Below are 57,671 nucleotides of genomic sequence, written 5' to 3'. Positions count from 1 at the left end.
TATACAAGAGGGTATGATGCTGTTTACAATCATCCTAAAGAGACAGCAAGATTCGTGAACACTATGAAAGCAAAATTTGGTGATAGTGAAGTGGTCGAGCGTGAGCCTTCCATGGGAGGAGAGGACTTCGGCTACTTTTCAAAAGTCAGACCAGGAACCTTTTTTAATGTTGGAGGCGGTAATCCTGACATAGAAGCCACTTATCCACATCACCACAAGCGATTCAATATTGATGAAGTCGCGATGCTTCGAGCGGGGAAAGCATTTTTAGCCATTGCTGAGGATTATTTGGTGAACAATCCTGCTGATTGAGAGAATAACGACTTGGAAAGATCCGCAGAAGCTGTTACTAAGCTTAGTGGATCTTTTTTGGAGAATGACAACACTTTACTATACGGTTTGATTGTCTAGCTATTTTAATTGAATAGGTTGTATATCGAGAGAATAGTAGATTATTTATCCAAATAATGTATAAATAATCTGGAATATAATTTTTTTATTGACACAGGTGATAATTTTATTGTATTATATTCTTGTTGCTGAAATTCAGCACTTAATTCATGGAGGGGTAGCGAAGTGGCTAAACGCGGCGGACTGTAAATCCGCTCCTTCGGGTTCGGCAGTTCGAATCTGCCCCCCTCCATCATTTATGGGCTGTAGCCAAGCGGTAAGGCAAGGGACTTTGACTCCCTCATGCGTTGGTTCGAATCCAGCTAGCCCAGTTGTAAATAAAACTATGTGTGGTTTTGATGGCAAGAAGGACACACCTGTTCCCATGCCGAACACAGCAGTTAAGCTTCTTAGCGCCAAAGGTAGTGAAGGGTTTCCCTTTGTGAGATTAGGACGAAGCCATGCTAGTTTAATTTATGAGTCATTAGCTCAGTTGGTAGAGCATCTGACTTTTAATCAGAGGGTCGCAGGTTCGAATCCTGCATGACTCATTATAATAAGATGAAACTATCGATCAGAGAATCTGCTGATCGATAGTTTTTTTGCGTATTGGTAAAATAATTTTTTTCGAAGTGAGCAGCTAATTTGAAAGTGCGGGAATAAGAACCGTTTGGCTATTAGCGCAACGTTTTCTGAATCTTTTATTTCAAAAGACAAAGTAAAATATTTTTGTGTGCCTTTATGGATAAAGTTTTGGATAATAAGGGATGCAAATTTCTTTTTCGTGACAGTTTAATAGAAGAATGATTTATTTGGGTACGAAAAGGCTGTCGGATCATTTTATTATTGTTGTATCCGCTATAAGTCCTCCTTTGCTGGAGTAAAGATGAATGAGAAAAAGATCTCAGGCTGTGCAATGAAATAGCGTCATTCAAACTAATCTGTGATATAATATGGACTGAGTGACAATTTTACCATTTTGGAGGTGTCCACATGTCAATAGATTGGTCACTACTTTTTACATGGCGCTCGTTTATCAATTTGATAGATATTCTGATTGTAGCATTTTTCATTTATCAGCTCATTATTGTAGTAAGAGGAACAAGAGCTGTTCAATTATTAAAAGGAATTTCCATTATTGTACTTATAAAAGTGGGAAGTTATTTCTTCCAACTGCAAACGGTAGAATGGATTGTGGATTTAGTGATTCAGTGGGCTGTATTGGCTTTGATCATTATTTTCCAGCCTGAAATGCGCAGAGGTTTAGAGCATCTAGGAAGAGGTTCTTTATTCAATCGTAGGAAAAAGAAAAAAGACCCTAGCGAAGAACTTGTATCAAGTATACTAAAGTCTGTTCAGTACATGAGTAAACGTCGTATCGGTGCGTTGATGGCGATTGAAATGGAAACAGGGTTAGAAGAATATATCAACACGGGTATTCCTTTAAGCGCTGATATTTCCGGAGAGCTACTAATCAATATCTTTATTCCAAATACCCCGTTGCATGACGGAGCAGTTATTATTCAAGATTTTGAGATTGCTTCAGCAGCCAGCTATTTGCCGCTATCAGAAAGTTCCTTGATCTCTAAAGAATTGGGTACTCGTCATAGAGCGGCCATTGGATTGAGTGAAGTATCTGATGCCTTGACTGTCATCGTTTCAGAAGAAACAGGTGGGGTAAGTATTACACAAAACGGCAACCTGTACCGTGACTTATCAAAAGAAGATTTTGAGGTATTCTTAACAAAAGCCTTAGTAACGAATGATGAAGAACAAACAAGCAACCCTATTCAAACTTTCTTTAATAGTTTTAAAAAGGGGGCTTCTAAAAAATGATTGAAAAAGTAACGAATTCTCCTTGGTTCCTACGGATTGTAGCACTAGCATTTGCGATATTATTGTTTGCGTATGTAAATAATGAAAACAACAGACAGTTTAGTACAAACAATCGATCAGGAGGAGCTACGGTAAATAGTTCTGAAATGATCACCGATTTGCCTGTTATTGTGAATATTGATCAAGAAAAGTATTTTGTAACAGGTGTACCTGAATCAGTGTCTATTTTGTTAGAAGGATCTACTGCGATCTTATTAAACACATTGACTACTGAAAGTTTTGATATTGTAACACCCGATTTAAATGAATTAGGTGAGGGAACTTTCACGATAGAGTTGATACCATCTGGCTTATCTGATGAACTGGAATACACGCTTTATCCTTCAGAGGTGACGATCAATATCGAAGAACGTGCCAGCGATAACTATGATGTATCTGTTTTATTTGATGAGGAATCTTTAGCAAGAGGATATGAAGCTGGGACTCCAATTGTGGATACAGAGACAGTTCTTGTTGAAGGAGCAGCTTCTACATTAGAACAGATCGCAAATGTCCAAGTCAGACTTTCAGAGGAAGAAAACATCAATTCCGACATCAGTGAAACACTGCCGGTTATTGTGACAGATGCTGAGGGAAATCAACTAGATGTTGAAGTGACACCTAGTGAAGTCAATGTAACGATTCCAGTCTCTTCAAATAATAAGGACTTGCCTATGTCACTAATCCAAACCGGTACGCCCGTAGAAGGTTATACGTATGAGCTGGAATTTGCTGAAGGCACGGAAACGATAGCAAACCTTGTGGCGGAAGACAGTGTTTTGGAGGCCTTAACAGATCTGGAAGTACCCGTGGATATTACAGGCATAACTGAGACGTCTACTGTAGAAATCGCAGTACCTATACCGAATAATGCGACATCAGTGTTGCCGGAGACGATAGAAGTAGATGTTACGGTAACTGTTGATGAAGAAGCAGGGAATTCTGATCCGATTGATGAACCAGATCCGCCAACGAATGAGACTTCAGGTTCTACATCCGAAAGTAGTGCTGAATCTGAAAACAGTGCCGAGAGCAGTGCAGAGTCTGAAAGCAGTGAAACTACGGAAAGCTCCGGCAGCTCAGAAAGTTCAGCATCTTCTGATCAAAGTACAGAAGAGAGTACAGAAGAAGACAACAGTGAATAACGAAAAAAGTGTTTGAGTGAATAGTGATTAAAATGATGATTCAATACAAAAATAAGCAATCGATTCAATTACTGAAAAGGAGCTTTTGAAAAATGGGAAAATATTTTGGAACTGATGGAGTAAGAGGGGTTGCAAACTCAGAACTTACACCAGAACTAGCATTTAAACTTGGAAGATACGGTGGCTATGTGCTATCACAACATACAGAGGGAGACGAACAACCTCGTGTTTTGGTGGGTAGAGATACACGCATGTCCGGACAATTATTGGAGTATGCATTGATTTCTGGGTTGATGTCTGTAGGAATCGAAGTTCTTAAGCTAGGCGTTATCAGTACGCCGGGAGTAGCTTATTTAACAAGAGTACAAGGAGCAGCAGCTGGAGTAATGATCTCAGCGTCTCATAATCCGGCTCCAGATAATGGTATCAAATTCTTTGGTTCAGATGGATTCAAATTATCAGATGATCAAGAAGATGAAATTGAAGTATTTTTAGACCAAGATGAAGACGAACTACCACGTCCAAGCGCAGCAGGACTGGGAAGTGTTGAAGATTACAAAGAAGGTTCTCAAAAGTACACACAATTCTTACAACAAACCATTGCAGGTGATTTGAATGGATTGCAAGTTTGTCTAGATGGAGCAAATGGCGCTACAAGCCCATTGATCAATCGTTTGTTTGCTGATTTAGAAACTGAATTTGACGTTATGGGTATTTCTCCCAATGGACTGAATATCAATGACGGAGTAGGGTCCACACACCCTGAAAAATTAGCTGAAATGGTTGTCGAAAAAGGTGCAGATGCTGGCTTAGCATTTGACGGCGATGGCGACCGGATTATTGCTGTAGACGAATTAGGAAATATTGTTGATGGCGATAAAATCATGTATATTTGCGGTAAACACATGAAAGACAAAGGTCATTTGAAAAAAGATACAATTGTTTCAACAGTCATGAGTAATTTAGGATTCCACAAAGCTGTGGAATCTGCTGGAATGAAAGCCTTGAAAACTAAGGTTGGAGACCGCTATGTAGTAGAAGAAATGCGTAAAAACGACTACAATTTAGGTGGGGAACAATCAGGACATATGGTATTCTTAGATTACCATACAACGGGTGATGGCTTACTTTCTGCGGTTCAATTATTGAACGTTATGAAAGAAACCGGAAAAAAATTATCTGAATTGGCTGAAGAAGTTACAGAGTATCCTCAAAAGCTGGTAAATATAAGAGTCAGCGATAAAAATGGCGCTATGGAAGTTCCAGCTATCAAGAAAGCTATTGAAGAAGTAGAAGCTGAAATGGCAGGCAATGGGCGCGTATTGGTTCGTCCGAGCGGAACAGAACCCTTATTGCGTGTAATGGCTGAAGCACCGTCTGAAGAAAAAGTAAACAACTATGTTGATCGTATCGCAGCGGTTGTTAGAGAAGAAATTGGTTTAGACTAAGCTAAACAGAAAGAGCAGAAATCCGCGTAATGGGGTTTCTGCTCTTTCTGTTATAGGAAAGGATGTAGTAGAATGAATCAATCAGAACGTAAAGTAGTATTGAATATTGCTTGCAGTTTGGACGGATATATCGCTACTGAAGAAGAAAGCCTGGATTGGCTTTTTAAGATAGAAGGGCAAGAGGAAGCAAACAAAGGAATAGCAGAGTTTGACCAGACAGTAGACACCGTTATTATGGGCAGAAGAACGTTTGACTGGGTAATGAAAGAAACGAAAGGCGAGAATCCATATAAAGATAAAATGACGTATGTGTATTCTTACACAGCCAACGAGTCGTTTGAAAATGTTCATTATACAAAAGAAGAACCAAAGCGCCTAATTGAAGTCATGAAGAACCAAAAAGGAAAAAACATTTGGTTAATGGGAGGCGGAGTAGTCATCCGTGATTTTTTAGAAGCGGATTTAGTGGATGAATTAATTATTACGATCGCACCTGTACTGTTAGGTGAGGGAATACCTTTATTTAAAAATGGGAATTATCATTCAGAGTGGACGTTAAAAGGAACACGCCAGCTGGGTCAATTTGTTGAATTAAATTTAACAAGAAAATAAAAGGACCTCACTGGTTAAAAAAAGTGACTCTCATTTTTTAATAAATCTGATGAACAAATCTATGGCAAAAAGCAGAAGACAAGTTTAACTGTCTTCTGCTTTTTTACTATAGAACCGTTGCCTGTTATTTATTGTCAAAACGTTCGGGATTCCATCCTGTACGCTCGTTTTTGTTTAAGGCATTGATTTTATGCATATCTTCTTCAGTTAGTTCGAAATCAAAAATAGCTGCATTTTGTTGGATGCGTTCTTGATGAACGGACTTAGGTATCGTTACCACGCCGATTTGCATATCCCAACGTAAAATGATTTGGGCTACTGTTTTGTTGTATTTATCTGCAATTTCTTTGAGGTCCTGGTTGTCTAAGATTTTACCGCTGCCTAGTGGAGAATAAGCTTCAACTACAATATCATTTTCGACGCAATATGTGCGCAAAGATTCTTGGTTTAATAGCGGATGCAATTCAATTTGGTTTACCATAGGCTTGATGTGAGCGGTACGCATTAATTTTTCAAAATGGTGCTTGTGGAAGTTACATACACCAATGGCGCGAATCTTTTTGCTTTCATATAATTCTTCCATAGCTTTCCAAGTATCATTAAATGAATCAGCTACCGGCCAATGGATCAAATACAAATCAATGTAATCCAAACCTAATTTATTCAAACTAGTTTCAAAAGCTTCTAATGTACTTTCATATCCTTGATCTGAATTGGCTACTTTAGTAGTAACGAAAATGTCCTCTCGTTTTACGTCAGCTTCCTTGATGGCTTGGCCTACACCTGCTTCATTACCATATCCAGCAGCTGTATCAATCATGATGTAACCTTTGTCTAAAGCCGTTTTTACAGAATGAACAACTTCTTGTCCATCTTCAACTTGCCACACTCCTAAACCTAATCTGGGCATTTCTACTCCATTTGCTAGTGTTACAGTTTCTTTGATATTCACATGACTAACCTCCTCGAGAAAGAATAAGTTAAGTATATACTTCTTTGAGTAAAAAAGGATATACTTCTGCTTTTTTATTGAAAATAAAATTTGAGCTAAAACGTCTTGTTCCACTCTCTTAGACGAGTTGCACAAGGCAACTCTCACTACCAAAATAGAAACGACGAAAGTTAGGTAAAGAACACCTAACTTTCGTCGTTTCTATTTTGTCCGGAGAGCTAAACGCCTTGTTCCACTCTCTTATTCTTAGTGTGTTTCGAACCAGTTTAGAACAGCTTTCAATCGTTGGATTCTTAAATTTGGTAGTCCATTGCGTGACAACCCATGGCTGGATTTAGGGAAGGTCATGAATTGAGTATCGATGTCTTGACGTTTCATGGCGACATAGAATTGTTCGCCTTGTTCTTTTGGACAACGCAGATCTTCGTCACTGTGCATCACTAAAATAGGTGTTTTAGCTTTATGTGCATGAGCTAGAGGAGACATTTCCCATAATTTTTCCACATCATCTAATTCATGCTGCAATTGGAATTTGACAAAGAAGGGCCCAATGTCGCTTGTTCCATAGAAACTGATCCAGTTAGAGATGGAGCGTTGGGTCACGGCTGCTTTGAAACGGTCGGTATGCCCAACGATCCAGCTGGTCATGAAACCACCGTAACTTCCTCCAGCTACATAGACTTCCTCTTGATTGATCTCGGGATGGGCATCCAGCACAGCGTCTGTTCCCAGCATCAAGTCTTCAAAATCTTTATTCCCATAATCGCCTAAAATAGAAGCAACAAATTGCTGTCCATAGCCATTTCCGCCACGAGGATTTAACATAATGACTCCATATCCTTTAGCAGCCAGTGTTTGCATTTCATGGAAGAATGTTTCACCATAACTCACTTGAGGTCCACCGTGAATGTATAAAACAGCTGGATGAGAAGCTGCTTTTTCTAAAGGAGCTAAGTACCAACCTTGAATATCCCAATCATCAGCACCTTTGTACCAAAACATTTCAGGCTCCACAATGGTGTGTTCTTTTTCAAAGGATTCATTTGGAGTGTATACAGCTTCGAGATTGCCTGTTTCTAGATCAATGAATCCTAATCCGCTTGGTTTAGTGGTGGTAGAATAGGTTACTACTATTGTTTTGCTATTTGGAATCAAACTTCCATCCGTTAAATGCATCGGCTCGTCAAAAAGAGTCGAAGTTTCTGCTGACCGGTTTCCTTTGTACAGCTTGATTTTACCGTGTTCAGTAGTTGAAAACAGGTATTCTTCCTCGTTCAGCCAAATAGGATCGATACCAGCAGCTTGTTGTTGAAAATCACCAACTAGTACATCGCCAATCTCAATATCTTGTTTGGCTGTCAGACACGTCAATTGATGTGAAATAAGATCGTATCCATATAATTTATTCTGTGTGACAAAAGCATATTCAAAATCATTTCCGACTAATAGCAGATAATCCTCTTTTGGTGACATCGCTCCGAAACCAAAACTGCCTTGAGGAATGGATGTAGTCAATGAATGACTTTCTTTTGTAGCTATATCGTACCAGTAGACGGTTGCTCCATAATCCCATTCATCATCTGGATTTAATTCATCGGCATAAATCAGATAACTTTCATCTTTAGCGACATAATTCAAAGCGAAACTTTCTTTTCTTGTCAGAATAGTATGGCTGTTTTTAGTAGCTATATCGACCTTTTTGACACGATATTGCTGATTTTCAGGCAACAATCCAGCACCATCTAGTTTATAAGTCAAGTTAGTGATGATAGTAGCCTGTGGTAATTTATCCGATTCTTCTTTTTTGCTGTCTTTTTTATCTCCGCTCAATTCTTCTTCTAATTCTAGTTCAGCAGAAGTTTGATAATAGATACTTGAACCAGTACTAGACCAATAATACGTTGAAACCCCTTCTTTTTCTTCCGTCAATTGAATAGAGCTTCCGCCATCTAAAGGCATGACCATAAGTTGCATCTTTTTATCTGTGGTTCCGTTAGATAAGTAAGACAACCATTTGTTATTCGGAGAAATTTTGATAGCCGCATTCACTGAACCAGTATCTCCCCAGTTTAGTCGTTGTTTCGTTAAATGATTTAAACTTTTGATCCCAGTACGGTATAGATTTTCTTTTTTATCGATTTGTGTCTCCAAATAAAAAATAGTATCCTTCCAAACGACAGGTTGAGAGATATTTTTCAACTCAAATAAACTTTCTGTAGTGATTTTTTTCATCTTTATCCTCCTATATGTAATAAAAGAAGTATTGAATTAAAATCTCAATATATTCTAATGATTATCTTAGTGTATTATCATTATTATCCTTCTTCTAGTTCTATATTTCAAGAGGAAATCTAATGAGTAGTTAAATTATCCTATTGGCTAAAGCGACAGTAAAATGATAAATTAATGTCAAACAACTTGGAGTCTTTTTAGAACTTTTTCAAAATATAAGATACTTGTTGGACAAATTAAGGGAGGAAAGTTGAAATGAGTATTGTAGAAATTAAAGGACTAACCAAAAAGTTTGGGAAATTTAAAGCGTTGAATAATATTGACTTGATCATGAACGAAGGCGAAATTTACGGCTTTATTGGACCAAACGGGGCTGGGAAATCTACGACCATCCGTGTGTTATTAGGACTATTGAAGCCTACTGAAGGACAAGTAACCATCTTTGGAAAAGATGCTTGGCGCGATTCAGTCGAGATACATAAACGGATTGCCTATGTTCCAGGAGATGCCAATTTGTGGCCCAATTTGACTGGAGGACAAGTGATTGATTTGTTCTTGAAGATGCGTGGGAGTGAAATTAATCCAACTAAACGAGATGAATTAATCCAACGCTTTGACCTAGACCCCTCTAAAAAATGCCGCACCTATTCAAAAGGAAATCGCCAAAAAATTGCTTTGATTTCTGCTTTTGCATCAGATGCAGATTTATATATTTTAGATGAACCAACTTCTGGACTAGATCCATTAATGGAACGCATCTTTCAAGAATACGTTTTAGAAGCTAAGGAGCAAGGAAAAAGTGTCTTATTATCAAGTCATATCTTATCTGAAGTAGAAACATTATGCGATCGTGTCGCTATTATTCGGGAAGGTGAAATGATAGAAAAAGGCACTTTAACCGAATTACGCCATCTTACACGTACGAAATTTACAGTTGAAACAGCAAAAGAATTGACAGGGTTAACTGAACTGAAAGGCATCCATGATGTGTATCAAAATGAAACGGGTTGGCATTTCCAAGTAGATACAGAACAAATGGCAGAGACAATAGAGTACATCAGTAATTTTGGTGTCTTAAAGTTAGTAAGTACGGCACCAACACTAGAAGATTTGTTTATGCGTCATTACGAAGGGGAATCTTCCGCACAAGAACTTAAAGGTGGAGGTGTTCATTAATGGGAAAGCAGTTGTTTAAAGAAACCCGAAAGATAACAAAATTGCTGCTGCACCAGAATCAATTCAAAATTTTTCTTTGGTTAATAGGGTTGGTAGGGATTACATTAACTGTAGCGAATGTGTATCCTACAGTTTATGTAACTCAAGAAGACATTATGGGATTTGCTTTAACCATGGAGAATCCAGCAATGAATGCAATGTTAGGTCCTAATTATGCTATAGAGGATTACAATATTGGGGCAGTTTTTGCAAATGAGATGTTATTATTTACAGTTATTGCTGTCGGTGTCATGAATATTTTATTGGTCAGTTCTAGTACACGAGATGACGAAGAAGAAGGACGCTTAGAAATGGTTCGAGCTTTGCCAGTTGGCCGTTTAGCATACTTAACTGCTTCTGGAATAATGATTGCTATTGTGGATGGGATTCTCTTTCTTTTAACGGCTGTTGGGTTAGGCTTTGTTTCTGCATCAGGAATGATCTGGGAAGCTTCTTTTCTCTATGGTACTTTATTAGGAGTAACTGGTCTATTCTTTGCTGCTTTGACAGCATTATGTGCCCAATTAGCAGAAACTTCTAAAGGAGCAACCGCTTTGTCATTAGGCGTTTTAATTGCAGCGTACGTTATTCGCGCAATTGGAGATGTAAATAGTGAAGGGTTAGCTTTGCTTTCTCCGCTAGGTTGGGTTGTTCGTACAGAAGTTTTCGTGAATAACGACTGGTGGCCAATAGGAGCTTTGTTGTCTAGCACAATAGTACTGCTAATAGCAGCTCTCTACTTGAATCTAAAAAGAGATATCAATACAGGATTGCTTCCTGATCGCAAAGGTAAAGTACATGCATCTAGATTTTTAAAAACACCTATTGGTTTAACATGGCATTTGGAAAAAACGAATTTAATTGCTTGGACGGTAGTCTTGTTTTTGTTAAGTGCAGCTTTCGGTGCCATATTAGGAGAGTTAGAAGTCTATTTTTCAGATATGGATATTATTCAAGCTTATTTTTCTGAAGAATCGGGGATTTCTTTGACAGAACAGTTTATAGCGTTACTGATAAGCATTATGTCTGTCTTTACCGCAGTACCAGTTATGTCAATTATTTTGAAACTAAAAAAAGAAGAAAAACAGGGCCGTGTAGAAAATTATTACAGCCGTGCAGTATCGCGGAATACAATCTTATCTAGCTACTATATGATTTCATTGGTCTCTGTAATTGTGATGCAAGTTATGACAGGGCTAGGGTTATATTTAACGGCGAATCAAGTTTTAGAAGAAGGTCTTGAATTGAGTATGATTATGAAAACCACACTTGTCTATGTACCAGCAATTTGGCTTGTCATAGGACTGACTACACTGTTGGTCGGTATTTTCCCAAAAGGGGGCAGTTTGGCTTGGTTCTATATTGTATTTTCGTTCATTGTGATTTATATAGGCGATTTAGTTGATTTTCCAGATTGGGTGATTAATTTTTCAGCTTTTACTCATGTTCCTCAAATTCCAATTGAAGAGATGGATTGGAAAGCTTTAAGTAGTTTAAGTGGTATTGCAGTTGTATTAACTCTAATTGGACTTATAGGATATAACAAACGAGATATTCAAAACCAATGATCCATTTGCTCAAATAGGAGAGAGAAAGACAACCAATTCTACAACTTAGATTAAACAATCAACTGTGTTCAATTAATAGAAAGTGAACTTTTTGTTTGTGATGAGAATGCCTCAGAGTACTGGTATTTTTTAAGTGAGATATGCACCAGACAAGCATCACTTGGTGAAATGCAGTTGATCTATAATTAGGATGAATTCTTGATTGGTATAACTATAGAACCTCATCATTGTCAGGAAAGGCACACTTTTAAAATAGACTCATAACGAACAGAAATATTTTTCCTTTGGTTAATATCGACGATGTGGATGTTAACTGGATTTAAACGATATAAAAAAGCGAGAAACCACTTACAAAGTGGTCTCGCGCTTTTTGCTTCCTAGAAGCTTTGTTCCGCTCTTCTCTCTAGTCATTTCGTCTGCCGCCTCCGAATAGGAGAACGAGTCTTAGAACTTGCAAGAAAGAGGCGACTGCAGCAGCAACATATGTTAAGGCTGCGGCACGTAGAACATGTCTGGCTTGGTCTAATTCCTCAGGAGTTAAAATTTGTTGGCTGTCTAATATGGCGATAGCGCGATTCGATGCATCAAATTCAACAGGTAGAGTAACCAATTGGAATACCAAAGTTAAAGAGAAAAATAGGATCCCAATATTGATCAGTGATTGATTTCCGCCGAAGATAAGTCCTGCTAGAATCAATGGGAATGAGATTCCTTGACCAAAGTTGGCTACAGGAACCAAAGTACTTCTTAATTTAAGAGGAAAATAACTTACCTGGTCTTGAATAGCATGACCAGTCTCATGAGCGGCTACACCGATCGCTGCTACAGAAGTTGAGTTGTAAGTAGCATCTGATAAACGCAAAATATTGTTTTGAGAATCGTAATGGTCGGTCAAGTCGCCTTGAACACGATCTAAGGCCACGTCTTGTAAACCTGCATTATCTAAAATATTTCGAGAAACTTCCCATGCAGTAAGTCCTCTGGAATTTCCTATATCTGAATATTTATTGTACGTGTTGCGCACATAACTGCTTGCAATACCGGAAATCACCAATCCGATGAGAATAAAAATCATCGTTGGGTCCCAAAAAAAGTAAAATGGCATAATATTCTCCTTTCATTCCAATCATTCTGTCTTATTATATGTTTATCTTACCATGAAAAGTATAAAAGTAAATTTAACAAAAAGAATAAAGTTCTAAATACAGACTCAATGATAGACAGTATACCAGTCATATGTGAAACTTTTGTAACGTCAATTTGAAATATTAAATTTTTTTAAAAAAAGCCGATAAGATAAACAACTAGATGTTAAAAAACTCTTTAACTCAGAAGATAAAGCTGCTGAGTTAAAGAGAGAAATTGTATCAGTTTAAACATAAAATAGAATGGAGAGAAACATTAACCCGGTTCCTAATAAAACAAACAGGTGCCATACTACATGCATGTACTTAACATTTCGTAAACTGTAAAAAATCGTTCCAATGATATAAGCGGCTCCACCAGCAACCAATAAATACAAACCGTTTGTTCCCAGGCCTTCATATAAAGGTTTAAACGTAAAGACACAGAGCAATCCCATTCCAATATAAACTAGGGTAGAAACATTTGGGAATTTTTCCACAGCCACGCTTTTGAAAATAATACCAGATAGAGCAATGATCCAAACGATACTAAACATTGTCCATCCTAAAGTTCCGCCGATGGTTACTAAGTAATAAGGGGTATACGTTCCTGCAATCAACACATAAATACTACTATGGTCAAATATTTTGAATAACCTTCTGACACGGGTAAAACTCAAACTATGATACAAGGTAGAACATAAATACAACAGAATGAGACTTGATCCATAAACAATGTAAGAGGCAAGTTCTATTGTGGAACCACTTTGAGAACCTTTCATAAGTAACAATACCAGACCAGCTATGCTCAACAAGACTCCGATTCCATGAGTAACCGCATTTAAAACCTCATTGCGAATCAAGTATTTTTTTGTAAATGTGGGCGTTTTGACCAAAGTAAATAACCTCCTTAAGAAAAATAAAACGGTGCAAGGACTACGATAACCAGTTATGAACTTAATTATAGTAAAATAGTTGTACTCGTTCAACAAATTCATTTTAACACACAGTTATAGATGTGTCACTATCTAGTTACCGAAACTAGATGAAAATAAAAAATTTTAGCAGGATATTATTTTTTGTTTCTTTGAATACGTAGTAAACTAAAGGTGCTTTAAAAATAACGAAAGAAATGGCAAAGTGAACAACAAAAATAACGAAAATACTTATTGAACAATGTCAGCACCGTTCTAAAGTATTTTCGCTTCCGGGGGTATATTCATAAGAAGTACTCTACTTTCTAAATAGTTTAAGTATTGTGACAGTATCATAAGTTTACATTGAGGCATATCTGTCTTAGGGTGCAAGACTGACCTTCGCTTTTACGAACAAACAATAATTTCTGAATGTTCATAAGGTATAAATCGTTTAATGATAAATCGTTTTTTCTTAAAATTTTTTCTAAAGGAATATCTACTTCTCCATCAGCGTTTAAAAGGAAGTCTTCCTGATCGATCACTAATTCAATTTCAGCATCGCTTTTGATTAAGACATAGGCATACTGGACATTTAGTTTATTTTTTACTGTATCCATGACCATTCACTCCTTTAGTACATAAAGGCAATTTTATTCTTCACTTTTGAACTAAGCTGTTTTTAAAAATTTAGATACTGTCATATAAGACAAGAAATAACCAATGGATCACGAAAAATACAAAAGAGGAGCAGATTAGGATAAAGGGTTCAAATACAATTCGTGAGGGTTGCAGGTTCACAAATGACAGAAACTCCTCTTTTGCATTTATTCATTTAACTGACTAGAATAGGGCTGGAAGTAATGCGTATGTTCCATAAACAACAGGAGGAGCACCAACGGTAACAAGAATACCTAATATAGTAAAGAAATTCTTTTTGACAAATTTTTTCATCAATACCACCTAGCCTTTCTTAAGATAAATTTAGTGTACTACAAAAAAACAAAAAAAGTATATATGTGTCATATAAAGGAAAGCGAGGACAAGTCTATGGAAAAAAATTATGGCCAAGTACTAAGGCGAATGCGCGAAGAAAAAGGGTACTCCTTACGACAAGTTTCCAATGGGATCTTATCGACTTCTTTTTTATCGAAGTTCGAACGCGGCGAATCGAATATTTCGCTGAGTCATTTTGTCAATGTTATTGAACGAATGAACATTTCTTTGGATGAATTTATCTTTTCTGCCAATGAGTATAAACCCAATGAATTGGATAGTTTAATGTCTGAAATTGCGTCAGCTTATCAACGCAACAACACGTCAAAATTAAAAATCATCACGAATAAAGAATATCAAAAGTGGGAAGAATATGGGCTGGACGCCTATTTGTGCAATTCCATTATGGCAGAAGCAAAAATGTTGAATTTACAAAGAAAGGAAATCGACAAGAAAAAAAGAGAGTACTTAGCAAACTATTTATTTAATGTAGAGTTGTGGGGGAATTATGAATTAGTGATTTATGCAAATGCTTTGACTATTTTCCCGCCTGAGACCGTCATTGCGCTCTCTAAGGAAGTTGTTAAAAAGACCTCTATGTATAAATTAGTGAACAAAAATTTTGTGCAAACATTAGGAATCCTGATCAATACGACAATTGTTTGTTTAGAATCAAACCTGCTTAACGATGCGTTGTATTTTATTTTAACATTGGAAAATATGCATATGGCTGAAAACTTGTTTTATGAACGCACTCTTTTGATATTCCTTAAAGGAATCTATGAAATCAAAAAAGGCAATATAGAAATTGGAGAAGAGCTTTCTCGACAAGCCATCACAACAATGTATACGATTGGTTCTGAGGATTTAGCTATTAGTCACGAAGAATATTTAGAAAGTATGCTGATTCCTCAGATTAAAGAAACGCCTAGTTAAAAATAAATACTGTTCAAATTCCACTATATGACAAAAACGATTTAGTAGGATCTAAAATAATATGGTATCATGTGGAGGAATCACGAATAAGGATCTCTATTTTGAAAAGAGAATAATTAAGGAGAACGTATTATGTTGTGGATGTGGATATTTGTAGGTATTTTACTCGTGGCTATTGCCGCACTAGTGTATTTTAACGAAGGTGGGCCGGCAACAATCGAAATCTTTGTAATGATCGGTTTATTTGTATTGTTTATGGTATTGGATTTATGGCAGATCAGTGCAGTTATTGTGCTAGTTTGGGGATATCGTCAATATTTAAAAAACAAACGAAAAAATAAATGACTTAAAAAGAGCTTAGTGAAAACTAGTACAGCTGTATTTAGAGTTGGTTTATAGGACACGAAAAAGCAGAAGAAAAGACAATTTATTCTTCTGCTTTTTATTTCGGCTTTGTTTCAACTTTTTTTAATGTGGATGAATCATTTAGGAATAAAAAAATATTTCCATTAATGGGTAGAGAAATAAAGCATGGGGTTTAAAATAAGAAAGATGTTGTCGCCTATTTAAAACGGTGCAACATCTTTTTTTAATGAAAAGATGATAAAATAATTAGGTTAAGCTCATTTTTAAAACAGCTACATAAAAAGGTTTTAAAGGTTTTAAATTAAAATAAGGCTAAAATGATGTTAGAAAACATAACATTAGATGTTATGTTCTAATTGGTTTCTAATAAAAATGTATCTATAATTTGGTTTTAAGTAAAAAAACTTTAAACCGTACAAAAATTATGGACTAAAAGTTTTTTCAAAAGGAGATGAGCAGAATTGATTCAGTTACAGAATGTAAACAAATATTTTGGTGACCACCATGTATTAAAAGACATTAATTTAGAGGTGGCAGAAGGAGAAAAAATCGTCATTATAGGACCTTCTGGGTCTGGTAAAAGTACAACTGTCAGATGCATGAATTTTCTTGAAGAACCCACATCAGGAGAAGTTTTTATTGAAGGATACCAAGTAACTGCAAGAAATAAACTAGAAGTTGTGCGGAATTCATCGGCAATGGTTTTTCAACAGTTCAACCTCTATCCGCATATGACAGTGTTAGAAAATCTGACAATTGGTCCGATAAAATTACAAAAAAAATCAAAAAAAGAAGCAGAAGAGACAGCTTATCGGTATCTAGATATCGTAGGGTTAAGAGAGAAAGCGCTGGTTTACCCTTCAACACTATCTGGTGGACAGCAACAAAGAGTCGCAATTGCCAGAGCACTTTGCTCAGAAAAAAAGATTATTTTATTCGATGAACCAACTTCTGCTTTAGATCCTGAAACGGTACAAGAAGTATTAGATGTCATGATCCAGTTATCGAACATGAATATCACGATGGTCGTGGTGACGCACGAGATGGGATTTGCTAAACAAGTCGCAGATCGTGTTATCTTTATGGATGAGGGGACTATTCTTGAAGTAGGATCGCCGGAGCATTTCTTTGAAAATCCGACTCATGAACGAACGAAAGCATTTTTAAGCAAAATTTTACGATAAAAATAGAGATTTATTTAGGGGGAAAAAGAGATGAAAAAAAGAAATTTATTTGCGACAGTAATGTTATCTAGTTTATTATTTTTAGGAGCCTGCTCGTCAGAAGAAGGTTCTGCAACGGAAGCTGCAAATGGATCTGATCAAGTAACGATTGAATCGATCAAGGAAGCTGGCGTTTTAAAAGTAGGGGTCAAAGAAGATGTTCCGAATTTTGGTTTGAAAAATACGGAAACTGGTGAAATAGAAGGATTTGAAATCGATATTGCTAAGAAAATAGCGGAAGACATCTTAGGTGATCCGGATGCTATTGAATTGACACCTGTTACGGCTAAGACACGTGGTCCATTGTTGGACAATGGAGAAGTTGACATGATCATCGCTACTTTTACGGTGACTGAAGAACGGAAAGAAACTTATAACTTTACAGATGCTTATTATGAAGATGCAGTTGGTTTGCTGGTCAAAAAAGATAAGAACTACGAAGGTTTGAAAGATATGGATGGAGCGACTATCGGTGTATCTCAAAGCTCTACTACAGCAGATGCCATCAAAGCAGAAGCTGAACCATATAATATCACATTGGACTTTTCCGAATATGCCACTTATCCGGAAATCAAAGCAGCACTAGACTCAGGCCGCGTAGATGCGTTCAGTGTGGACAGATCTATTTTGGCTGGTTACTTGGATGATTCTACGGAGGTTTTACCAGATCGTTTTGCGACTCAAGACTATGGAATCGCTACTAAGAAAACAAACACAGCATTAGCAGAGCACACAAATGAGTTAATCACTACATGGGGAGAAGATGGTACTCTTGATGGATTGGTTTCAGAGTGGGGACTGAATGAATAATGAACAGCACAAATCCATTCGCTCTTTGGAGATGGGAGGCCCTTTTTCAAAATATCGATAATCTTGGAGCTGGTTTTTTTAGGACACTTCAAGTAGCCATCTTAGCATTAATAGTATCGTTGATCGTAGGTATGTTCGTTGGGATCTTATCCACAGCCCAAAACTGGGTTCCGCGTTCCATTGCTCGAGTGTATGTGGAGATCTTTCAAAATATTCCGCTTGTGATCCAAATTTTCTTCATGTATAACGGGTTAGCCATGGCGGGTATAGTGTTGAGTGAATTTACTATAGGGGTAGTAGGTGTTGGGCTGTATCATGGGGCATATGTAGGAGAAGTAGTTCGTGCAGGTATTTTATCGATGCCTAAGGGCCAACATGAGGCAGCTTATTCTCAAGGATTTAACTACGCACAAACGATGCGTTACATTATCTTGCCGCAAATGGTGAAAAGCATTTTGCCACCATTAACGAATCAAGCGGTCAATCTCATTAAAAATACATCCGTGTTAGCGATCATTGCTGGAGCAGACTTGATGTATGCGGCTGATTCTTATGCTGCTTCTTCCTTAAATTACGGACCGGCATATGTCTTAGCCGGGTTATTGTACTTCTTACTTTGTTTCCCGTTGGCCACATTCTCAAGGAAATATGAAGAGAAGCTGAAAAAGAATGATGCCATAGTGGTGGATGTTCCGGAGGTGATGGAATGATCGAATCTATAAGAACTGTCTTTACCCAACCTAATGTCTTATTTTTATTAAATGGCTTAAAAACATCTTTACTGATTTCTTTAGCAGTCGTGATCCTTTCCATCCTATTCGGGACCCTTTTAGGGTTGGTTAGAAATTACGAAAAGAAATTTTTTGGCAAATTAGCCGGTTTTTATATTGAATTGTTTCGCAATACGCCGTTGCTTTTATGGATGCTGGGTTGTGCATTTCTGATTCCGGGAAGTACAATTTTAGTGAAAGGTTCTCTAGCTTTATTTTTGTATACAGCTGCAGTAGTAGCTGAAATTGTACGTGGAGGATTAAATTCGATACCAGAAGGCCAATTTGAAGCCGCTCATTCTCAAGGGTTTTCTTTTTTTCAATCCTTAATGTATATTATTCTGCCTCAAACGTTCAAAAAAATTATTCCTTCTTTGTTGTCACAAGTGATAACAACCATTAAGGATACTTCTTTCCTTGCTGGTTTAGGAATAATGGAATTTACTCGAAGCGGACAAGTTATTTTAGGAAAAGCCACAAAAACTTCTGAAGTCTTTTTGATTTATGGTTTTTTAGCTTTAGTGTACTTTATGATCTGTTTCTTGCTTTCTATTTTAGTAAGGAATTGGCACAATAGAAATTCTGAAAATGTGTAGCAGTTGTTCAAAAAGTTGAAGACCTTATATGAGTTAACGTTCAGTTGTTGATAAATTAAACAAGAACGAAACGATTTTTTATTCTGTTTGCCTAAAAAGCACTCTACCGTTGTATAGTAGAGTGCTTTTGGTTATTTCGCAGGATTCGTATAATCAAATTGATTGACGATTTCTGTTAAAGATTGGTTTAAAGTAATTGCAGGACGACCCATAAGTTTTTGCAGATCCTCACTTTCAACGTCTAAATCGCCATGGCGAATCGATTGTTGGATCTCTACAGAAAATTCAGCCATGATATCGGGGGTTCCATTAGCGATCAGAACTTCTTGATAAGTACGGTCATTTACATTCCGTACAATCACTCGACGCCCCAATATATTGGTTAATTCTCTAGCCATATCTGCATAACTGGAAGGCTTTCCAGAAAGTTCATAAATTTTATTTTCATGTCCTGATGAGGATAATACAGCTGCAGCAGCCTCTGCATAATCCACGCGTGGTACCCATCCAACACGGCCATCTTCAGCAGATGTCAGAACAGGACCACCTTCTAATACATTTTTAACGGTTCCAATTTCATTTTCGATGTACCAATTGTTTCGTAAAAAGGTAAACGGAATACCACTGTCTCGAATGAGTTGTTCTGTCTGGCGGTGAACTTCAGCAACTGGCAAAGTGCTTTCTTGTGGTTTTGAAATACTCGTATAGACGATCGATCCTACTCCGCATTTCTCAGCAGCATAAATCGCGTTAGAATGTTGACGAATTCGGGTTTCATCATCTCCTTGAGAAGAAATCAGCAGCAATTTATCGATTCCTGAGAAAGCTCGTTCCAAAGAAGCTGGATCTTCATAATCTGCTTGTCGAACATCCACGCCTTCTTCTTTTAGGCCGGCAGCTTTTTCTGGATCTCTGGCAGAAATCACTAAGTCTTCTACAGATGCTCTTTCCAGCAAAGCCTCCATTACTTTAACACCCAGCATACCGGTTGCTCCCGTAACTAAAATTTTCATTTCCATCCCTCCAAAAGAAATCCGATTTCTTATTTTAATTATACGCAGAATCAAGAAAAAAGAGAAATCTAAAGCCGTCAAAAAAAGCCCAATGCATCGAGCATCGAGCTTTACTATGAATTGGGAAAGATTAGTTCAATTTAACCGCTGTTCCACTGCATGTTACCATGATCATTCCGTTGTCGGCGCCTAATGTTTCATAGTCCATCTTTACACCGATAACTGCATCCGCTCCCATTTCCGTGGCACGATTTGCCATTTCATCTAGAGCATTTTCACGTGCTTGCAGGATTTCGTCTTCATATCCTTGTGAACGTCCACCGAAAAAGTTGCGCATTCCTGCACCCAAGTCTTTTAAAAAATTGATTCCAGAGATAACTTCGCCAAAAACGATTCCTTCGTATGAAGCAATCGTTCTGCCTTCCACATTACCAGTTGTTGTGATGATCATTTAAATCCCTCCAAAAAAATGTAATGGTATACAACTAATAGTATACCATTACATAACTAAAGTTGTACATTATCCATTAACGACAGAGCCGCCGTTTACATGCAAGACTTGGCCTGTCACATAACTGGAGTCCGAACTGGCCAGGTAAACATAAGTAGGTGCCAGTTCAAAAGCTTCCCCAGCTCTCTTCATAGGGACAGATGCTCCAAATTCTTCTTTATCAGTAGTTCCTGTAGTGGCCGGAATCAAAGGCGTCCAAATCGGACCAGGGGCAACAGCGTTTACCCGAATGTGTTTATCCAAAAACTCGGTATTTTGAGCCAAAGATCTCGTAAAGGAAACAATCGCTCCTTTAGTAGAAGAATAATCGAGTAGAGAAGGGTTTCCTTTGTAAGCTGTGACGGATGTACTATTGATCACTATTCCACCTTCATTAAAATGCGGCAGAACAGCTTTTGCGAAATAAAACATCGAGAAAATGTTGGTTCGGAAAGTTCGATGCAGTTGTTCTACCGAAATATCTGTAATTGACTCTTTTGTCAGTTGTTCTGCAGCATTATTTACTAAAATATCAATTCCACCATATTCAGCAACCGTTTTATCTACTACTTCTTGGACAAAATCGTCGTCGCCCACATCACCAGTAAACCACAAAACTGATCCGCTTAACTCTTCCACGCGTTGTTTTACTTCAGCTGCATCTTCATGTTCTTCAATGTCCACTAAAGCCAACTTAGCACCTTCTTGGGCAAATGCAACAGCAACTGCGGCACCGATTCCGCTGTCAGCTCCGGTAACGATCGCTACTTTGTCTTTCAGTTTTCCGGCTGCTTTGTAATCTGGATTTTCAATTAATGGTTCTGGACTCATATTTCCCGACTTATCTGGCTGTAAATAATTTTCCTTTGGAGCTTGAGTATCAAGTTTCTTTTCATCTGCCATTAAAAACACCATCCTTATCACAGTTTTAATCAATGCCAGAATAGCAGGTAAATGATTAGAATTCAAACCAAAAGACTCTGCAAGAGAGTCTTTTTACGGACTTCATAATTGGTTTATGAAAGTAAAAAAAGTATACTGAATATAGGAAACATTCGTCATTAAGGAGGATATACCGTGCCAAAAATAAAGAGAAAAGAACACAAATTGGATACCGGAAAAGATGAAGATGTTGAATTGAAAGCTGGACGATTAAGGGTTTATTTTCAAAATCGATACAATCTCATCTCTTTAATCAATGACTTTTTAGTAGGAATTATGTATATTTTCGGGAGCTTGGCTCCAATGATGGGATTTCCAAGTCAGTATGGTACTTACCTTTATCTAGCAGGAGGTATCTTTTTGATGATGCGCCCAGTACTGAAGATCCTTCACAATATTTATATTTATACAGATGTGGATTACATTGATGAAGAAGAACTAAAAGCTAGAGAAGAGGAGGAGGAGAGAAAAAAGCAAGAGACTGAAGGAGAAGACCAAGAAGATGAAGAGAAAAAACAAGAAGACCAAGAGTACAATGAAGAATATTATGGGGATGATAAGAACGAAGAGTACGAGAAACACGATGATGCGTAAATCAGCGTTATAGATAACAAATTTCTTCGTGGAAAGAAGGTCGGAACAAATGAAATGGACCAAATTTTTTAAAGGACAGGTACAAAATTTAACAGATGCAATCAGTCGCTTTCCATTATCCGTCGTATTTTTAGTCATTGCTACGAGTATTTTATCTCTTAATATACAGTCGGAAGAGTTTGATTATTATGAGCTGGTGATCGCCAGTTTTGTAGGAGCTTTAGCTGCAGCAGTAGCACAAATGGTTTTTGAACGATTTTTCTCTCACAGAGAAAAACTGCGTTGGATGATTCTTTCACCTGCGCTTTTGTTAGCTATTATTTACTATTTTACTCTGAATGTTGAAACAGATGTTTTTTCACTTGAAGTAGTGATCCGGACAACGGTCTTATCGTTTGCGCTGCTCATTGCGTTTATATGGATTCCAAGTATTCGCAATCGGTTGTCATTCAGTGATTCTTTTACCGCTACTTTCAAAGCCTTGTTTACAACTATTTTATTTTCTGTCGTTTTGACAATAGGGATCATGTCTATTTTATCGGCCATCAATGTTTTACTGTTTACAGTGGACTATCGCGTGTTTGCCCATGCTGCAAATGTAGTGGCGTCATTATTTGCACCGATTTTCTTCTTATCGGATATCCCGCATTATACTGCGACAATTGAGCAGGATGCTGTGAAAGAAGAATTGTCTCCAGAAGTTGAAACAGCCATCAGTGTTCCAAAAATAATGGAAGTATTGCTGTCTTATATCATTATTCCAATCACTATGGTTTTTACCATTATACTAGCACTGTATATTGTTCTGAATATAGGAAGAGATTTTTGGGTAGATAATTTACTGGAACCCATGCTGGTCAGTTATGCCATAGTGGTGATATTAGTGATGCTGCTGATTGGAAGGTTGGAAAACAAAATGGTGACTAGTTTCAGGCTGGTATTTCCAAAAGTCCTCTTCTTTATCGTTCTGCTCCAAACAGTAGCTTCTATTATACAAATCAATGAAAAAGGGCTGACCATTGGCCGTTACTACGTTATTCTATTTGGAGTTTTTGCGATCATCGCCAGTGTTATTTTCAGTATTTGGCCAAAACAAAAAAATGGGCTAGTAGCGATTGTACTGATTGTTTTTTCTGTCATCTCGATTGTTCCCCCAGTAGACGCTTTTACGGTCAGCAAAAATGGGCAAATGGCTTTTCTAAGATCTGTGTTGAATGATAACAACATGCTTGCGGAAAATACCATTGTCCCTAATGCAGATGTACCGGAGAATGAGCAGCGGAAAATTGTAGAAACCGTCAATGACTTAGAGAGTAACGGCTATATTGATGAAGTTGGATTTCTGCCGAAAGATTTTCAATCCTCGGTAGATTTTGAAGAAACATTTGGTTTCAACCAATATGGAGCAGCAACTGAAGTATTCAGCTACCATTATTTTGAATGGGGAAATGGTACGGTGTTAGATGTTTCCAATTATCAAACCATGTCAAAAATACAAGTAGATACCCTGTCACAAGGTACGAATGCAGAAACTGTTCAAACTATTGAGATAGAGGAAGTTGCGTATCAATTAGAGGTAACTGAAGAAGAAAATAGTGTGCTGCTCTCTTTGAAGGATGAGGAAGGAAATACATTGATCAGTACGAATGTAACAGAAATGACCAATGAATTGAATCAATCTCCTGATGCAGTTTCACAAGAGTTGACCTTAGATCAGGCACTGATTGAAAGCGGAAATGAGGGAGCTTTGATGGACATATTAGTGACCCAATTGGATTTCAATAACAATGGAGAATTTTATATGGAACTATTTGCTTTGATTCATGTCAAATAAAAGAGTGAGGAGTAGATTGTGGTGTGTGGAAGATACTCATTTGAAGCTAGTCAGAAAGAACTGATAGCACGGTATCGATTGAAAGAAGCAGATTTTAATTACGGTGCTAAAGAAGAAATTTACCCGACAACTATTTCACCCATTATTCTTCCAGACAAAAAATCAGCTTTACTGACTTGGGGATTTTCTCCGAGTTTTGCAAAAGGTCCGCTGATTAATGCAAGAGGAGAGTCTATTTTAGAGAAGCCGACATTTAGTAAAGCGTTTAGAACCAATCGTTGCTTGGTACCTGCTACGTCCTTTTTTGAATGGGAAAAGATTGGCAATCATAAAGAAAAACGCAAAATTTCTGTCAAAGACCAATCGATTTTTTCCATAGCGGCTATATGTGATCTTTTTATAGACAAAAACGGGAAAGAAGCATGGATGTATTCTATTATTACGACCGAAGCCAATGAAGCAATGAAAAAAATCCATGATCGAATGCCTGTTATCTTATTACCTGAAAATGAAGCAGATTATCTGGACTTAAACCAAGATCCTAAAACAGTTCATCAATTGTTGCGACCTTTTGAAAAAGAGTTGAGTATTGTGTGAAGCAGAATGAAAAAAAAGCTGGGTTTTCTCCAGCTTTTTTTATTTGGCTGAAAGTTCTGAATATTCTATTAGTACAACTTGAATTACTGAAGGCAAAAGTGTATCGTTGAAGTTATGATCTTGCGCTGCTTGACAATAGATAGTTTTAAGCTGGCAAGTAAGCACGAAGCGAAAATTTATAAGGAGAGAAGCAAACGTGAAAAAAACAGAAATCCGGAATCCAATTATCCGGAAATCAAAAGGAAAAGCTCAAACCGTTTTTAAAAGCATGATCAAGGATCCATTAAAGTTGGACATCCTGAATATTGCTTGGCCTGTCTTAATGGAATTAGTGTTAAGTTCTATATTTGGTATGATCGATATGATGATGCTGGGAAATATTCCAGATAACAACTATGCGGCTGCGGCTGTTTCATCTGTGGGTTTGACTAATCAGCCTTTATTTTTAGCGCTGTCTGTAGTACAAGCGTTGAATGTCGGTGGTACAGCCATGATAGCTCGTTATTATGGAGCAGGCGAAAAGAAGCGAATGGAAAATGTTTTGAAACACGTTATGTTGTTCGGTCTGTTTTTCTCGATCCCTATTTCTGTATTCGGGTTGTTGAATGCGGAAACTATTTTGACGTTCATGGGTGGAGAACCTCATGCCGTTGCTATTGGAGCAAGTTATTTTAGAGTCATTTGTATCAGCTACTTATTCCAATCGTTTAACATTAGTATTACAGGAGCCCTTCGTGGGATTGGCCAAACGCAAATTCCAATGCGCATCAATATCTTGGTAAACTTTTTAAATGTTATCGGGAACGCTATATTGATTTATGGTCTACTAGGTATACCCGCTTTAGGAGTCGTTGGAGCTGCAACTTCAACAGCTGCAGCGAATCTGATTGCCAGTACATTACTGGTACGTTTCCTGATGAAAGGGAACAGTGAACTCCCCTTTTCATTCAAACGCAAATTTACATTTGATAAACGGACTTTGAAAAATTTAGTTCGTATCGGGATGCCTTCCGCCATTGAACAGTTGATTTTGCGTGCGGGAGTTATTCTGTTCATTCAAATCGTCTCCAGTCTTGGGACTGTTATTTTTGCTGCACATCAAATTGGAATGAATATATTAAGTCTGTCATTTACTACAGGGCAAGCCTTTGGTATATCTTCATCTTCATTGGTTGGACGTTCTTTAGGCAAAAAGGATACCGATCTGGCTGCGGAATACGCTAAGAAAACGAGTGCCATGGGGGCCATTACGGGTTTGGTAGTAGGAATAGCTTTATTTATCGGTTCGGAAGTCTTTGTTGGATTTTATTCCAATGACTCAGCGATTATCGAAAATGCTTCACTGGCCTTAAAAATCATTGCTGTTGTTCAGCCGTTCCAAACACATCAATTGATCGTTGCCGGTTCTTTACGAGGTGCAGGAGATACCATGTTCCCATTAATCTCTACCTTTGTTGGAGTATTGATCGTTCGTGTACTATCCGCGTACTTTTTTGTATTTATTCTAGATCTTGGTCTGTTAGGAGCCTGGATGGGTATCGTCTTAGACCAATTCCTAAGATGGGTCTTAGTAGGTCTGCGCTTTAAATCGGGAAAATGGAAACATATAGTGATTCATTAAAAGTGTCACGTATAATTCGTTTAAGAGCAGAACATGGAGCCGCATGGATAAACTTTCGCAAAAAAGCAAATTACTTTGATCAGAAAAACCTTATTCATAGCAAATTATGCGACAAATCAGTATACTTTATTAAACGATATATTTTACTGAAAGTAGGGTTGTTATGAAATTATACATTCGAGCAAAACGTTTTTCTTTAAGAGATGGTTTGATTGTACGAAATGAAAAAGATGAGCCCATTTACGAAATCAAAAGCGAATGGTTGTCATTTGGACGAAAGGTACATATCTATGATCAGCAGAATGAAGAAGTAGCTTCTATTGAAGAAAAGAAGTTCGGTTTTTCAGCGAAATACGCAATCAGTCAATTAGATACCAATGTAGCTGTCGTCAAAAAAGAAAACAATCTGGTTGCTTCGGATTATGATATTGATAAACTCAACTGGAAGATCAAAGGCAACGTGGAAGACAATGAGTACAAGATCAAAGAACGTTTACGGACAGTAGCCGAATTGAAGAAAAAATGGTTCTCAGTCGGTGAATCGTATGTACTAGAAGTGGAAGAAGAACAAGATTCTGTGGTGGCTTTAGCTGTTGTAGTGGCTATTTGGAGCTTGCAAGCAGATGCTGAAGAAAAAGAAGATGAATAGAAAAAATCCTCGCCAACTAATTTCTGGCGGGGATTTTTATGATCTTTTGAAAAAAGACTAGATATCTAATTGGAAATATGCTGTAAGTGAGCCCTTTTTACCTGTGTGGTGCCATTCATGGTATTGAGCAAACACCTGCATCACATCGCCTTCTGCTCTATCCACTAATTCTTTCACCGCTAAAAAACTCCTCCAATAATCATACATGATACTGGTCATGTTGCCTTTATAAGTACTATTGCCGAATTCACTCAAAGAATGGTGCCCATATTTTTCTTTGAATTCTTTGACTAAAGTTCGTTCGACAGTACTGATCTCATCAAATTCTTCCTCAGTTAACAAAAACTTCCGTGGCAAATAAAAACACATTCCTTCTTCGAACCAAATATCTTTTTCCCAGTTTCCGTCATCAAATCCTTCTAAGAACAAATCGCTGTGATGAGTCAATTCATGTGCTAAAATCTCCATCATTTGGCTTTCCATATTCCGTTCATAATAATTTTTGATGACCGGCAAATCACGTCCATCCAATTGCTCATAGAAAATAGTTTTCCAATCCTCCATAACGGGTGACATGTAAATAACGTCTTTTCTCGTATAGGCTGGAATCGGAATCGTAGAAAAAATAGTTGTAGCTAATTCAGTGGATGTCCAAACGATAGCTTTAGGACTTTCTTTTAAAGCGAATGATTGTTGGAGATACACTTCATACGGTTGAAGTTGTTGGAACATCGACTGGATGATTTTTCTATGGGGTTCTACTTGAGTTAAATCTTCAAAAGCAAAAATCTGTTTCATAAATACAATCCTTTCCTTAAAAGTCAATTAATCGTACATTTCTTTTTTGATTTTATCTTGGATCATTACCACGTTTGTTTTCAGTAGATGTTCTCCATACGCAGGCTCAATACATTCCTTCCAATATTCCAAGTGTTTTTTATCGACATCAGCAGTAGAAAATTCCACTTCATTAGGAGACATTCCTTGATAAGAAACCCAGTATAAATACATTGTTCCTTCGATAATTTCTTCAAATATTGACTCTACATACATTTTTTCACCGGGCAGAGTTTCGATGACTTCAGCTAAATGATGGTTTAAAAAAAGCATCCATTCTCGAGCAGTGTCTTCTTTTCCGGATTTTACTCTAAAACGTTCTAATTCCACATGTAACGGTCCCGTTGTAGTCCTCTCCTTAAAGAATAATTAAGTTAAGTATAGCAAAAAACAGCCATAATGGATAAGGATTTTAGAAAGATAAAATATTTAGTAAACTTTACTTGAATTTGTTTACTAGATGGAATAAAATAGAATCAAAGAGAACTTGAAAGCGTTTTTAATAAAAGGAGGCAGTCAAACACATGCAATTAGATCAGTTAACAGAAACATTCGAACAATTATATGGAAAGAAAGAAATCCATTCTTTTTTCGCACCAGGAAGAATTAATTTGATAGGGGAGCATACAGATTACAATGGAGGGAACGTTTTTCCCTGTGCTATTACTTTGGGGACTTACGGCATAGCTAGTAAACGGGAAGATACCACAGTAAAGTTGTATTCTGAAAATTTTCCAGAAGCAGGAGTTATTTCATTTGATTTGAGTGAATTGAGCTATAAAAAAGAAGATAACTGGGCGAACTATCCTAAAGGTGTCATCAAGTTCTTGAAAGAATCAGGACATGCTATTTCTACTGGTTTAGAAATGGTCATTTGTGGAACGATTCCTAATGGTGCAGGCTTATCTTCTTCAGCATCTATCGAATTATTGATGGGAGTAGTATTAGAGGAATTGTTTGATTTGAAGGTCGAACGGTTAGAGTTGATTCAAATTGGGAAAAAAGTAGAAAATGAATTTATTGGGGTCAACTCAGGAATCATGGATCAATTTGCCGTGGGGATGGGTCAAAAGAATAGAGCTATTTTATTGGATACAAATACTTTAGAGTATGAAATGGTGCCTGTTGAATTGACTGATCATGTCATCGTGATCATGAATTCAAAGAAAAGACGTGAGCTGGCTGATTCAAAATACAATGAACGTCGAAGCGAATGCGAACAAGCTTTAAGCGAGTTGCAAACGGTGTTGGCTATTCAATCATTGGGTGACCTGGATGAAGCCACTTTTGAAGCCAATAAGCAAGTTATCTCCAGCGAAGTTTTGTCGAGACGCGCGAAACATGCTGTGTACGAAAACCAACGGACGCTAAAAGCTACGGAAGCGTTGAAAGCAGGAGATTTGATTACTTTTGGCAAATTAATGAATGAATCCCACTTATCTACTCAAGAAGATTACGAAGTGACTGGTATAGAGTTAGATACCTTGGTACATAGTGCTTGGGAACAGCCTGGAGTGATCGGAGCACGTATGACAGGAGCTGGATTTGGCGGCTGTGCTATTGCCATCGTTCAAAAAGACAGTACTGAAACGTTTATCCAACAGGTTGGAGCTGAATATGAAAGTAATATCGGCTATGCAGCTGAATTTTACATTGCGGAAATCAGTGATGGAGCTAAAGTACGATAAAAATGACTCGAAAAGGAGCAAAATAGTGATTGATCAAGCTATAATCGATTTTATTGAAATTGGGATACGGAAACAAAAAATGGCTAAAGTAGATCGTGTATACAAAACGAATCAATTGTTGGCTTTATTGCATAAAATAGACTTTGAACCTTCTATTGTCCACAGCACACCGCTGCCATCTGTTTTAGAAGTATTGGATGAACTGGTCAATTATGCGGCAACAACTGGAAGAATCGAAGATAGCCCATCCCATAGAGACGTATTGGAAGCAGAAATAATGGATTTAGTGACACCATTGCCTTCAAAAGTAAACGATGATTTCTGGAGTTTGTATGAAAACAGCCCTAAAGAAGCTACGGATTACTTTTATGGATTAAGCCAATCAAACAATTATATCAAAACAAGAAGTATTGCCAAAAATATCCATTTTTTGAAAGAAACAGAGTATGGCGATCTGGAAATCACCATCAATCTTTCCAAACCCGAAAAGGATTCAAAAGAGATCGCTTTAGCTAAAAACGCAGTCAGTTCCAGTTATCCAGCATGTTTATTGTGTATGGAAAATGAAGGATATGAAGGACATGCAACACATCCAGGAAGAGCCAACCACCGCTTAGTCCGCATGTCTGTCAATCATGAAACATGGGGCTTCCAGTACTCTCCTTATTCTTATTACAATGAGCACGCTATATTCTTATCTGAAGAACATCGCCCAATGAATGTAAACGGGGAGGCTTATCGAAACCTGTTGAACATTGTAGAAACTTTGCCGCATTATTTCGTAGGATCGAATGCTGGATTGCCAATCGTTGGCGGATCGATTTTAACACATGATCATTATCAAGGAGGTCGGCACACATTTCCAATGGAAAAAGCAGAAACGAATGTACCTTTTTCTTTAGATCAGTATCCTGAAGTAACATGTGGAATTGTAAAATGGCCGATGTCTGTTATTCGTCTGAAAAGCAAACAACCTGAAGCATTAGTTGAAGCGGGCAGTTATATTCTGGGGAAATGGGAACAGTACAGCGATGAATCAGCAGAAATTAGAGCATACTCTGGAGAAGAACCCCATAATGCTATTACCCCTATAGCTCGTCAAAAAAACGGCGTATTTGAATTGGATTTAGTACTACGCAACAATCGAACATCAGCAGAGTTTCCGGATGGAATCTTTCATCCGCATCCTGATGTGCAGCACATCAAAAAAGAAAATATTGGTTTGATAGAAGTCATGGGTCTAGCAATTTTGCCGCCTCGACTAGAAACGGAATTAAAAGAAGTGGAGCAGTATTTACTGGATCAACCCAACACAATCGCAGATTACCATAAAGAATGGGCGGATGAGTTAAAAGCAACTCAACACATCACGAAGGAAACGGTTGGAAAAGTGATTCAAGAGGGTGTGGGCTCTGTATTTTTACGGGTGTTGGAAGATGCAGGTGTGTATAAAGCAACAGACGATGGTAAAGAAGCCTTTAAAAGATTTGTAGAGACACTTTAAATTGCACAGTGGGGAGTGAAATAAAATGGAATTTGAGAAGAAATTTTTTGGAGACTTGTCAGGAGAAACGGTTTATGAGTACACGCTCACAAATAGTCAGGGTGTGTCCTTGTCTGCTTTGAACTTAGGAGGAGTAGTGACTTCAATCAAAACACCAGACAAACGTGGAGCTCTAGCCAATATCACATTAGGTTTCGATAATGTGGAAGATTATTTAACTTATCGGCCTTTCTATGGTGCACTAGTAGGGCGCGTGGCAGGAAGAATTGCAAAAGGGGAATTTTCTATTGAAGGCAAAAAATATCAATTGCAAGTAAATGAAGGAGAGAACCATCATCACGGAGGAAACCCTGCATTTGAGTCTCACCTTTGGGAAGTTTCTATAGAAGAAGAGGAAGCTGCTGCACATTTGATCTTTAAGTATTTTAGTCCAGCTGGAGAAAATGGATATCCAGGCAATGTTACTGTTACAGTAACGTACACGTTGTCCGAAGCCAATGAATGGAAAATCACTTATGAAGCTGAAACGGATGAGCCTACTTTATTCAATCCTACCAATCATGTGTACTTTAATTTGACGGGCGACCATACTAAAACCATTCGTGATCATGAACTGCAAATCAATAGTGACTTAGTAGGAGAATTGAAAGAGGATGGAATTCCAACAGGGAAAATGCTGCCTGTTAATGATACTGATTTTGATTTGAGAGAAGCTGCACCGTTGAGTAGAGGAATCGACAGCGAACACCCTCAATTAGAAAGCAACGAGGGATTTGACCATCCATTTTTCTTATCGCATAGAGGCTCTCAACCAGATGCTGTATTATATGATCCTGAAAGTGGCAGAAAAGTTGTTGTTACAACGGATTGTGATGCGGTAGTTATTTTTACTCACAATGGGGTCAGCGGTGATTACCGAATCGATGGAAAAACAGTTCAGCCATATGCAGGAGTAGCGATGGAAACACAAGCTATGCCGGACGCGATCAATCAAGAAAATTTCGGGGATGTCATCTTGTATCCAGGTGAACCATTCCGATCCGAAACCATTTATCAATTTGAATAAAAAGAGGACTTAGAATAAAGTCAGAAAAGTGGTGATAAAATGGCGACGATTAAAGAAATCGCTGAAAAAGCTGGTGTATCCAGCGCAACAGTTTCACGTGTATTGAATTATGATGAGAGTCTTTCCGTCAGCGATGATACTAAAAAACGCATTTTTGAGACAGCAGAAAATTTGAATTATTCTAAATTCCAAAAGAAGAAAAAGCTGAAACAAGGGAAAATTGCCATTGTACAATGGTATACAGAAAAAGAAGAACTCAATGATTTGTATTATTTATCGATCCGCTTAGGGGTGGAGAAAAAAGCAGCAGAAGAAGGGTATGAAATCGTTCGGCTGTTTCAAGATTCAAAGTCTGAGATAACTTCAGAGGTATCGGGGATCATAGCTATTGGAAAATTCAGTGAGCAAGAAATCAACAAGCTGAGTAAATGGACAAAAAATATTTGTTTTGTAGATTCAAATCAGCTGTCTCGTAAATTAGATTCTGTCGAAGTAGATTTTGAGCAGGCAGTTTCAGAAGTTGTGGATTATTTAATAGATCATGAACATCAGAAAATCGGTTTTATCGGAGGACAAGAAAGTTATGCAGATCAATCGGCTGTAGTTGCTGATAAACGACAAATGATTTTCGCACAGTTGCTCGATAAACAAGCCTTGTATAATGAAAAGTACTTTTTTGTGGCTGATTCTTATCATGTCAGTGAGGGGGAAAAAACGATGCAGCAAGCAATCGATTTTCTAGGTGATGACTTTCCAACGGCTTTTTTTGTAGCTAATGATGCATTAGCTATAGGTAGCTTAAGAACTCTGCAGGAAAATAGCGTGTCAGTTCCAGATGATGTATGTATTATCGGCTTTAACGATGCAAGTGTAGCGAAATATGTCTTTCCCACATTAAGCACGGTAAGAGTTGAAACAGAACTGATGGGAGAAACAGCGTTTGAACTTCTGATAGATCGGATGACTACAGAGCGAACAGTCGCTAAAAAAATTACTCTGACAACGGAATTGATGGTGCGAGAAAGTTCACAAAAATAATTGTTGCATGCAATAAAGAGAGCCTAATTAGACTCTCTTTTATTGTATACAGATAATAAACTTTGAGTGACTGCTTCTTCGGGCTATAAGTTCCTTAAAATTACTTAACCAACCCTGCTTTTTTAAAAGCATCATCTTGAGGTTCATAACCTATTGCGATTCTTGCTTGATCGATATCTAAGCGCGGGAATGTATTGTTGGATAGACCATTCACTACTAATGCCGGTTCTTTAAGTTCAGCTTTCAAGCAGCAATCCATTAAGTGACACATGTCACGATTGGATAAGTACATAGCTAACCCGCTGACATCTGTATTTGCGTCAAATTCGCTGTCGTCTTCTTTATAGTCTCCAATCCGTAAACCAATTGATTCCACGCCTTGTTCAAAAGCAAAATAAGAAGCTAGAGCTTCGATATAAACTTTTGATACACCATACAAGTCGCTAGGACGAGGGATATCAGAGATTTTTACTTGTACATTGGAAGGATAAGCATCTGAAGCATGAATAGAACTTGCATAGATGACACGTTTTAATGACGAACTTTTCGCTGCTGCATCAAATAAGTTGTATGGAAGTTTATAATTCAAGTCCAATAAACTATCATAAAAATTAGCAGTTGCATCTGCTTGTCCGGCCAATTGAATCACATAATCAATACCCTCTAACAGACCATCCCAACTGTTTTGTTCTACCAAATCTAATTCTTTGATTTCCATTTCTTTGAACAATTCTTTTTCCTTATCATCAAAGGATCGGTTTACTAACACTAATTCATGATTCGGATGTAAATGTTCAGCTAGATTTTTTCCGATACTTCCAGTAGCACCTGTGATTAAAATTTTTGCCATAGTCGTTCCTCCCGAAATTGAAATAATATTCAAGAAAAGTTATCTAAAAAAGGCAGACCAAAATTTCTTATGGTCTTGCCTTTTTTTGAATACCCATCAAATGTCATTCTTTTATTTATTATTCTGTGACAATAAAAGAATTCATCTTAGTGGTTGTCGTTTTTTTTATGATCCATATCATCTTTAAATTCGCCGACTTTTTTCTCTACGTCGCCTTTAGCTTTTTGTGCTTTTCCTTCGACTTGTTTGGACTTATCATCTGTCATATCGCCGTAAGTGTCTTTTGCGCCACCTACTGCTTTATCTTTTAGTCCTTCTGCTTTATCTTTCCAGCTTTCCTTTTTGTCTGCCATTCTTATTTCCTCCTCTTAGTAAATTTTATAAAAATAGGTTAAACCAATTGTTGGATCTGAATGCATGAACTATCTTATACCAAAATATTATCGCTTGAGAGGCAGAAAGGCAAATAAAAAGCCTTACAGGATAAAACTATGGTTGCAAAAGACAGAAAGTACGTAGTTGCTTAATATTCCCGCGTTTTTATGCTAAAATAATGGCATAGAGATTACGGAAATGAGGAAAATAGTGCATGAAATTATTGGCCATAGACACTTCTAATCAAGCAATGAGTATTGCAGTAATGGAAAACGAAACATTAATTGGCGAATTGACAACCAATTTAAAAAGAAACCACAGTGAACGTTTGATGCCTGCTATTGACGCATTAATGAAAGAACTGAGTTTGGAGATACAAGAAATCGATCGAGTTGCGGTGGCTAAAGGCCCAGGCTCTTATACTGGCTTACGAATTGGAGTAACAACTGCAAAAACATTAGCTTGGACATTGAACATAGAATTAACAGGTATTTCTAGTTTGAAAGTCCTCGCTGCAAATGTAAGCTTTACTGATCAGTATATTGTTCCTGTCATGGATGCCAGAAGAGGCAATATTTATACGGGATTGTATCAGTATCAAAAAGGTGTCCTGGTCGAGGCAGAGCCTGACACTCATATCTCAGCCGATAAATGGGCTGAATACTTGAGCCGCAAAGAAGGTCAATTTATTTTAGTAGGCGAAGACTATAGTAAACACTTGGAAACATTTGAAAAACAGTTAATGGGACGTGTCAGTATTGCATCACCGCAACAACAAGTACCAAAAGCTAGTGTGCTGGGAATATTAAGCTTATCTAGTGAAGTTGAGGAGGTTCATACTTTTACTCCCGATTACTTGAAATTAGCTGAAGCTGAAGAAAATTGGCGTGCTGCACATCCTGATTTAGTGGAGGATAACTATGTTGAAAAAATTTAGAGATTGGTTAACCAGTGGAGTAAGTACAGTGTCTATTTCAGAAACGATACCTAAAACGAAAGTTTCCCATCGAATTCAGCTTAGTCAGTCTCATCTTATCTTGGGTGATGGAGCAATGTTTGAAACAGCGATTGGGGAGGACCGGGATGTAGAAACCTTATTGGCTATCCAGACCGCTTGTTACAATGGAGAGACGCCTTGGAACGCTTCTGCACTGCACCACGAATTAAAGCGAAATACAAATGCATTGTATATTGTGATTCGCCAAATTTCAAAACCAGTAGCCTTTATTGGTGCTTGGTTAGTGGAAAAAGAAGCTCATATCACCAATGTAGCAGTTGTTCCAGAATTTCAACGAAAAGGAATCGCTACATGGATGATACAGGAATTAGAGCGTATATCCGCGGCAGAAGGCATGGAAGTTCTCAGTTTAGAAGTGCGTGTATCCAATGAAAAAGCACAACGTTTGTATCACCAATTGGGATTTTCAGAAGGAAAAGTCAAAAAATTCTATTATTCAAACGATCATGAAGATGCTCTTGAAATGAGCAAACAACTTGTAAAAAGCGAGGTAGCCAGCCTTGAAAGATAATCAAGATTTATCAAGGTTTGGAGATGTACACCTATCTTTTGAACCAACAGATATCCCCCCTCCCAACAAGTTATTCGAACTGGCAAATGAAAATTACAGCACAGGCTCACCTTGGAGTGTCAGTGGGTTTGCAGAGGATTTAAAAACAGCTCATGCTTATTATGGAATGGTCTTATCTGATAAAGAATGTGTCGGTTTTGTAGGCTACCACAGCCTATTAGGAGAAGCTGAAATCACTAATTTTGTAGTAGCGAAGAACTTTCAGCGACGAGGGATAGCTTTAAGGCTGCTGCGAAGTTGCCTAGAAAAACTGTCTGCTGAGAAGGTTGAACAAGTCTTTCTAGAAGTTCGTGAAAGCAATCAAAGCGCAATCGGTTTGTATCAAAAAAGCGGATTTATGAATATCGGTACACGAAAGAATTATTATGCACAATCTAAAGAAAATGCTGTGATTATGCAACTAACCCTTAAATAACTTAAAGTCTAAAATGAGAAAGAGTGAAATAAATTAAAATGGAAAAGAAATTGATTCTTGCTATTGAATCGAGTTGTGATGAAACAAGCGCATCGGTTGTAGAAAATGGAGATACTGTTTTATCCAATATCGTAGCTTCCCAAATAAAAAGTCATATGCGTTTTGGAGGAGTTGTTCCAGAGATTGCCAGCCGGCACCATGTAGAACAGATTACACAGATCATTGAAGAAGCGATGGAAGAAGCTGACGTTACCTATGAAGATCTAGCTGGAGTAGCCGTCACTGAAGGACCTGGTTTAGTTGGTGCTTTATTGATCGGAGTAAATGCTGCCAAAGCAATTGCTTACGCACACAAATTACCTTTAATCGCTGTCAATCATATGGCCGGTCACATCTATGCCAATAAATTTGTGCACACTATGAGATTCCCACTAATGGCGCTTGTAGTAAGCGGTGGGCATACTGAATTGGTTTATATGGCTGAAGACGGTTCTTACGAAATTGTAGGCGAAACCCGAGATGACGCAGCCGGAGAAGCGTATGACAAAATCGGCCGTGTTCTAGGACTGCCGTATCCGGGTGGGAAAGCTATCGATCAAATGGCCCATGAAGGCCAAGACGTTTACAATTTTCCAAGAGCTATGATCAAAGAAGATAATTATGATTTTAGTTTCAGCGGACTGAAAAGTGCTTTTATCAATAAAGTGCATAACGCTCAACAAAAAGGGGAAGAATTGAATAACAATGATTTAGCGGCTAGCTTCCAAGCTAGTGTGGTCGAAGTATTGGTCACAAAAACTCTGCGAGCTGCTAAAGAATATCGTGTCAAACAGCTTCTTTTAGCAGGCGGTGTAGCAGCTAATAAAGGTTTGAGAGAAGCTCTTATGAAAGCTATGAAAGAAGAACTTCCTGAAGTAGAGTTGGTTATTCCGCCACTCTCTCTATGTGGAGATAATGCCGCTATGATAGGGGCTGCGGGATTTGTGGAACTGACTAAACATCAATTTGCAGGATACGAGTTGAATGCAAAACCTGGTCTATTGTTAGGCTGATTCTCAATAAAAAATAAATCATCCGGAAGTTAGAAATGTTTGTTATTCTAACTTTCGGATTCTTTGTATTTATATTAATAAAAAGGACTTTTTATTTTATTTTAAGTTTAAAACACGAACTATAAATTATAATACGATTAGAAATGTAAAGTTTTTAAATCTTTGCTTATTTTTTTGTTGTAAGATGTGTTCATGAAAGATCATACGAAACAAAAAACTTTGGGGGTAAAGAGTGTGAATAAAAGAAAAGTAACAGGAATAATGTCATTCGGATTAGTTTCGGGATTAATGCTTGCAGCTTGTGGAAACGAAACAGAAGCAACAGATAACGGCAGCACAGAATCTATAGAAACGAGCGATTATTCCATTGTGATGGTAACTGACAGTGGTGGAGTTGATGATGGTTCCTTTAACCAATCTGCATGGGAAGGTATGATTGAGTGGGGGGAAGAAACAAATGGTCTTGAAGGTGAGAACTATGCGTACATTGCTTCTAATGAAGATTCAGAATACATACCCAACTTAAATCAAGCCATCATGAATGACTTTGATATCATTTTTGGTGTTGGATTTAAATTAAAAGATTCTATTAAAGAAATTGCTGCAGGCAATCCTGAGCAGCAATTTGTGATTACCGATGATAGTATAGAAGGACTTGATAATGTAGCTTCAGTTCTTTTTAAAGATCAAGAAAATGCATTCCTAGCAGGAGTTTCTGCTGCACTATCAACTGAAACAGGGAAAATCGGATTTGTAGCTGGACAAGAAAGTGAAGTTTTAGATCGATTTGAAGCCGGCTTTTTAGCAGGAGTTCAGGCAGCGGATCCAAGTGTTGAAGTTCAAGTAGAGTATGTCGGCTCTTTTGCAGATACATCAAAAGCCAGACAAATTGCCGCAGGAATGTATTCTAACGGAATCGATGTGATTTACCAAGGAGCAGGAGATGCTGGTAATGGTGTCTTTTCTGAAGCAAGAGATCGTATGAATGCCAACCCGGATGAGCAAATTTGGGTCATCGGTAGTGATCGTGATCAAACAGAAGAAGGGAACTATGGAGGCGGTAATTTAACATTAACGTCTTCCATTAAAGGTTTAGGAACAGCTATCAAATCAGTTGCGCATGATACAATGGAAGGCAATTTCCCAGGAGGTAAAATCACTCAATTAGGACTGAAAGAAGAGGCTATCTATATGACACGAGGCAATTTGAGCGAAGAGGTCTGGACAGCTGTTGAAGAATTCAAAGAGCAAATTATCAATGGGGACATTGTTGTACCGACAAATCCTGATGAAGTGACTGCGCCAGAATAAAGGCATGCGAACGGGTACAAATTTGAAGACATTTGCAGGAGGAAACGATGAAAAGAGTCATTATTGATACAGATACAGCTGGAGACGATACAATAGCTATTCTAACAGCGCTGCACTACTTTAAAGTTGAAGGAGTAACGGTGGCTGGAGGGAATGTCGACTTTGAACAAGAAGTAGAAAATGCGCTTTACACAGTTCAAATGGCAAAATCTGACTACCATGTGCCGGTATACAAAGGCTATGAAAGACCCATTATGGCAGTTGGAGTAGAGAAGCATATTACGATTGAGGATATTCATGGGAAATATGGCATGGGCGATTCTTATTTTGAAAAAACCGAACAACGTCCTGAAAAAGAACACGCTGTTGATTTCATTATTGATACAGTCAAAGCAAACCCCGGCGAGATCTCTTTATTGGCGATTGCTCCTCTAACCAATATTGCGATGGCCATCAAAAAAGATCCTACAATTGTTAAAGACATCCCTCATCTTTATATTATGGGAGGTTTAAACAATACGTTAGGAAATATTACGGCAGCAGCAGAGTATAATTTCTATGTAGATCCAGAAGCTGCCAGAATTGTCATGCATTCTGGTGTTCCTATCACTATGGTGGGCTGGGATATGTGTAAAAAACATTCCGTAATGAAAAAAGAGGACCAAACGGAGATTCAAGCGCTAGGAACAGCAGGATCTAAATTTTACATGGATGTAAATAGTGCAGTTATACGTTATGATCAAGAAATTCATAAGTTAGACGGGATTACTCACCCTGATACATTACTCGTTGCTATAGCTGCAGATGAAAGTATCATGACAGGCTCTGATATGTATTATGTAGATATTGAAGTACATGGTGAGCTGACCAGAGGCTACGATTTAGTGGATGTCTCAAACTTTACCGGCAAAACACCGAATGTGCGTGTGTGTGAAGAAGTAGATAGAGACAAATTTAAAGCCAGTTTATTAGATGTTTTAAAAGCTATTTAGATAGAAAAAGAAGCAGCGACCTCCAAGTTAGAGTGAAATCTAATTTTTTGTGGGGGTTGCTTTTTCTGTGGCGGAGTAAAGGGTGTATTTTGAAGTGAGTTTGAACATCAAGGTTAAAGTTGTCTTGATGAAGAAAGAGGCTTGAACATCAAGGTTGAAGTTGTCTTGATGAAGAAAGAGGCTTGAACATCAAGGTTAAAACCGCCTTGATGAAGAATTGAGATTGAACATCAAGAGTAAAACCGTCTTGATGAAGAATTGAGATTGAACATCAAGAGTAAAACCGTCTTGATGAAGAATTGAGATTGAACATCAAGAGTAAAACCGTCTTGATGAAGAATTGAGATTGAACATCAAGAGTAAAATCGTCTTGATGAAGAAAGAGGTTTGAACATCAAGGTTAAAACCGCCTTGATGAAGAATTGAGATTGAACATCAAGAGTAAAACCGTCTTGATGAAGAAAGAGGCTTGAACATCAAGGTTAAAACCGCCTTGATGAAGAATTGAGATTGAACATCAAGAGTAAAACCGTCTTGATGAAGAAAGAGGCTTGAACATCAAGGTTAAAACCGCCTTGATGAGGAATTGAGATTGAACATCAAGGTTAAAACCGCCTTGATAAAGAATTGAGATTGAACATCAAGAGTAAAACCGCCTTGATGAAGAATTGAGATTGAACATAAAAAGTAAGATTGGCTGGTTTGAGTCCGGTATTCAACCGAACTCAAACCAGCCAATCAGCTGTATAATAAGAACTCTAACTATTAGGGCACCAAGCCAACCCGAGCTTCTTATTTAAAGGACTTCTTAGATTAGTTCTTCAAGAGCTAACGTCGTTTCTTCCCATTCTTCCATGAGTGTTTCATACTGTTCATTCAACAGTTGAAGTTTATCATTGATTTCTTGGACTTTTAAATGATCTTCATAGACTTCTGGTTTGGTCAATTCAGTTTCTAAATTTTCGATACTAGGCTCCAATTCAGAAGTTTCCTGTTCAATGGCTTCTATTCGACGGGTCAGCTGTCGAACCAATTTTTGATTTTCTTTATTGATTTCACGTTTTTTTGAAGGGGCGGTAGAAGCGGAATCTTTCCCAGAACTGTTTTCCGTTCCCTGTGCTTCTTCATCTGCAAGTCGTTTCAATTCTTCTTGCTCAGCTTTTTTTTCTAGATAGTAATCATAATCGCCTAAGTAAGCTGTGCTTCCTTCTGCAGATAGTTCAATTACTTTAGACGCAATCCGATTGATGAAATAGCGGTCATGAGAAACAAAAAGCAGTGTGCCGTCGAAATCAATCAACGCATTTTCAAGTACTTCTTTACTATCTATGTCTAAATGGTTTGTAGGTTCATCCAGAATTAAGAAGTTGTCTTGATTCATAGACAATTTGGCTAATGCCAAACGAGCTTTTTCTCCACCGCTTAAAGAAGTGACGGCTTTTTCAACATCTTCTCCAGAAAATAAAAAGCTGCCTAAAATAGATCGGATGTCTTTTTCGGGAGTAGTAGGGTGTTCATCCCAAAGTTCGGCCAATACAGATTTAGAAGAATGCAATTCAGCTTGTTCTTGATCGTAATAGCCAACTTCCACATTTGTTCCGTATCGCTTTTCACCTTTCATAAGAGGGAGTTCTTCGAGTAAGGATTTCAGCAGCGTGGATTTTCCCACACCGTTTGGTCCGACTAAAGCTATAGCATCGTATTTTCGGATATCCATATTGATCGGTTCAGATAAAATCGTTTGGTCATATCCGATAGCTCCGTTTTGTAATGACATTACGACATTTCCGCTTTCTTTGGCAGGGTGGAAACTGAATGTAGCTGATTTTTCTTCACCTTGAGGTTTATCTAAACGGTCTATTTTTTCCAATTGTTTCCGACGGCTCTGAGCACGTTTGGTAGTAGAAGCGCGGACTAAGTTGCGGTTTACAAAATCTTCTAACTTGGCAATTTCTTTTTGCTGTTTCTCAAATTCTTTCCATTCTTTTTCAAGTTGTGCCGCTTTCAAGTCTAAATATTTACTATAATTTCCTTTATAATGGTGCATTTTTTGACGGCTTAAGTCATAGACTTCGTTAACTACTTTATCTAAGAAATAACGGTCATGAGAAACGATCAGCAACGCACCAGTATAAGTTTGCAGGTAGTTCTCTAACCAGTTTAATGTTTCGATATCCAAATGATTGGTAGGCTCATCTAAAATCAATAAGTCTTTTTTTTGCAGCAATAATTTCGCTAAAGCTAAACGCGTTTTTTGGCCACCTGAGAGTTGATTGATGGATTTAGCATAATCCTCTTCAAAAAAGCGGAAACCATGTAAAACAGAGCGGATCTCTGCTTCATAACCATAACCATTTTGCTCTCGAAAATCGTGCTGCATTTGATCATACTGTTTTAAGGTTTCATGATAGAGTTCCTCGTCGGCTAATAAAGAAGGATCCCCTAACATTTCTTCGGTATGACGCATTTTCTTTTCTAATTGGATCACATATTGAAAAACTTCCAACATTTCATCCCAAATGGATTGAGTAGAATCAAGGCCAGTATTTTGTGCTAAGTAGCCGATAGTCACTTGTTTTCCTTTTGAAATCTGTCCAGCATCCGGAGGTTCAATATCTGCGATGATTTTTAACAGAGTTGATTTGCCGGCACCGTTTCGTCCCACAAGGGCAATACGTGAATTTTCTTGTACTTCTAAATAAATATTCTCAAACAACACATCTGCACCAAAATAACGTGCGACGTGTTGAGCTTGTAATAGAATCATTTTGTTGTCCTCATTTCTTATCTCTGCTCTTTCACTTAGTTTAGCATATTCTGTCTTTAAGTGGGAGAGTGTCTGGAAGGCAGTACTAACAAAAAGAAAGCCGGTTCACAATATTCTTTGTGAATTTTGTATGGATAGGAAAATAAGTGTAAAAAAAAAAGGAAATGACCGTTTAAAAAAGCTGGCAATTTAATAAGAAGATGTTATAATCTTATTATGTGAAACTCGACAATTTGTGAAACAAATCATTTGTTAACGAATATTGTGAATTTTGAATAAAAGAAAGTGAGTGAAGTGAACGATGAGTTCAACTAATACAATACCTAAAGCAACGGCAAAGAGATTACCGATTTATTATAGATATTTACGGTATTTGCATGAAGATGGAAAAGAACGTGTGTCATCAACTGAATTAAGTGAAGCTGTGAAAGTAGATAGCGCTACGATTCGACGCGATTTTTCATATTTCGGGGCTCTAGGAAAAAGAGGTTATGGTTACGATGTTGAAACGCTGATGCATTTTTTCAGTAAAACATTGAAACAAGACCGACTAACGAACGTGGCATTAATTGGTGTGGGTAACTTAGGACATGCTTTATTAAATTACAATTTCCATCAAGGGAACAACATGCGCATCAGTGCTGCCTTTGATATCAACAAGGATATTGTAGGAACGATTCAATCTGGAGTACCGGTTTATCCAATGGAAGACATGGTACAACAGTTGAAAATGCAACAAATCGATGTAGTTATGCTGACTGTGCCTACTTCAGCAGCTCAAGATGCTGCAAATAATCTCGTTGAAGCTGGCGTTAAAGGAATACTGAACTTTACACCGATTCGTATTTCCGTACCAGAAGAAGTTCGAGTACAAAACGTGGATTTAGCGAATGAATTGCAGACTCTTATCTATTTTATCGATCACTATAAAGCAGACTCAGACAGTGATGATACTTTATTGCTATTAGATTAAAAAAAAGCAACAAACCTATTTACGGTTTGTTGCCTTTTTTTAGTTTGAGATAGATTTGTAAAATCTTCGTAGCTCTTACCACATCTCGTGTGGCAAACAATACAAAAATGATAGAGAAGAATCCCCAACCAAATTCACCAACGTAGTCAGTTGCAAACCAGATAAAAATAGCTGCAAGAACATAATTGAAAACAATTTGAATAATAAAATCTCTTTTTTTCATGAACGTTAAAAGTTCCTTTCTACTATAAACACTATTAGTATAGCCATAAGTTAGCTACTGTAACGGTAGCATTCATTAAAGCGTGAGCAATAATTGGAGCAGCAATCGATTTTGTTTTCCAGTACAAATAGCAGAAAACAAATCCCATAATCGAATAAAGCAAGTAATGACCATCAAAGTGAATAAAGGCAAATATCAATGAACTGATCACAGCAGCACCGATTCCTCCAGTAATGTCATAAAGATAACCAAAGATAGCTTTCCTAAATACAAACTCTTCCATAATAGGACCAAAGATAGCTACTAGAATCAAGAAAATAGGGTATTTATTCACAGTGAAAACGAGCTCTGCAGTGTTTTGTGACCCTAAAGGTGTATTGAGCAAGAATGTTTCGATAAATACAGCTAAGTATTGACCAACAAAAGCTAAAAACATTCCTCCTACTCCCCAAAAAATAATCGATTTTTTAGAATTGCTGGGCGTTTTCTCTAGACTATTATCAAATGTAGACCGATGATTAACGATAAACATTAGGATAGCTCCAATCACGAAACCGGCGATAGTACCATAAATGCTGGCGTCTGCTACAGCTTTAGCTGGTACAAAAAACAACACTATCACTGGGAAAAATTGAGCTATAATATAGATGAGAATGATTTTTGCATATGGAGACTTAATTAAATTCTTCATGTGTTTAAAACCTTCTTTAAGTAATTATTTACAGTTGCACTAAAAAAGAACAAGACTATATAAAGTGAGCAATGCACCTTTGTAATGGTACTGCATTTGGACGTAAAACAGTTTTAAAAAAAGATGTTCAATAAACAGTATAACATAAGTCTCATACCACTAAAGCAATTTTTGCTTTCTTCTTGAAGTATTTCTTTCTTAAATAAAAGGGCACTCTTTTTCTTTTTCAAGAGTAAAAAATACTTGCAAAATTTTTACAGTTTGATATGATGAAGAAGTGATTTAGCACTCTTTTAGAGTGAGTGCTAACAAAGAAAAACTATAATTGGAGGGATTTACGTGTTAAGACCTTTAGGAGATCGTGTCATCATTAAAGTCACAAAAGAAGAAGAAACAACAGCAAGTGGTATCGTTTTGGCTGGTACAGCAAAAGAAAAACCACAAACTGGTGAAGTAGTTGCTGTTGGTGCTGGGCGTATACTCGATAACGGAACAAAAGCTGAGCTTTCAGTTGTCGTTGGAAATACAGTATTTTTCGAAAAATACGCTGGTTCTGAAGTGAAGTATGATGGTACTGAATATTTAGTGATCAAAGAGAGCGATATCATCGCAATCGTAGACTAAACGTAAATAAAGACATGTACACGAATAAAAATCAATCTGATGAGGTGAAAGAAAATGACTAAAGATATTAAATTTTCTGAAGACGCACGTGCTGCATTATTACGTGGAGTAGATAAATTAGCAGATACTGTTAAAGTAACACTTGGACCCAAAGGAAGAAATGTAGTTTTAGACAAATCTTACGGTTCGCCATTAATCACTAATGATGGAGTGACGATCGCAAAAGAAATCGAATTAGAAGACCGCTTTGAAAACATGGGAGCTCAATTAGTTTCTGAAGTAGCTTCAAAAACCAATGATACAGCTGGTGATGGTACAACTACTGCCACTGTTTTAACCCAAGCGATTGTTCGCGAAGGAATGAAAAACGTTACTGCAGGCGCAAACCCGGTAGGGATTCGAGCTGGAATTGAATTAGCCACTAAAGTAGCTGTTAAGGAATTATTAGCTGTTTCTCGTAAAGTGGAAACAAAAGAATCCATTTCACAAATCGCTTCTATCTCTTCAGGAGATCCAGAAATCGGTGCTTTATTAGCAGACGCTATGGAAAAAGTGGGCAACGATGGTGTTATCACGATCGAAGAATCTAAAGGAATCGAAACTGAACTAGATGTTGTAGAAGGTATGCAATTTGATCGTGGATACTTGTCACAATACATGGTTACAGATAACGATAAAATGGAAGCTAACTTAGAAAATCCATACATTTTGATTACCGATAAAAAAATCTCAAACATTCAAGATATTCTTCCATTATTGGAACAAATCTTGCAACAAGGTCGTCCGTTGTTGATTATTGCTGAAGATATTGATGGCGAAGCATTGCCTACATTAGTCTTGAACAAATTACGCGGTACCTTCAATGTTGCAGCTGTTAAAGCTCCTGGATTTGGGGATCGTCGTAAAGCGATGTTAGAAGACATTGCTATTTTAACTGGTGGTACTGTAATCACAGAAGACCTAGGTCTTGAATTGAAAGATACTACAGTAGAACAATTAGGACATGCAAGTAAAGTGGCTGTTACTAAAGATGCGACAACTATTGTAGAAGGCGCTGGTTCAACAGATACGATCAGCCAACGTGTAGCATTATTGAGAGCTCAAGCAGAAGAAACAACTTCTGAATTTGACAAAGAAAAATTACAAGAACGTATTGCAAAATTAGCTGGTGGAGTTGCCGTTATTCGTGTGGGTGCTGCAACAGAAACTGAATTAAGAGAACGTAAATTACGTATTGAAGATGCTTTGAATGCAGCACGTGCAGCTGTTGAAGAAGGAATCATCGCTGGTGGTGGGACTGCTTATATCAACGTTCAAAGCAAAGTTGCTGAAATTGAAGCTGTAGGCGACGTTGCAACAGGTGTGAAAATCGTTGTTCGTGCGTTAGAAGAGCCAATTCGCCAAATCGCTGCAAATGCAGGAATGGAAGGTTCAGTAATTGTTGAAAAAATGAAAACTGCTGAACCAGGTGTTGGATACAATGCGGCAACAGACGAATGGGTAAACATGATTGAGGCTGGAATTACAGACCCAACTAAAGTGACTCGTTCAGCTCTACAAAATGCTGCAAGTGTAGCGGCATTATTGTTAACGACTGAAGCCGTAGTAGCAGATCATCCAGAACCAGCAGCACCAGCAGCTCCAGGAATGGACCCAAGCATGGGCGGTATGATGTAAGAAAGTTATTTTAAGATTATTGAACAAGGGAGTGAGGCAAAAGCCTCACTCCCTTGTTTTTTTCGATTATTTTCAGTTCTCCACTATTTAACGTTGGTAAGTAAAAATTCATTTCTTTACCAATGTTAGAATATACGAGAATTTTAGTGTTTATGGTTATCTCTGGATAGTAATCCAAAAAATTTCAAGCAGTATAAAGCACATAGACCAACGATGATATACACAATTTTAGATAAGAGAGTGTCTTGTCCGCCAAATAAAGTAGCTACTAAGTCAAATTCAAAAAGTCCAACCAACAACCAATTCAAACCACCAACGATCAATAAAGCTAAAGCAATACTGTCTAGAGTTTTCATCCGGTATCCCTCCCTGTTTAGTATGACTTTTAAATCACTCTAAAAATAACAGGGATACTGTTGATTGTCCAATGAATTGATTAGAAGAATATCTAACAGTTAAAGGTGTTTTATATTGGCTCTTCATCTTCTAGCGTTGGTAAAGAAATTTCCTCCGGCCTATGGTGTTGCTTATGGAAAGCCATGGGAACGCCTTGAGCTGAAAGCCACATCTCAAGGCTTGCAAGCTTCAAACTTAGCGTAACGGCTAAAGCCTAACGCTAAGTAATTCCCATTGCTTCCTTTTTCATGGCTACAACCAACCCCATAGTCCTCCATAAATTTCTAGGAATGAGCTTCTAAAAGGTTTAGAATTAAGTTTTTTTTACTTACCAACGTCAAATATTGTAGAACCTTTATATTCGATAGGCTAAACGCCTTGTTCCGCGCTCTCAATAATCATTGCGATGCCTATTCCGCCTCCTACGCATAGTGTGGCTAGGCCGCGCTTTTTGTTGTTTTGTTTCATCGCATTTAAAAGAGTGACTAAAATGCGTGAGCCCGAGGCGCCGATTGGGTGTCCTAATGCGATAGCACCGCCATGGATATTGACTTTCTCAGTAGGAAGTTCTAAATCGCGCACCAAAGCAATGCTTTGGGAAGCAAAAGCTTCATTGAATTCATATAAATCGATGTCTTCTTTTGTGAAATTCGTTTTTTCAAATACTTTTTGAACAGCAGTATATGGTGCATAACCCATGATTTCAGGATCGGTTCCCACTTCTGAATACCCTTTGATCGTTGCTAAATAAGGGATGTTTCGTTTTTCAGCTTCAGTTTTAGCCATCAGCAAGATTGCGGCTGCACCGTCGTTAATGCCTGAAGCATTTCCAGCTGTTACGGTTCCCTCTTTTTTAAAAGCCGGACGTAGTTTTTGCAATTTTTCTATGGTTGTTTCTTTGCGAGGATATTCATCGTCTGAGATGAGTTGTGTTTCACGTTTTATTTGGACAGATACTGGAACGATCTCATCCTTGAACCAGTCATTTTCTTGAGCTGTTGCGGTTTTGATTTGTGAATCCAAGGCAAATTGGTCTTGTTCTTTACGGCTCACATGATACCGTTCAGCCACATTTTCAGCTGTGATTCCCATATGCTGCTGATTGAAAGCATCTGTCAGACCATCATGTACCAAGCTGTCGACGGAGTTGGTATCGCCTAATTTGCTGCCAAAACGTTGATTTTTTAATAAATAAGGAGCTTGAGACATATTTTCTGTTCCACCAGCCAACACGACTTTGGCATCTCCAACTTGAATAGCTTGGCTGGCTAAAATAACAGCTTTTAATCCTGAACCGCACATTTCATTTACCGTCATAGCAGGGATAGTATTGGGAATTCCAGAATGAATAGAGATTTGGCGTGCAGGGTTTTGTCCCAAACCTGCCTGTAAGACATTACCAAAAATCACTGAGTCCACATCTTCCGGCTGCAAATGAGAGCGGTGTAAGACTTCTGTAGCAGCCACGGTGCCCAGTTGAACAGCTGAAGTATCTTTAAATTGACCTCCTAAAGACCCGATTGGTGTACGGACTGCACTGACAATTACTACTTCTTCCATAATTGATCTCCTCCAACTAATTTTTATACGATTAAGTATTGATACGTCTATTTTACGATAAACTGAGCCGAATACACTATAAGATTTCCTTAAAACTATCATTTTGCCCAATTTCATAAGTTATTGTTAAATTTCATTTGTCTCAGTTGTGTTTTCAAGAAAGTTGTTTTATCGTTAAAGATGGAGAAGATTCGGAGAGCAATTGATTACGAATAAAAGGGGAGATCAACTTGAATATAGGGATAGATAAAATTGGTTTTTATACACCTCATACATTTATTGATATGGAGAAGTTGGCAGAAGCTCGAGGAGTGGATCCAGCAAAATACACGATTGGTATCGGACAGGAACAAATGGCCGTTTCACCGGTTACTCAAGATTCAGTAACATTAGCTGCAAATGCAGCCTTAAGAATATTAGATAAAGAAAATTTGGAAAAAATCGATTTGGTTATTTTTGGTACAGAATCAGGAGTCGATAGCTCTAAATCAGGAGCTGTTTATGTGCATGATTTGCTGGGCATTCAATCCAGCGCTCGTTCGATTGAAATCAAACAAGCCTGTTATGGAGCTACAGCAGGAATCCAGTTAGCTAAAGGGCATATTGCTTTGAATCCAGAGAGTCAGGTATTGGTATTAGGTTCAGATATTTCTAGATACGGCTTGAGAACTTCAGGAGAAGTAACTCAAGGAGCCGGAGCTGTAGCAATGGTCATTAGTGCTGACCCTCGTATTTTAAGTTTAGGCGACCAAAGTGCTTATCTGACAAATGATATCATGGATTTTTGGAGACCAACTTATTCGGATACCGCTTATGTAGACGGCAAATTTTCAAACGAACAGTACATTGCTTTCTTTTTAAACACCTGGGAACAATTCAAATCACAATTAGATATGACGATAGCGGATTTTGAAGCCCTGTGTTTCCATTTGCCTTATACAAAAATGGGTATGAAAGCGATGCGGGAAATATTTGATGAAGGTACTGAAGAAGATCAAAAACGGTTAACGAACCATTACCAAAAGAGTACGGTGTACAACAAAAGTGTTGGAAATATCTATACAGGTTCATTGTATTTGAGTTTGATTTCGTTACTGGAACAGGACGTCAGCTTAAAAGCTGGAGATCGAATTGGATTGTTTAGTTATGGTTCTGGAGCAGTTGGTGAATTCTTTACTGGAATACTTCAATCGGAATTCAGAAATGCTTTAGCAGAAGCGGATCATAAGAATTTATTTGCGGAACGAGAAGAAGTTTCGATTGAAAAGTATGAAGCGATTTTTAGTGAAACATTGCCAGTAGATGGATCAAATCTACAACTGGATATCGAAAAAGACCCAGCAATGATTTGTGTTGCGGGAATCAAAGAGCATAAGAGAGTGTATGTCAATAAAAGCAGATAATCTCAAAAAAGGCAATCCCAAAATAAACAGGGGCTGCCTTTTTTGAGATTCAGTTTATGAAGCAGACCCTAAAACATCTAATCCTACTTGAATTTAGAGACAGCTCCTCTTTTTATTGACGGTATTCTTTTAACAATTTCTCAGCAGTGGCTAAATTCATGTTTTCAGCTTGTTTTAATTTACGCGACAACCAGTTGATTTCTTCGCCTTTAGCGCCTGCACTGATAGCCAAAGAGCGAGACTGCAATCCCATATGTCCTTTTTGAATGCCGTCTGTGACGAGTGCTTTGACAGCCGCTAGATTTTGAGCCAAGCCAACAGACACGATGATTGATTCCAATTCAGCTGCATTTTCATAGTGCAAAATAGTTTTGGTCATTTTAGCGGCTGGATGGAATGAGATTGAACCACCAACTGTTCCGATGGGTAAAGGAAGCGTCAAACTCCCTAACAAGTCGCCATTTTTCGCTTTCTCCCATTTGGTCAATGAACGATACTGACCACTTCTGGAGGCATATGCATGGATACCAGCAGAAATAGCGCGCCAGTCATTCCCGGAAGCAATAATAACGCCATCAATTCCATTCATAATGCCTTTGTTGTGCGTCACAGCACGATAAGGATCCGCATAAGCAAATTGGTAAGCGTCAATGATGCGGTCACGCACTTCTTCGCCGCTAAACTTTCCTTTTTGCAACTGCTCAACTGGAATGCGGCAAGTAGCAGTTGCCAGACATTCTGTCGCATAATTGGAAAGAATCCCCATCAGTGCCCGGCTCTGCGCCAAATCCTCTACGTAAGGAATAATGCCTTCCATCATCGTATTGATAATATTGGCTCCCATGGCTTCTAAGGTTTTAACATGCAAATGAAGCACAATAAATTCAGGCGCATATTCTAGTTCGTCAGCTTTAATATGGCGAATGTCTAGTTTTACGGCTCCGCCCCCGCGTTTCACAATAGAAGGGTGAGCTTCATTAGCTATCTGTAAGATCTCAGCTTCTTTTTCAGCAAGCAATTGAAGAGTTTCCGTTATGTGTGGGGGATTCTTCAAAGCCACCTGACCGATCATTGTCCGATCAGTCGTAGTCGTTGTAAAACCACCAGTGTGCTTGACGATTTTCGCAGCTGAACTGGCAGCGGCAATCACAGAAGGTTCTTCGATTGCCATCGGAACCACATATTCTTTGCCATCAATCAAAAAGTTTAAAGCAACTCCGTAAGGCAATTCATAAGTGGCCAGCTGGTTTTCAATCATATTGTCCGCTACGTCATTGGACAAATGCAACCCTGATTCCAACTGACTTTTTTCTTCGGCAGATAAAACTCCAGCTTGTCTTAAAGCAGAGATACGGCTAGATTTAGTTTTAGCATAAAACTTATTTAAATACGAGTAGTCCATCATAATCTCCTTTGAACAGTGATGTGTATAGATTTATAGTAGCACATTCAAAAAAACTAAGCACCAGTAAAGAAAATTAGTTTAAAAAACAAGTCAATTGATGAGGTAGTTATGACAAAGCTATAGGTTTAAATGATAGTGTTGGTGTAGTTAATAAAAGAGCAGATAAATTAGATGGGATTATTAGATAGATGGGGATTAGCTCATAGAATAATCGGTAATCAGGTTTCTTTTATGAGATAGAGAGGAGTTAACTCATAAAAGGACCGGGAAATAGGGGTTCAATTATTAGATAGAACGGGGTTAGTTCACAATAGAACTGGGAAATAGGATTCAATTATTAGATAGAGAGGCGTTAGCTCACAAATGAACTGGGAATCAGTATTCTATCATTAAATAGAGCGGGGTTAATTTACAAAAGAACTAGAAATCAGCAGCAATTGTTAGATAGCAAAAGCCTAGCTAACAAAAAAAGCAGGAATCCTTCTAGAATGATGAATTAACCTCTCCCTGCTAACTAGTGCAACGATGCGAAAAAAAGCCAAGCACTTTGAGAGGTTACTTTACCTGCTTAAGCACAATAACTCTTCAAAATCCTTAGCTACCTAAAATGCACATTAAAAACATTACCAACGAATCTTATCGATCGTCTCCAATAACAATTTTGTATTAGCTTCACTAAGACCCCAGTGAGTGATTTCCTCTTTAATATCCGGCAACTTGCCGCGCTCGCGGACGAATCCGTTCAATCGAGCAGCAATAGTAGATTGGATAAATGAGGATTCATCTGGGAAAAGATTTTTGATCACCTCAGTGGCTCCTTTAAAGCGCCTTAAAAAGTATTTTTGATGGTGATTTTCAGCTGTATAAAAGTGGTTGAAAGTTTGGAATTCAGTTTGGATTTCTTTTCCTTGGGCTTGCTCGTATTCGGAACGAATCTCTTTAGCCGTCTTATACTGTGTTTCATTTTGATAAAACAAAATAGAGATATACTGGCGCTCTTTATAAAAGCGATCTTTAGCAGCGTCGTGGTTTTCCCAAAACAAATGGACTAATTGATCATAAGAAATGATTTCAGGGTCAAAAGTGAGGTGTACTGTTTCAGAATGATTGCCTATTTTTCGATAAGTAGGATCCTTACTAGTTCCGCCAGCGTAACCGACTTCGGTTTGAATCACTCCAGGTAAACTTCCAAAAAAACTATCCGGGCCCCAGAAGCAGCCCATACTAAAAGTAGCTTGTTCTAGAACTGAAGCGTGCTCATTCAAGTCTGTCATTTTGCTCACCTCGCTATTTCTTTATTCCTCTTCCACAATATGCTGTACACGTCCTACTTGATCGCCTTCTTGAAGCATGACTTTGATGCCGTGCGGATGACTTTGACTGTTGGTCAAGAGACGTTTGACATGTCCACGAGTCAATTTTCCGGTACGTTGATCTTTTTTAAGAACGATATCGACCAGTGCCCCTATTTTAATAGTACTGCGTTTTTTTCCATCCATATTCAAATTGCTCCCTTATAACTAGTTTGTAGTTCCTATTATACAGAAAAGAAGCTGCGGGTTCTTCTTTTTTGCTGAATTCAAAATACCTATTCGTTAAAAATTATGGTAACATTGCGATGAAGCAGCTGTATGCAATCAGCAGAATGAGGAACAGGTGATGTGAAATGGTAACCATCAATGATATTGCCAAAAAAGCGGGGGTAGCTAAAAGTACAGTATCCCGCTATTTGAATGGCGGTTCGGTGAGTCAAAAAACAAAGGATAAAATAGAAAAAATAGTCAACGAAACAGGGTATTCACCCAATACATTTGCTCAAAGTTTAAAAGCTAAACACACTAAAATGGTTGGAGTCATTGTCCCCAGATTGGATTCTTATTCTGCAAATGAAGTCATCACCAGTATTGATAGAAAATTAACAGCAACAGGATATCAATTACTGATTACTAACACGGATCAAAGTGTTGAAAGAGAAATTGAAAATATTTATACATTGGCGAAACAAAAAGTCGCTGGAATTATTCTAATGGCTACGGTAGTGACAGAAGAACACCGGAAAGCTATCAAAGAAGTAGACGTGCCTGTGTTGCTGCTAGGGCAGCAAGCGGAAGGGTTGCATTCAATAGGGCATGAAGAATATAAAGCTGGATATGCAATGGGAAAACTTGCAGGCAGCTTAGGACATAAGGATTTTTTGTATTTTTCTGTCTTCAAAGAAGATATCGCAGTGGGCCAACTAAGAGCAAATGGAGTGCTGGAAGCATTGAGAGAATGGCCGGATAGTCAAACAGAGGTAATAGAAACCAGTTTTTCTTTCCAACAAGCTTATGAATTAGCCTTGGATATCTTGCCAAAAACCAAAGCTACTTATGTATTATGTGCCACAGACAATATTGCGATGGCTGTGTTAAAAGCAGCACATACTTTAAATTTAGCGATCCCGAAAGATTTTTCGCTTTCAGGGTTTGGAGGATATGAAGTGACATCTATTGTTTCGCCTTCTATTACCACAGTAAAATACGGGTACAAAGAACTTGGTGAAACTGCGGTAAATCAACTCTGCCACTTAATAAATGGAGAAAAAGCAGAAAAGAATGTACTGATTCCGAATACATTGATCAAAAGGGAATCCACAGTTCCAAAATAAATAATCAAGAGAAATCTCTTGACAACTCTTTTTGGAACCGGTATCATGAACGTAAATAGAACCGGTTCCAAAAAATAGGAGGGAATAAAAATGGCAACGAATAAAGAAATTGCTCAAGATGTGGTGGAAGCGCTAGGTGGAAAAGAAAATATTCAATCTGTTACCCATTGTGCAACGAGATTGAGAGTTATCGTCAACGACAAAGAAAAAATACAAGAAGATAAAGTAGACGATATCGAGAAAGTAAAAGGAGCCTTCTTCAATTCAGGACAATACCAGATTATCTTCGGTACTGGGACAGTCAATAAAATTTACGAAGAAGTAACCGGATTAGGTGTTTCGGAGCAAACTTCCGGAGAAACCAAAGCTCAAAAAAACGAAGGCAAAAATGGTTTCCAACGAGCTATTCGGACATTTGGAGATGTGTTTGTGCCGATTATTCCAGTATTGGTGGCCACCGGGTTGTTCATGGGATTGCGTGGATTACTGACACAAGAACAGGTTTTAGCTGTATTTGGTTTAGTTCCTGAAGACATTAGTGCGAACTTTTTATTGTATACTCAAGTTTTAACCGATACGGCTTTTGCGTTTTTACCAGCTTTAGTAGCGTGGTCTTCCTTTAAAGTTTTTGGCGGATCGCCAGTTATTGGTATTGTATTAGGCTTAATGCTGGTTAACCCAGCTCTTCCAAACGCTTATGAAGTAGCTGCTGGAACAGTAGATCCAATCACCATGTTTGGATTCATCCCCGTTGTTGGGTACCAAGGAACTGTATTGCCAGCCTTTATTGCTGGATTTATGGGTGCTAAATTTGAACGTATTGTACGCAAAAGAGTACCGGAATATCTTGATTTATTGATTACACCATTTGCAACGTTGCTTGTAATGAGTATTTTGTCATTATTCGTTATTGGACCTGTATTCCACTCATTAGAAACGGTTGTATTGGATGCAACGATTTGGTTGTTGCAATTGCCATTCGGTATTGCTGGATTGGTCATTGGTGGACTTAACCAATTGATTGTAGTCACTGGAGTACACCATATCTTTAATTTCTTGGAAGTACAGCTCTTAGCAAATACAGGAGTGAATCCATATAATGCGATTATCACATGTAGTGTAGCAGCTCAAGGTGGAGCAACATTAGCGGTAGGAATGAAAACAAAATCCAAAAAATTAAAAGCTTTAGCTTTCCCTTCTACTTTATCAGCGTTCTTAGGAATTACCGAGCCCGCTATTTTCGGGGTGAATTTACGCTATGTTAAACCTTTCTTATTTGGTTTAGTCGGTGGTGGAGTTGGCGGAATGTTGGCTGACTTATTGAACTTAGAAGGAACAGGGATGTCTGTTACGGTTATTCCTGGAGCATTGTTGTATTTAAACGAACAATTTATCTGGTACCTTGTAGTTAACGCAGTTGCAATTGCTGTAGCTTTCGCTTTAACGTATCTGTTCGGATTTTCAGATAAAGAAGTTGCAAAGGACTAAGCAATGAAAGGAAGAAATGATTTGTCGAGTAAGTCAGAAACAGAAAAATATTCATTGAAGTACCATATTGTTCCACCAAAAGGGTTATTGAATGATCCGAATGGGCTGATTCAATACAAGGGAATTTACCATGTGTTTTTCCAGTGGAATCAACACGATACCGTTCACAAAAACAAAAGTTGGGGACATGTCACTTCAAAAGATTTGATTCATTGGGATTACCATGAGGCTGCTTTGATGCCGGATGAGTGGTATGACAAAGACGGCGTATATTCTGGCAGTGCAGTCTCCTTTGAGGACAAATTGTATCTGTTCTATACTGGAAATGTACGAGGAGCTGAAGGGAAGCGAGAAAGCTACCAGTGTTTAGCTGTGTCGGAAGACGGGTTCACATTTGAGAAAAAAGGGCCATTGTTCAATCATCCAAGAGGTTACACAGGTCATGTCAGAGATCCGAAAGTATGGCAAGACGGAGTTGGGACGTGGTGGATGGTGTTAGGAGCACAAAAAGAGGATCTATCAGGAGACACTATTCTTTATCAATCCACTAATTTGCTGGATTGGGAATTCAAGGGATCATTTGTGGAAGAAAAACTTTCTCTGGGGTACATGTGGGAATGTCCAGATGTATTGCGTTTCACAGAAAAGGATGTCTTTATTTTCTCTCCACAAGGCTTGGAAACGAAAGGAAAAGAGTTCCAAAATATTTATCAAACGGGTTATTTAACCGGAAAGCTGACTTCCAATGGAACTTTTGCGCCAGATAAGAAGGCGTTTAAAGAATTGGATAGAGGCTTTGAATTTTACGCTCCTCAAAGTTTTACGGATGTTTCAGGCAGGGTAATCTCATTTGGTTGGGCCGGAGTGATGTACCCGGAAGTCGAAGCAGCGGTCCCAACACGAAAAGATGGCTGGCTGCACGCGTTATCTGTCCCAAGGGAAGTCACTTATGTGGATGGTGCGCTTAAACAACAACCTGTAATAGAGTTAGAACAATTGAGACAGCCAAACCCAACAGTGATAAATGATGCTGCACAGCAAACGATTGAATTGCCTTCATTACAAAACGAGTTGCTGATCGATTGGGAAAATACACCTAAAGACTTCTGCCTTCACATTCGTAAGGGTGTAACGATGCAGTACCATCATGGGAATAACCGATTTGTAGTCAGTCGCACTAATTGGCTCACGAAAGAACGAGAAGAGCGAGAAGTAAAAATAGAAAAAGGATTAAAAAATATCCGTTTGTTGTTAGAAAGTTCTTTAATAGAGTTGTTTATTAATGACGGGGAAGAAGTATTTACCTTACGTTATTTCATAGAAGAAGAAAGCCGTCAATTAGTGATATCAACAGGTGATGAGATAGAAAATAGGACTATTTCATTGTATGAATTAAGCGTTTAGCAAAACAGACTGAGATAAGCACAATTTGCTTATCTCAGTCTGTTTTCTACATTTCTCTTATAGATCTAAGGTTTCGTTGGCATTTTCTCCCGGTTTCACCGAGTCTTTATTTCCAACAACTTTTTTAAAGAAGTTGGCAACAGATTTGGTAGTATCGCCTGTATCCCAATACTCTGCATGATTAGCTTCCACTTTGATCAAAACCAAAATAGGATCATCGTAACTGACATCGAACATTTTCTCATAGACTTTATTCCAAAATTCTTTTTTGCGCTCGATATCTTCTACAAAGGAAGCCGTTCCGCTGATAGAAGCATAAGAATCGCCAACAACGGTAACGTTTACATTTGGATTTGCAGAAATTTCTTGGTATTTTGTAGTATCTCTGCGCGTGATGAACCACAAGTCACCGTCAAATTCTAGTTCTTGAGTTTGCATCGGGCGAGAGACGATATTTCCTTCTGCAGAAACAGTTGTAAGCATGACTATCTCCGTATCTTTTAAAATACCTCTTAATACGGATAAAGCTTTTTCGTTTTGTAAAGAATTGTTTTCCGACATCTATTTCACCTCACTAGTTTAATACAGTTAGTATAACAGAGGGATTATCGATCTTAAAATAATACGTTTGCTGCTTATAAAAAAAATAGCACTCTGTGTCAAGCGAAAGTTAAAATGTCCTAAAAATAAGGCTCACATTAATGCAAGCTTTTACTTCGCAAAAGCTTGCATTAATGTGACCAAATTTGTTAAAATTAGTCTTAAGCTGTTTGTTCAGCTTCGT

Annotated in this window: 54 protein-coding genes, 3 tRNA genes, 1 rRNA gene and 2 pseudogenes (1 of these 60 running past the window's edge); 39 read left to right on the top strand and 21 right to left on the bottom strand. The window is 37.9% G+C overall.

What is annotated here, in order from left to right; translation table 11 throughout:
• The 9 genes from ACEN4I_RS06545 to ACEN4I_RS06505 all read left to right on the top strand — a co-directional run.
• Positions 1 to 312, top strand: partial view of a M20 family metallopeptidase gene (locus ACEN4I_RS06545; RefSeq protein ID WP_407102554.1) — the final stretch only. It extends 915 nt beyond the left edge of the window; the window shows 312 of its 1,227 coding nt (coding positions 916–1,227); its start codon lies off the left edge, out of view; its stop codon occupies positions 310 to 312.
• A gap of 250 nt (positions 313 to 562) precedes the next feature.
• Positions 563 to 643, top strand: a tRNA-Tyr gene (locus ACEN4I_RS06540).
• A 7-nt stretch (positions 644 to 650) separates the two neighbouring features.
• Positions 651 to 722, top strand: a tRNA-Gln gene (locus ACEN4I_RS06535).
• A gap of 17 nt (positions 723 to 739) precedes the next feature.
• Positions 740 to 855 (top strand): 5S ribosomal RNA (gene rrf, locus ACEN4I_RS06530).
• Positions 856 to 868: 13 nt separating this feature from the next.
• A tRNA-Lys gene (locus tag ACEN4I_RS06525) sits at positions 869 to 941 on the top strand.
• Between the two features lie 442 nt (positions 942 to 1,383).
• Positions 1,384 to 2,226 (top strand): diadenylate cyclase CdaA, encoded by an 843-nt coding sequence (cdaA, locus tag ACEN4I_RS06520; protein ID WP_407102553.1) that lies wholly within the window; start codon positions 1,384 to 1,386, stop codon positions 2,224 to 2,226.
• Positions 2,223 to 3,410 (top strand): YbbR-like domain-containing protein, encoded by a 1,188-nt coding sequence (locus tag ACEN4I_RS06515; RefSeq protein ID WP_407095789.1) that lies wholly within the window; start codon positions 2,223 to 2,225, stop codon positions 3,408 to 3,410. Before cdaA ends, ACEN4I_RS06515 begins: the two co-directional genes overlap by 4 nt.
• Positions 3,411 to 3,502: 92 nt before the next feature.
• A complete protein-coding gene (gene glmM, locus ACEN4I_RS06510) occupies positions 3,503 to 4,858 on the top strand; it encodes a phosphoglucosamine mutase (protein ID WP_407102552.1) in 1,356 nt (451 codons plus the stop codon).
• A gap of 72 nt (positions 4,859 to 4,930) precedes the next feature.
• Positions 4,931 to 5,470, top strand: coding sequence for a dihydrofolate reductase family protein (locus tag ACEN4I_RS06505; RefSeq protein WP_407102551.1), 540 nt, complete (start codon positions 4,931 to 4,933; stop codon positions 5,468 to 5,470).
• A gap of 124 nt (positions 5,471 to 5,594) precedes the next feature.
• Here ACEN4I_RS06505 and ACEN4I_RS06500 read toward each other — a convergent pair whose 3' ends face one another.
• Together ACEN4I_RS06500 and ACEN4I_RS06495 are read right to left on the bottom strand one after the other, a co-directional pair.
• Positions 5,595 to 6,422: an aldo/keto reductase gene (locus ACEN4I_RS06500; RefSeq protein WP_407102550.1), complete on the bottom strand. Its 828-nt coding sequence runs from the start codon at positions 6,420 to 6,422 to the stop codon at positions 5,595 to 5,597.
• Positions 6,423 to 6,668: 246 nt separating this feature from the next.
• Positions 6,669 to 8,654 carry an alpha/beta fold hydrolase gene (locus ACEN4I_RS06495; RefSeq protein ID WP_407102549.1) on the bottom strand — a complete coding sequence of 662 codons (1,986 nt, stop codon included), beginning with the start codon at positions 8,652 to 8,654 and terminating at the stop codon, positions 6,669 to 6,671.
• 255 nt (positions 8,655 to 8,909) lie between these two features.
• Between ACEN4I_RS06495 and ACEN4I_RS06490 the strand changes: the two genes are divergently transcribed.
• Positions 8,910 to 9,830 (top strand): ATP-binding cassette domain-containing protein, encoded by a 921-nt coding sequence (locus tag ACEN4I_RS06490; RefSeq protein WP_407102548.1) that lies wholly within the window; start codon positions 8,910 to 8,912, stop codon positions 9,828 to 9,830.
• Entirely contained in the window at positions 9,830 to 11,437 is a 1,608-nt protein-coding gene (locus ACEN4I_RS06485; protein ID WP_407102547.1) for an ABC transporter permease, read from the top strand. The genes ACEN4I_RS06490 and ACEN4I_RS06485 overlap by 1 nt, the downstream gene beginning before the upstream one ends.
• Positions 11,438 to 11,840: 403 nt before the next feature.
• Here the strand turns inward: ACEN4I_RS06485 and ACEN4I_RS06480 are convergent, their stop codons facing one another.
• The 3 genes from ACEN4I_RS06480 to ACEN4I_RS06470 form a co-directional block, all read right to left on the bottom strand.
• Positions 11,841 to 12,545 (bottom strand): zinc metallopeptidase, encoded by a 705-nt coding sequence (locus ACEN4I_RS06480; protein ID WP_407102563.1) that lies wholly within the window; start codon positions 12,543 to 12,545, stop codon positions 11,841 to 11,843.
• Between the two features lie 264 nt (positions 12,546 to 12,809).
• On the bottom strand, positions 12,810 to 13,457 hold the full coding sequence (locus ACEN4I_RS06475; RefSeq protein ID WP_407102546.1) for a hemolysin III family protein: 648 nt from the start codon (positions 13,455 to 13,457) through the stop codon (positions 12,810 to 12,812).
• Between the two features lie 371 nt (positions 13,458 to 13,828).
• On the bottom strand, positions 13,829 to 14,095 hold the full coding sequence (locus ACEN4I_RS06470) for a hypothetical protein (RefSeq protein WP_407102544.1): 267 nt from the start codon (positions 14,093 to 14,095) through the stop codon (positions 13,829 to 13,831).
• Positions 14,096 to 14,525: 430 nt separating this feature from the next.
• On the opposite strand from ACEN4I_RS06470, the gene ACEN4I_RS06465 reads away from it, so the two are divergent.
• From ACEN4I_RS06465 to ACEN4I_RS06440, 6 genes are all read left to right on the top strand, one after another.
• Entirely contained in the window at positions 14,526 to 15,407 is an 882-nt protein-coding gene (locus ACEN4I_RS06465; RefSeq protein WP_407102542.1) for a helix-turn-helix domain-containing protein, read from the top strand.
• Between the two features lie 132 nt (positions 15,408 to 15,539).
• Positions 15,540 to 15,752, top strand: coding sequence for a hypothetical protein (locus ACEN4I_RS06460; RefSeq protein ID WP_407095800.1), 213 nt, complete (start codon positions 15,540 to 15,542; stop codon positions 15,750 to 15,752).
• 482 nt (positions 15,753 to 16,234) lie between these two features.
• Complete coding sequence (locus ACEN4I_RS06455; protein WP_407102540.1) at positions 16,235 to 16,957, top strand: amino acid ABC transporter ATP-binding protein; 723 nt, start codon at positions 16,235 to 16,237, stop codon at positions 16,955 to 16,957.
• A gap of 30 nt (positions 16,958 to 16,987) precedes the next feature.
• Positions 16,988 to 17,806 carry a transporter substrate-binding domain-containing protein gene (locus ACEN4I_RS06450; RefSeq protein ID WP_407102539.1) on the top strand — a complete coding sequence of 273 codons (819 nt, stop codon included), beginning with the start codon at positions 16,988 to 16,990 and terminating at the stop codon, positions 17,804 to 17,806.
• A complete protein-coding gene (locus tag ACEN4I_RS06445; RefSeq protein ID WP_407095803.1) occupies positions 17,806 to 18,516 on the top strand; it encodes an amino acid ABC transporter permease in 711 nt (236 codons plus the stop codon). The genes ACEN4I_RS06450 and ACEN4I_RS06445 overlap by 1 nt, the downstream gene beginning before the upstream one ends.
• The gene (locus ACEN4I_RS06440; protein WP_407095804.1) at positions 18,513 to 19,172 is read left to right on the top strand and encodes an amino acid ABC transporter permease; all 660 of its coding nucleotides are present in this window, start codon (positions 18,513 to 18,515) and stop codon (positions 19,170 to 19,172) included. The genes ACEN4I_RS06445 and ACEN4I_RS06440 overlap by 4 nt, the downstream gene beginning before the upstream one ends.
• A gap of 131 nt (positions 19,173 to 19,303) precedes the next feature.
• Here the strand turns inward: ACEN4I_RS06440 and ACEN4I_RS06435 are convergent, their stop codons facing one another.
• The 3 genes from ACEN4I_RS06435 to ACEN4I_RS06425 form a co-directional block, all read right to left on the bottom strand.
• Positions 19,304 to 20,185, bottom strand: a complete 882-nt coding sequence (locus tag ACEN4I_RS06435) for an SDR family oxidoreductase (protein ID WP_407095805.1) — start codon at positions 20,183 to 20,185, stop codon at positions 19,304 to 19,306.
• A gap of 130 nt (positions 20,186 to 20,315) precedes the next feature.
• Positions 20,316 to 20,636 (bottom strand): putative heavy metal-binding protein, encoded by a 321-nt coding sequence (locus tag ACEN4I_RS06430; protein WP_407095806.1) that lies wholly within the window; start codon positions 20,634 to 20,636, stop codon positions 20,316 to 20,318.
• A 69-nt stretch (positions 20,637 to 20,705) separates the two neighbouring features.
• A complete protein-coding gene (locus ACEN4I_RS06425; RefSeq protein WP_407095807.1) occupies positions 20,706 to 21,578 on the bottom strand; it encodes an SDR family oxidoreductase in 873 nt (290 codons plus the stop codon).
• A 174-nt stretch (positions 21,579 to 21,752) separates the two neighbouring features.
• On the opposite strand from ACEN4I_RS06425, the pseudogene ACEN4I_RS06420 reads away from it, so the two are divergent.
• The 5 genes and pseudogenes from ACEN4I_RS06420 to ACEN4I_RS06400 all read left to right on the top strand — a co-directional run.
• Positions 21,753 to 22,031: pseudogene (locus ACEN4I_RS06420) on the top strand (YrhK family protein); the annotation flags it as partial.
• Positions 22,032 to 22,260: 229 nt separating this feature from the next.
• Positions 22,261 to 24,045 carry a DUF4153 domain-containing protein gene (locus ACEN4I_RS06415; RefSeq protein ID WP_407102538.1) on the top strand — a complete coding sequence of 595 codons (1,785 nt, stop codon included), beginning with the start codon at positions 22,261 to 22,263 and terminating at the stop codon, positions 24,043 to 24,045.
• An 18-nt stretch (positions 24,046 to 24,063) separates the two neighbouring features.
• On the top strand, positions 24,064 to 24,642 hold the full coding sequence (locus tag ACEN4I_RS06410) for an SOS response-associated peptidase (RefSeq protein ID WP_407102537.1): 579 nt from the start codon (positions 24,064 to 24,066) through the stop codon (positions 24,640 to 24,642).
• A gap of 196 nt (positions 24,643 to 24,838) precedes the next feature.
• The gene (locus tag ACEN4I_RS06405) at positions 24,839 to 26,263 is read left to right on the top strand and encodes an MATE family efflux transporter (RefSeq protein WP_407102535.1); all 1,425 of its coding nucleotides are present in this window, start codon (positions 24,839 to 24,841) and stop codon (positions 26,261 to 26,263) included.
• Positions 26,264 to 26,426: 163 nt separating this feature from the next.
• Positions 26,427 to 26,912, top strand: a complete 486-nt coding sequence (locus ACEN4I_RS06400; protein WP_407095811.1) for an LURP-one-related/scramblase family protein — start codon at positions 26,427 to 26,429, stop codon at positions 26,910 to 26,912.
• A 57-nt stretch (positions 26,913 to 26,969) separates the two neighbouring features.
• Here the strand turns inward: ACEN4I_RS06400 and ACEN4I_RS06395 are convergent, their stop codons facing one another.
• Together ACEN4I_RS06395 and ACEN4I_RS06390 are read right to left on the bottom strand one after the other, a co-directional pair.
• Entirely contained in the window at positions 26,970 to 27,710 is a 741-nt protein-coding gene (locus tag ACEN4I_RS06395) for a hypothetical protein (protein WP_407102534.1), read from the bottom strand.
• A gap of 27 nt (positions 27,711 to 27,737) precedes the next feature.
• Complete coding sequence (locus ACEN4I_RS06390) at positions 27,738 to 28,079, bottom strand: DUF6176 family protein (protein WP_407102533.1); 342 nt, start codon at positions 28,077 to 28,079, stop codon at positions 27,738 to 27,740.
• Between the two features lie 194 nt (positions 28,080 to 28,273).
• On the opposite strand from ACEN4I_RS06390, the gene ACEN4I_RS06385 reads away from it, so the two are divergent.
• From ACEN4I_RS06385 to ACEN4I_RS06370, 4 genes are read left to right on the top strand one after another with little or no spacing between them, the layout of a single operon-like run.
• Positions 28,274 to 29,437 carry a galactokinase gene (locus ACEN4I_RS06385; RefSeq protein WP_407102532.1) on the top strand — a complete coding sequence of 388 codons (1,164 nt, stop codon included), beginning with the start codon at positions 28,274 to 28,276 and terminating at the stop codon, positions 29,435 to 29,437.
• Positions 29,438 to 29,459: 22 nt separating this feature from the next.
• Entirely contained in the window at positions 29,460 to 30,941 is a 1,482-nt protein-coding gene (gene galT / locus ACEN4I_RS06380; protein WP_407102561.1) for a UDP-glucose--hexose-1-phosphate uridylyltransferase, read from the top strand.
• A 25-nt stretch (positions 30,942 to 30,966) separates the two neighbouring features.
• On the top strand, positions 30,967 to 32,007 hold the full coding sequence (locus ACEN4I_RS06375; RefSeq protein WP_407095815.1) for an aldose epimerase family protein: 1,041 nt from the start codon (positions 30,967 to 30,969) through the stop codon (positions 32,005 to 32,007).
• Positions 32,008 to 32,046: 39 nt separating this feature from the next.
• Positions 32,047 to 33,045 (top strand): LacI family DNA-binding transcriptional regulator, encoded by a 999-nt coding sequence (locus ACEN4I_RS06370; RefSeq protein ID WP_407095816.1) that lies wholly within the window; start codon positions 32,047 to 32,049, stop codon positions 33,043 to 33,045.
• A 100-nt stretch (positions 33,046 to 33,145) separates the two neighbouring features.
• Here the strand turns inward: ACEN4I_RS06370 and ACEN4I_RS06365 are convergent, their stop codons facing one another.
• Both ACEN4I_RS06365 and ACEN4I_RS06360 read right to left on the bottom strand, forming a co-directional pair.
• Positions 33,146 to 33,895, bottom strand: coding sequence for an NAD-dependent epimerase/dehydratase family protein (locus ACEN4I_RS06365; RefSeq protein ID WP_407102530.1), 750 nt, complete (start codon positions 33,893 to 33,895; stop codon positions 33,146 to 33,148).
• A gap of 146 nt (positions 33,896 to 34,041) precedes the next feature.
• Positions 34,042 to 34,248 carry a CsbD family protein gene (locus ACEN4I_RS06360; RefSeq protein WP_407095818.1) on the bottom strand — a complete coding sequence of 69 codons (207 nt, stop codon included), beginning with the start codon at positions 34,246 to 34,248 and terminating at the stop codon, positions 34,042 to 34,044.
• A gap of 236 nt (positions 34,249 to 34,484) precedes the next feature.
• Between ACEN4I_RS06360 and tsaB the strand changes: the two genes are divergently transcribed.
• The 6 genes from tsaB (at position 34,485) to ACEN4I_RS06330 (ending at position 39,629) form a co-directional block, all read left to right on the top strand.
• Positions 34,485 to 35,207 (top strand): tRNA (adenosine(37)-N6)-threonylcarbamoyltransferase complex dimerization subunit type 1 TsaB, encoded by a 723-nt coding sequence (gene tsaB / locus ACEN4I_RS06355; RefSeq protein WP_407102529.1) that lies wholly within the window; start codon positions 34,485 to 34,487, stop codon positions 35,205 to 35,207.
• Positions 35,191 to 35,799, top strand: a complete 609-nt coding sequence (rimI, locus tag ACEN4I_RS06350) for a ribosomal protein S18-alanine N-acetyltransferase (protein ID WP_407102528.1) — start codon at positions 35,191 to 35,193, stop codon at positions 35,797 to 35,799. The genes tsaB and rimI (ACEN4I_RS06350) overlap by 17 nt, the downstream gene beginning before the upstream one ends.
• Positions 35,789 to 36,274, top strand: a complete 486-nt coding sequence (gene rimI / locus ACEN4I_RS06345; RefSeq protein WP_407095821.1) for a ribosomal protein S18-alanine N-acetyltransferase — start codon at positions 35,789 to 35,791, stop codon at positions 36,272 to 36,274. Before rimI (ACEN4I_RS06350) ends, rimI (ACEN4I_RS06345) begins: the two co-directional genes overlap by 11 nt.
• Positions 36,275 to 36,312: 38 nt before the next feature.
• Positions 36,313 to 37,326, top strand: a complete 1,014-nt coding sequence (gene tsaD / locus ACEN4I_RS06340; protein WP_407102527.1) for a tRNA (adenosine(37)-N6)-threonylcarbamoyltransferase complex transferase subunit TsaD — start codon at positions 36,313 to 36,315, stop codon at positions 37,324 to 37,326.
• Positions 37,327 to 37,560: 234 nt separating this feature from the next.
• Entirely contained in the window at positions 37,561 to 38,637 is a 1,077-nt protein-coding gene (locus ACEN4I_RS06335; protein ID WP_407102526.1) for a BMP family protein, read from the top strand.
• Between the two features lie 47 nt (positions 38,638 to 38,684).
• Positions 38,685 to 39,629, top strand: a complete 945-nt coding sequence (locus tag ACEN4I_RS06330; RefSeq protein ID WP_407095824.1) for a nucleoside hydrolase — start codon at positions 38,685 to 38,687, stop codon at positions 39,627 to 39,629.
• A gap of 808 nt (positions 39,630 to 40,437) precedes the next feature.
• Here ACEN4I_RS06330 and ACEN4I_RS06325 read toward each other — a convergent pair.
• Positions 40,438 to 42,396: an ABC-F family ATP-binding cassette domain-containing protein gene (locus ACEN4I_RS06325; RefSeq protein WP_407102525.1), complete on the bottom strand. Its 1,959-nt coding sequence runs from the start codon at positions 42,394 to 42,396 to the stop codon at positions 40,438 to 40,440.
• 301 nt (positions 42,397 to 42,697) lie between these two features.
• On the opposite strand from ACEN4I_RS06325, the gene ACEN4I_RS06320 reads away from it, so the two are divergent.
• The gene (locus ACEN4I_RS06320) at positions 42,698 to 43,369 is read left to right on the top strand and encodes a redox-sensing transcriptional repressor Rex (RefSeq protein ID WP_407102524.1); all 672 of its coding nucleotides are present in this window, start codon (positions 42,698 to 42,700) and stop codon (positions 43,367 to 43,369) included.
• A gap of 19 nt (positions 43,370 to 43,388) precedes the next feature.
• On the opposite strand, the gene ACEN4I_RS06315 is transcribed toward ACEN4I_RS06320, so the two are convergent.
• Positions 43,389 to 43,592 (bottom strand): DUF4305 domain-containing protein, encoded by a 204-nt coding sequence (locus tag ACEN4I_RS06315; RefSeq protein WP_407102523.1) that lies wholly within the window; start codon positions 43,590 to 43,592, stop codon positions 43,389 to 43,391.
• A gap of 34 nt (positions 43,593 to 43,626) precedes the next feature.
• The gene (locus ACEN4I_RS06310; protein ID WP_407102522.1) at positions 43,627 to 44,283 is read right to left on the bottom strand and encodes a CPBP family intramembrane glutamic endopeptidase; all 657 of its coding nucleotides are present in this window, start codon (positions 44,281 to 44,283) and stop codon (positions 43,627 to 43,629) included.
• Positions 44,284 to 44,622: 339 nt separating this feature from the next.
• On the opposite strand from ACEN4I_RS06310, the gene groES reads away from it, so the two are divergent.
• Both groES and groL read left to right on the top strand, forming a co-directional pair.
• Positions 44,623 to 44,907 (top strand): co-chaperone GroES, encoded by a 285-nt coding sequence (gene groES, locus ACEN4I_RS06305; RefSeq protein WP_407095829.1) that lies wholly within the window; start codon positions 44,623 to 44,625, stop codon positions 44,905 to 44,907.
• A gap of 54 nt (positions 44,908 to 44,961) precedes the next feature.
• On the top strand, positions 44,962 to 46,584 hold the full coding sequence (gene groL, locus ACEN4I_RS06300; RefSeq protein WP_407102521.1) for a chaperonin GroEL: 1,623 nt from the start codon (positions 44,962 to 44,964) through the stop codon (positions 46,582 to 46,584).
• A gap of 143 nt (positions 46,585 to 46,727) precedes the next feature.
• Here the strand turns inward: groL and ACEN4I_RS06295 are convergent, their stop codons facing one another.
• Both ACEN4I_RS06295 and ACEN4I_RS06290 read right to left on the bottom strand, forming a co-directional pair.
• Complete coding sequence (locus ACEN4I_RS06295) at positions 46,728 to 46,940, bottom strand: DUF378 domain-containing protein (protein ID WP_407095831.1); 213 nt, start codon at positions 46,938 to 46,940, stop codon at positions 46,728 to 46,730.
• A gap of 409 nt (positions 46,941 to 47,349) precedes the next feature.
• Positions 47,350 to 48,540: an acetyl-CoA C-acetyltransferase gene (locus ACEN4I_RS06290; RefSeq protein WP_407102520.1), complete on the bottom strand. Its 1,191-nt coding sequence runs from the start codon at positions 48,538 to 48,540 to the stop codon at positions 47,350 to 47,352.
• Between the two features lie 230 nt (positions 48,541 to 48,770).
• Here ACEN4I_RS06290 and ACEN4I_RS06285 point away from each other — a divergent pair, with 230 nt between their 5' ends.
• Complete coding sequence (locus tag ACEN4I_RS06285; protein WP_407102519.1) at positions 48,771 to 49,943, top strand: hydroxymethylglutaryl-CoA synthase; 1,173 nt, start codon at positions 48,771 to 48,773, stop codon at positions 49,941 to 49,943.
• A 112-nt stretch (positions 49,944 to 50,055) separates the two neighbouring features.
• Here the strand turns inward: ACEN4I_RS06285 and ACEN4I_RS06280 are convergent, their stop codons facing one another.
• The 3 genes from ACEN4I_RS06280 to ACEN4I_RS06270 all read right to left on the bottom strand — a co-directional run bounded on the left by ACEN4I_RS06280 (position 50,056) and on the right by ACEN4I_RS06270 (position 52,847).
• Positions 50,056 to 51,348 carry a hydroxymethylglutaryl-CoA reductase, degradative gene (locus ACEN4I_RS06280; protein WP_407102518.1) on the bottom strand — a complete coding sequence of 431 codons (1,293 nt, stop codon included), beginning with the start codon at positions 51,346 to 51,348 and terminating at the stop codon, positions 50,056 to 50,058.
• 623 nt (positions 51,349 to 51,971) lie between these two features.
• The gene (msrA, locus tag ACEN4I_RS06275; protein WP_407102517.1) at positions 51,972 to 52,622 is read right to left on the bottom strand and encodes a peptide-methionine (S)-S-oxide reductase MsrA; all 651 of its coding nucleotides are present in this window, start codon (positions 52,620 to 52,622) and stop codon (positions 51,972 to 51,974) included.
• 21 nt (positions 52,623 to 52,643) lie between these two features.
• The gene (locus ACEN4I_RS06270; RefSeq protein WP_407095836.1) at positions 52,644 to 52,847 is read right to left on the bottom strand and encodes a YwbE family protein; all 204 of its coding nucleotides are present in this window, start codon (positions 52,845 to 52,847) and stop codon (positions 52,644 to 52,646) included.
• Positions 52,848 to 53,014: 167 nt separating this feature from the next.
• Here ACEN4I_RS06270 and ACEN4I_RS06265 point away from each other — a divergent pair, with 167 nt between their 5' ends.
• From ACEN4I_RS06265 to ACEN4I_RS06255, 3 genes and pseudogenes are all read left to right on the top strand, one after another.
• Complete coding sequence (locus tag ACEN4I_RS06265) at positions 53,015 to 53,995, top strand: LacI family DNA-binding transcriptional regulator (protein ID WP_407095837.1); 981 nt, start codon at positions 53,015 to 53,017, stop codon at positions 53,993 to 53,995.
• Between the two features lie 90 nt (positions 53,996 to 54,085).
• A pseudogene (locus ACEN4I_RS06260) lies at positions 54,086 to 55,468 on the top strand (sucrose-specific PTS transporter subunit IIBC); the annotation flags it as partial.
• Between the two features lie 36 nt (positions 55,469 to 55,504).
• The gene (locus ACEN4I_RS06255; protein ID WP_407127657.1) at positions 55,505 to 56,887 is read left to right on the top strand and encodes a glycoside hydrolase family 32 protein; all 1,383 of its coding nucleotides are present in this window, start codon (positions 55,505 to 55,507) and stop codon (positions 56,885 to 56,887) included.
• Between the two features lie 57 nt (positions 56,888 to 56,944).
• On the opposite strand, the gene ACEN4I_RS06250 is transcribed toward ACEN4I_RS06255, so the two are convergent.
• Positions 56,945 to 57,448 (bottom strand): pyridoxamine 5'-phosphate oxidase family protein, encoded by a 504-nt coding sequence (locus tag ACEN4I_RS06250; RefSeq protein ID WP_407095839.1) that lies wholly within the window; start codon positions 57,446 to 57,448, stop codon positions 56,945 to 56,947.
• Positions 57,449 to 57,671: the final 223 nt, after the last annotated feature.

It is taken from the genome of Desemzia sp. FAM 23990, from assembly GCF_045528485.1.
Classification (GTDB): Bacteria; Bacillota; Bacilli; order Lactobacillales; family Carnobacteriaceae; genus Desemzia.
This window is presented reverse-complemented; position numbering and strand designations above follow the sequence as displayed.

What these genes read in the sequence shown, in the direction of transcription:
- cdaA (WP_407102553.1), top strand. Translation starts at nt 1,384, where the DNA reads ATGTCAATAGATTGGTCACTACTTTTTACATGGCGCTCGTTTATCAAT.
- ACEN4I_RS06515 (WP_407095789.1), top strand. Translation starts at nt 2,223, where the DNA reads ATGATTGAAAAAGTAACGAATTCTCCTTGGTTCCTACGGATTGTAGCA.
- glmM (WP_407102552.1), top strand. Translation starts at nt 3,503, where the DNA reads ATGGGAAAATATTTTGGAACTGATGGAGTAAGAGGGGTTGCAAACTCA.
- ACEN4I_RS06505 (WP_407102551.1), top strand. Translation starts at nt 4,931, where the DNA reads ATGAATCAATCAGAACGTAAAGTAGTATTGAATATTGCTTGCAGTTTG.
- ACEN4I_RS06495 (WP_407102549.1), bottom strand. Translation starts at nt 8,654, where the DNA reads ATGAAAAAAATCACTACAGAAAGTTTATTTGAGTTGAAAAATATCTCT.
- ACEN4I_RS06490 (WP_407102548.1), top strand. Translation starts at nt 8,910, where the DNA reads ATGAGTATTGTAGAAATTAAAGGACTAACCAAAAAGTTTGGGAAATTT.
- ACEN4I_RS06485 (WP_407102547.1), top strand. Translation starts at nt 9,830, where the DNA reads ATGGGAAAGCAGTTGTTTAAAGAAACCCGAAAGATAACAAAATTGCTG.
- ACEN4I_RS06470 (WP_407102544.1), bottom strand. Translation starts at nt 14,095, where the DNA reads ATGGATACAGTAAAAAATAAACTAAATGTCCAGTATGCCTATGTCTTA.
- ACEN4I_RS06465 (WP_407102542.1), top strand. Translation starts at nt 14,526, where the DNA reads ATGGAAAAAAATTATGGCCAAGTACTAAGGCGAATGCGCGAAGAAAAA.
- ACEN4I_RS06460 (WP_407095800.1), top strand. Translation starts at nt 15,540, where the DNA reads ATGTTGTGGATGTGGATATTTGTAGGTATTTTACTCGTGGCTATTGCC.
- ACEN4I_RS06450 (WP_407102539.1), top strand. Translation starts at nt 16,988, where the DNA reads ATGAAAAAAAGAAATTTATTTGCGACAGTAATGTTATCTAGTTTATTA.
- ACEN4I_RS06445 (WP_407095803.1), top strand. Translation starts at nt 17,806, where the DNA reads ATGAACAGCACAAATCCATTCGCTCTTTGGAGATGGGAGGCCCTTTTT.
- ACEN4I_RS06440 (WP_407095804.1), top strand. Translation starts at nt 18,513, where the DNA reads ATGATCGAATCTATAAGAACTGTCTTTACCCAACCTAATGTCTTATTT.
- ACEN4I_RS06435 (WP_407095805.1), bottom strand. Translation starts at nt 20,185, where the DNA reads ATGAAAATTTTAGTTACGGGAGCAACCGGTATGCTGGGTGTTAAAGTA.
- ACEN4I_RS06430 (WP_407095806.1), bottom strand. Translation starts at nt 20,636, where the DNA reads ATGATCATCACAACAACTGGTAATGTGGAAGGCAGAACGATTGCTTCA.
- ACEN4I_RS06425 (WP_407095807.1), bottom strand. Translation starts at nt 21,578, where the DNA reads ATGGCAGATGAAAAGAAACTTGATACTCAAGCTCCAAAGGAAAATTAT.
- ACEN4I_RS06415 (WP_407102538.1), top strand. Translation starts at nt 22,261, where the DNA reads ATGAAATGGACCAAATTTTTTAAAGGACAGGTACAAAATTTAACAGAT.
- ACEN4I_RS06400 (WP_407095811.1), top strand. Translation starts at nt 26,427, where the DNA reads ATGAAATTATACATTCGAGCAAAACGTTTTTCTTTAAGAGATGGTTTG.
- ACEN4I_RS06395 (WP_407102534.1), bottom strand. Translation starts at nt 27,710, where the DNA reads ATGAAACAGATTTTTGCTTTTGAAGATTTAACTCAAGTAGAACCCCAT.
- ACEN4I_RS06385 (WP_407102532.1), top strand. Translation starts at nt 28,274, where the DNA reads ATGCAATTAGATCAGTTAACAGAAACATTCGAACAATTATATGGAAAG.
- ACEN4I_RS06375 (WP_407095815.1), top strand. Translation starts at nt 30,967, where the DNA reads ATGGAATTTGAGAAGAAATTTTTTGGAGACTTGTCAGGAGAAACGGTT.
- ACEN4I_RS06370 (WP_407095816.1), top strand. Translation starts at nt 32,047, where the DNA reads ATGGCGACGATTAAAGAAATCGCTGAAAAAGCTGGTGTATCCAGCGCA.
- ACEN4I_RS06365 (WP_407102530.1), bottom strand. Translation starts at nt 33,895, where the DNA reads ATGGCAAAAATTTTAATCACAGGTGCTACTGGAAGTATCGGAAAAAAT.
- ACEN4I_RS06360 (WP_407095818.1), bottom strand. Translation starts at nt 34,248, where the DNA reads ATGGCAGACAAAAAGGAAAGCTGGAAAGATAAAGCAGAAGGACTAAAA.
- tsaB (WP_407102529.1), top strand. Translation starts at nt 34,485, where the DNA reads ATGAAATTATTGGCCATAGACACTTCTAATCAAGCAATGAGTATTGCA.
- rimI (WP_407102528.1), top strand. Translation starts at nt 35,191, where the DNA reads ATGTTGAAAAAATTTAGAGATTGGTTAACCAGTGGAGTAAGTACAGTG.
- tsaD (WP_407102527.1), top strand. Translation starts at nt 36,313, where the DNA reads ATGGAAAAGAAATTGATTCTTGCTATTGAATCGAGTTGTGATGAAACA.
- ACEN4I_RS06330 (WP_407095824.1), top strand. Translation starts at nt 38,685, where the DNA reads ATGAAAAGAGTCATTATTGATACAGATACAGCTGGAGACGATACAATA.
- ACEN4I_RS06325 (WP_407102525.1), bottom strand. Translation starts at nt 42,396, where the DNA reads ATGATTCTATTACAAGCTCAACACGTCGCACGTTATTTTGGTGCAGAT.
- ACEN4I_RS06320 (WP_407102524.1), top strand. Translation starts at nt 42,698, where the DNA reads ATGAGTTCAACTAATACAATACCTAAAGCAACGGCAAAGAGATTACCG.
- ACEN4I_RS06315 (WP_407102523.1), bottom strand. Translation starts at nt 43,592, where the DNA reads ATGAAAAAAAGAGATTTTATTATTCAAATTGTTTTCAATTATGTTCTT.
- ACEN4I_RS06310 (WP_407102522.1), bottom strand. Translation starts at nt 44,283, where the DNA reads ATGAAGAATTTAATTAAGTCTCCATATGCAAAAATCATTCTCATCTAT.
- groL (WP_407102521.1), top strand. Translation starts at nt 44,962, where the DNA reads ATGACTAAAGATATTAAATTTTCTGAAGACGCACGTGCTGCATTATTA.
- ACEN4I_RS06295 (WP_407095831.1), bottom strand. Translation starts at nt 46,940, where the DNA reads ATGAAAACTCTAGACAGTATTGCTTTAGCTTTATTGATCGTTGGTGGT.
- ACEN4I_RS06290 (WP_407102520.1), bottom strand. Translation starts at nt 48,540, where the DNA reads ATGGAAGAAGTAGTAATTGTCAGTGCAGTCCGTACACCAATCGGGTCT.
- ACEN4I_RS06280 (WP_407102518.1), bottom strand. Translation starts at nt 51,348, where the DNA reads ATGATGGACTACTCGTATTTAAATAAGTTTTATGCTAAAACTAAATCT.
- msrA (WP_407102517.1), bottom strand. Translation starts at nt 52,622, where the DNA reads ATGACAGACTTGAATGAGCACGCTTCAGTTCTAGAACAAGCTACTTTT.
- ACEN4I_RS06270 (WP_407095836.1), bottom strand. Translation starts at nt 52,847, where the DNA reads ATGGATGGAAAAAAACGCAGTACTATTAAAATAGGGGCACTGGTCGAT.
- ACEN4I_RS06265 (WP_407095837.1), top strand. Translation starts at nt 53,015, where the DNA reads ATGGTAACCATCAATGATATTGCCAAAAAAGCGGGGGTAGCTAAAAGT.
- ACEN4I_RS06250 (WP_407095839.1), bottom strand. Translation starts at nt 57,448, where the DNA reads ATGTCGGAAAACAATTCTTTACAAAACGAAAAAGCTTTATCCGTATTA.